Genomic DNA, 57,671 nt, shown 5'->3' on the forward strand with positions numbered 1-57,671 from the left:
TCCTCGGTCCGGCCCACGAAGAGCAGGTCCGCCTCCTTGGGCTTGTCGATCGGGTGGAAGATGTCCGTGTCGGTTCCGTTGTAGACGACCGAGACGTTCTTCTGCGAGATCTTGAAGTACTTCTCGATGGCTTCGCGGGAAGCCTGCGAGACCGTGACGATCTTCGAGAGTCGCGGGGCGACGAATTGCTGCATCGTCAGCGGGAAGTAGAGGGTTCGTTCGACCCGCTTGCGGAGAGAGGGGTCGATCGTGAAGTCGGCTTCGCGGTCGATGTGGAGCGGGTGGTGGATGACCGAGACGACCGGGACGCCCATCGCCTGGATCCCGAGCAGGCCCCAGGACAGGCACTGGTTGTCGAAGACGACGTCGAAGCGATAGCGCTTCTGGATCTCCCGCCAGCGCCGCATCAGGCGGAAGCCGAAGGTCTGCATCTCGGGGAAGACGCCGAAGCGCGACACGCCGAGCTCCCAGAGCGAGAGCGGCTTGAGGAGCGAGAAGGGCCGCTCGGGGTCGAAGGCCTCTTCCGTCGTGTTCCCGAAGACATTGTCGTTCGGGATCTCGTGGAGCGGAATGCCTTCCTCGAGATCCGGGAAGGGCGGGCCGGCGAAGACGTGGACGTCGTGGCCGGCGCGCTTCCACTCGCGCGCGAGGTAGGCCGCGTAGATGCCCTGGCCGCCGCAGAACATGTTGCCGCGGTAGGTGAGGAGAGCGATGCGCATGGCGTGGATGGGGGCGCCGTTCGGCTATGCGGCGTTGCTGGCCGCATCGTCGGCCGACTTGGTCACCGCGCCGGACTCGTCGGTCGGCTCGTCCTCGCCGGAGGCGAGAGCGATGTCGGCCTCGACCTGGATCGTGGCGATCGTGTACCCGACCCACGCCACGAGTCCGAGCGCGAAGAGGGTGAGGATCGCGACCGGGATCGCGAGGGCGAGGTAGCTGCCGTTCAGGATGCCGATCACGAAGAGCAGCGCGGCGATGCCGGCGGCGGCCGTGATCGCCCAACCCTGGTTGCGGGAGGTCTGGTTCATGGGGGCCTCTTCTGGGGATGGTCTGGAGATGAGGATTGTGTCGGACCGCCACGCTTCACGCGCAGAGCGGTCGACGGCCGCGCCACCTGGACCGACCGACCGCTGGGCAGTCCAGCACGGCCCGCGATCGCGGCTTTCGAGCATCGCAGAAAGATTGTGGGGCCGGGGGGCCGCAGCGGCCGGAGTATTCCGGATTCCCCTTCACTGTCAACCAGTTGAACCCATCGCGGCGGGCGGCCCAGCGGGCGCGGGATTCCTGTTCGAGAGGGTGCGTACGCGCCCTTCCGGCCTAATCTCCCGCCCATGCGAGTCGTGGGATTGATGTCGGGGACCTCGGCGGACGGGATCGATGCCGCGGTGGTCGACTGGCCCGACGACGGACGGGCGACGCCCTTCGAGCTGGTTGCCTACCGGGAGACGCCCCATCCCGCCGATCTCCAGCAGGCGATCCACCGATTGGCCGCCCTGGAGCTACCCGCCGGGGAGGTCCTCGCCGAGCAGCTTCGGCTCGATGCGATCCTGGGCGACGCCTTTTCGGAGGCGACGCGGGCGCTGCTCGCGGAGGCGGGGCTCGATCTCGCGTCCGTCGACGCGATCGCATCCCATGGCCAGACGATTGCCCACCACCCCGAGCACGGCGGCACGCTCCAGATCGGCTGCCCCGATCGGATCGCCGATCGGCTCGAGCGCCCGGTGGTCGCCGACTTCCGCCGCCGGGACATGGCGAACGGCGGGGAGGGCGCACCGCTCGCGCCGTTCTTCCATCACGCGGTCTTCAGCGACCCGAGCGAGCCGCGCGGCGTGCTGAATCTCGGGGGGATCGCGAACCTCACCTGGCTTCCCGCCGGCGGCGCGCCCGACGACGTGATCGCCTACGACGTCGGACCCGCCAACGCCCTGGTCGATGGGGTGATCGCCCTCGCGACCGACGGCGCGGAGCGCTTCGACCGAGACGGTGCCCGGGCGTCCGCCGGTCGCGTCCGTCGGGACTGGCTCGACGAGATGCGGGCGGATCCCTATCTCCATCGCTCGCCCCCCAAGTCGACGGGTCGGGAGCACTACGGGGCGGCGGAGGCGGCGGGCTGGTGGGCGCGGGCCCGGCGCGAAGACGTCCCACTCGAGGACGTGCTCGCGACGCTGGTCGCCGGGAGCGTCGAGCCGATCGCCAACGCCTGGCGGGACCACGCCGGGGACGGCGCGGGCGGGCGGCTGCTCGTCGGCGGCGGCGGCGCACGCAACGCCTTCGTGATGGCCGAGCTCGCCCGGTTGCTTCCGGGGGTGGCCGTCGAGTCGATGGACGCGATGGGCGTTCCGTCGGATGCCGCGGAGGCGATGGCGTTCTCATTGATGGGCCGCAACGCGCTGCTCGGGATTCCGAACCAGCTGGCGCGGGTGACCGGTGTCGACCGGGCGCGGGTGCTCGGTGTGATCCACGGACGCGAGTGGCTGCGTTAGGCGAACGCCCTAGAGCTTGACGGCCATCCCGTCGTCCGCCGTCTCGATCTCGAGCTTGCCGCGCTCCCGCGCCATCTCTTCGCCGAGATGCGTCAGGATGAGTCGGCCGCAGTCGAGGTCGTCGCGGTGCTCCCGGATTTCGTCCAGGCTCAGGTGGAAGTCGAGCTCGGCGTGGCAGAGCGTGCACTCGCAGATGAAGAGATCGGAGTCCGCGATGTGGCGCGGGAGCCCGTCGAACCAGCCGGTATCGCCGGAGTAGGTGATGCGCTCGCGGCCGAGCTGGACGCGGTAGCCCTGGGGGTTCGCTTCGGGCTGGTGCTGCGTCGCGAAGGCTTCGACCTCGGCAGGCCCGCAGGCGAGGCGTTCTCCGGCATGGATCTCACGGTAGTGGACGGGGAAGGTCCACTCGCGATCGCCCAGGTGGTGGCCCATGGCGTCGGCGAGGGCGTAGACGCGCTCCTGGATCTCGGGCGGGCCGACGATTTCGAGTGGGTGCTTGCGGTGGTCGGTGTAGAGCGCGGCGTAGAGGAAGGCGGGGATCCCGCCGAAATGGTCGCCGTGGAAATGGGACACGAGGATCACGTCGATCTCGTCGCGCGAGAGAGCGAGCGCGGACAGGCCGGTGTTGGTCGTGCCTCCGCAGTCGAAGAGCATGCCGCCTCGTTCGCCGCGGGCGAAGATCGCCGACTGTCGCCGACCGCCGGCGCCGAACGCGTCACTGGTTCCGATGAAAACGACTTCGCTCACTGGGCGCTCCCGATCGCCGTTCCGACCGTCGCTCCCGGCTCGGATCCTTCGCAGGGATGGAACGTGCCCCCCGCATATACACCGTCCCGCCCTCGGAAGCCCGCGGGAACGCTCTCTTCGTCCCAGACGACGCATCGTTCGAGGTCCGCGTCGGCCGCGACGCGCGCCGATCGGGCGATCACGTTTCCCGACCGCTCGGATTCGTTCGAGAGCGCGCCGGACCAGGCCGACGCCCCGCCGCCCAGCCGCGGCAGATCCGGCGGCGCCAGATTCGCGGCGAGGTACTCCGCGGGGGTCCCGACCGGCTCCCAGACGCAGTCCGCGGCCGGAACGATCAACGCCCCGAGCGTCACCGACCCCGCCTCCACTCGCGGAATCAGCCAGTCTCGGAGATCCTCGAAGGCCGGACCGCCCGCGTCGGGCCAGCCGTCGATCGACTCGGTGCGAAAGAAGCGCACGCTCGTGAAGAGTCCGGCGGCGACTTCGCGCCCGGCGTCCTTCGCGTCGATGCGGGTCTCGCCGATCCGGACAACCCGTCCGTCGGCGTCCACGCCGATCGAGCCGAAGGTCCCGATTCGCGGGTCGTCTCGCAGCACGACGGTCACGTCCCAGGGCGACGCCCGGTGGCGGGCGCGCAGGGACGGGAGGTCGAGGTCGAGCAGCATGTCTCCCGCCAGGACGAGGCAGTCTTCGCTCCCGCGTAGGAAGTCGGCGGCGCGGCGGATCCCGCCGCCGGTGCCGAGGGGCTCGTCCTCGACGGACCAGGCGAGGACGAGGCCGGCCGGGTGATCCTGATCGACGGCGCGGCGGATCGAATCGGGCCGATGATGGAGATTGATCAACACCTCGCGGATCCCGGACGCCGCGAGCAGCTCGAGGAGCAGGCTCACGACCGGGCGTCCGCGAACGGGGAGCGCCGGCTTCGCGCGGTGGTCGGTGAGTGGCGCCATGCGCGTGCCGAGACCCGCCGCGAGAATCATCGCGCGCATTTCCGCCCCGTCCGGCACTCGTTCCCCCTCCTGGTCCCACGGGTCATCGGCCCGTCCTACGCTTCCCGGTTCCCACTATCGGCCGATTCGAGGGCCGCCGTAAGGGCAGCCGTCACCGAAGTGAGTGCCCGCAGCCCCGGAAGGGTGTGTGCTCGCCGCCCCGCTATCCGATCGATCAGGTGCAGGCCGCGGGGAATCTCATGCCAGCGGCGTCGATCGCCCCGGGCGACCCCGGCGTGGACCACGTGCGAGACGTCCTTGCAGAGACGCGCGAGCGCCAGGGCATCGAAGCGGGCGCGAAACGTCGATGCGTCCGGGGCGTCGGGGAGCGCGGGCCGCGTCCGGTCCAGCGCTTCGTCGACGAAGGCCTCTTCGTGGTCGACCTGGAGGTCGTAGAGCAGGCAGGCGAGGTCGTACTCCGGCGGGGCCAGGAAGGCGCCCTGGACGTCGATCATGACGAGCCGCGGCCCCCGGTCCTCGTCGGGGACGAGGTGGAGGTTCTCCGCCTTGTAGTCGCGGTGGGCGAGGCGCCGAGGAGCGGCCTCCGCGAGGTCCGCGATCGCTTCGAAGAGCGCGTGCGTCTCGGCCGTCTCTTCGTCGGTGCTCTCGCGACCCAGGAGCATCGGCACCGTCCAATGGAGCCATTTCCAGGCCTTGGTCGACACGAGGCGGCGGTCGTAGCGGCGCCCGAACGCCGGGATCGTGTCGGCCGACGCGTGGAGGGCCTGCAGTCGGGGAAGCCAGCCGCAGGCTTCGAGGGTACGACGGCGTCGCTCTTCCCCGGAGACCTGGAGCAGGTTCGTCCCGCCCACGTCCTCGAGCAGGTCGACACCCTCGTCGGAGAGTTGGAGGACGCTGTCGGGGACGGGGAGGCCGGCGTCGGCGAGGAAGCCGCGGAGCGGCTCGAGCGCCGGCTCGTCGAGCCAGGCCGGGGCGTTCGGCCAGTCGCTGGTCTTCGGCGGCACCGCTCCGTCGTCCTCGATGCGCGCGACGAGGGTCGGCGGGCCCGCGCCATCGTCGAAGAAGAGTCGGTGGAAGCGGCGGGTGCCGAGTCCCGCCGGCATCGCCTCCGCCCGCACGACCGGGCGTCCGAGGTGGCGCCCCACGAGTCGGGCGAGGCGCTCGTGGTCGCGTGCGACGACCGCGTCGTCGGGGGTCATCGGGTGGGAGCCGCGCGCTGGACCGTCATCGTCTCGTGACTAGCCGAAGAAGAAGTGGCAGGCGGCCACCGCCCCGAAGAACCCGGCGGTGTCGCCGGCCAGGCAGCAGAAGAGGGCGTGGCGCCCGTCGACGACCCCCGCGGCGCCGAGATAGACGGCGAGCACGTAGAAGGTCGTCTCGGTCGAGCCCATGAGCGTGGAGGTCAGCAGGCCGATGAACGAATCCGGCCCGTGGGTCTCGAGGATCTCGCTCATCACGCCGAGGGCCCCGCTCCCCGAGAGCGGGCGCATCAGGGCCATCGGCAGCACCTCGGCGGGGACGCCGAGCAGGCGGGTCGCGGGATCGATCCAGCCGACGACGACGTCGAGGGCGCCGGAGGCGCGGAACATGCCGAGGGCCACGAGGATGACGACGAGGTAGGGCACGATCGTCGTCGCCACCGAGAGGGCGTCGCGTCCGCCCGCGACCATCGCGTCGTAGATCCGAACGCGCTTCGAGAAGCCGTAGGTGAGCGCGGCGATGAGCAGCGCCGGCAGGGCCCAGTCGCGCAGGGTGTCGCGAAGTGCCGCGACGAGGCCTCCGCTCGCGAATGAAGCGACCGCGCTCGAACCGATGGCGAAGACCGTCACGGCCCCGATCGCGTAGACGGCGACCCGGCGTGCCGTCGCGCGGCCCGCGGACTCCGGCTCCGCCGGTAGGGCAGTCGGGGCGCCGTCGGTCTCGATGTCGCCCACGCTCGGCGCGTTCGGATCCCCGGGGAGCTCCGGGTGATGGCGGAAGATCGGGAAGCGGGAGAGGAGGTAGTAGGTCGTGACCGCGGTCGTCGTCGAGCAGATCGTCGCGAAGAGGGTGGGCATCCAGATCGCCCAGGGGTCGCTCGAGTTCGCGGCCGCGCGCACGCCGATCGTGCCGAGGGGCGGGAGGATCGTGACCGCCGAGGCGTTGATCGCCAGGAAGAGGACCATCGCGTTCGAAGCCGAGCCCGAGCCCCGGTTCAGCTTCGACAGCTCGCTCATCGCCTTCAGGCCGAAGGGCGTCGCGGCATTCGCCATGCCGAGCATGTTCGACGCCATGTTCATGATCATCGCGCCCATCGCCGGATGGTCCGGGGGCACCTCGGGGAACAGACGGCGCGTGATCGGGGTCAGCGTGCGTGCGACCACGTCCCGAAGACCGGCGTCGAAGACGACGCGCATGAGTCCCAGGAAGAAGACCATGACGCCGATCAGGCCGATCACGAGCTGCACGGCACTCTTCGCGCTCGAGAAGAGCGAGCCCATCACGAGCGAGAGCTGCTCGGGTCCGTTCCAGGCCGCGACGAGCAGCGCGGTGAGCGCGATCACCAGCCAGATGGCGTTGAGCATCGGTCCCCCCGGTCTCGTCTCTTCGAAGCTCGAAGGCGAGACACCCCGAAGCCCGCGGCGGATCCCCCCTGATCGGCCGCGATTGCTCGCCCGCAGGCTCCCCGATAACCTCGTCGGCGTCAAGCGTGCGCAGCCGTTCCGACCGGGGACGTCAAGTGAGCGCGGGCCCCCCCGACAAGATCCATGGTTGGACGCTGCGCCGGCGACCGGGACCGGCCCGGACCCGGCACGGCGGATCCGGTTTCAGCGAGGATCGCGGTCGGCGTGAAGCGCCGCTCGCGGGGGAGATCGAGGGCTTGCGTCGATTCGCGCTTCTGATCACGGCAATGGTGACGCTGACGTCGCTTCCGGCAGCGGCCGTCGACTCCGCGCCGGCGGCCGAGCCGGTTCCCGTCCGGTCGCCTCTCGCGAAGCGGCTCGACCGGCTGATCCAGCGCGAGCGGCCGCTCGCTCGAGCGAGCGTGGGCATGCTCGTGGTCCGCGCGTCGGACGGGGCGGTGGTCTACGCGCACGGCGCGGACCGCCTGATGATCCCCGCCTCGAACCAGAAGATCCTGACGGCCCTCGCGGCGCTCTCGCGGTTCGGACCGACGCATACGTTCAAGACCCGCATCTGGTCGAACGCGCCGCCGGACGCGGACGGACTGGTCGACACGCTCCTCGTCGAGGGCGGCGGCGACCCGGCGACCAACTCCGAGGACTGGTGGCGGCTCGCCGCGGACCTGCGTCGCCAAGGGCTGCGCGGGGTGCGTGGGGATCTTCGGGTCGACGATACGCTCTTCGACGGTCCCGGGTGGCATCCGAGCTGGGGAAAGGTGTCGTCCCGCGCCTACCACGCCCCGGTCGGTGCGCTGACGGCGAACTACGGCTCCTTCATGGTCGCGATCGGCCCCGCGAAGGCGGCCGGGGCGCCGGCGAGCGTGACCGTCGACCCGCCCGTCGACTATCTACGGGTGCGCAACCGTGCGACGACGGGGAAGCCCGGCGGGCGCGCGCGGCTCTCCGTGGATCGCTCGCAGGGGCGGAAGAACGAGGGGCCCGCCGACGAGATCGTCGTCGTGGACGGGACCGCTCGACTCGGCGACGAGATCGACGTGGTCGCAAAGAGCGTGATCGATCCCGGCCTCTATGCCGGCGCCGTCTTCGCGTACCAGCTGGAAGCGAACGAGGTCTTCGTCGACGGCGACGTCGCTCGAGCGCCGCGGCGCGACGAAGAGTCGTGGTATCTGCTCCACGAGCACAAATACGGCCGGCGGCTCGACGAGATCGTGAAGCTGTTCATGAAGTACAGCAACAACGCGATCGGCGAATCGCTGCTGAAGAACCTCGCCGCGTGGGACGGTGCTTCCCTCGATGGGGAGCCGGCGCGCCAGGGGAACTGGCCGGGAGGCGTCCGGGCTCTGCGGCGCCAGATGGAGATCCTCGGCATCGACCTCGGCGACGCGAACCTGGTCGACGGCTCCGGGCTCTCGACCCAGAACCGGCTCGCGCCGCGGACCCTCGTTCGCGCGCTCCAGGTGGGACGCAGCCATTTCTCGCTCGCCCCCGAGTTCATGGCCTCGATGCCGATCGCCCAGCTCGACGGGACCCTCGAGAAGCGTCTGCCCGGCCGACTCGGCCGGATCCGCGCGAAGACGGGGTTGCTGGCGGACGCCGCGTCGACTTCGCTCTCGGGCTACGCGGAGCGCGACGACGGGGAGACTCTCATCTTCTCGATCGTGGTGAACGGCTTCAGCGGCGGGGCTGGGAAGGCGATGGACTCGGTCGACCGGCTGGCGGGCGCGCTCCTCGAGGCGCCCCGGGTCGCCGTCGTCGACGAAACGGGGCGACGCCGCTAGGACCGGCTCGTACTCGTGGCGGCGTAGCGGTCGGCCGCCCGACGGACCTGCTCGACGTAGAGCTTCGGGACCGACTTGCCGCGGGCGAGTCGTCGGTCGATGCGCCCCGGGCCCCAGTTGTAGGCGGCGAGGGCGGTGTTCACGTTGCCCTCGTACTTGTCGGCCAGCTCGCGCAGATAGGCCGTTCCGAGACGGACGTTGATCACGGGGTCGAAGAGCGTGTCCGGGCCCTTCCAGTCGATGCCGACCCGCTCGGCCATCTCCTTGCCGGTCGGGGGGAGCAGCTGCATAAGGCCGAGCGCGCCGACGTGGGACTCGGCCAGGTGATAGCCCGCGCTCTCCACCTCGATCACGGCCATCACCAGATCGGGATCGAGGTCGTGGGCGCGCGCTTCCGCGACGATCACGCGGGCGAGTCGCCGCCGTTCGCGCTCCGGGAGCGCCGTATGGCGGACCGAGAAACGCTCGAGAATCTGCCGGACGACGACTGCGTCCGCGTCCTCTTCGGGGGCTGGCGCCGAGACCGCGGGCAGCGACGCCTGCGCCGGCACGGCGACGGCGGACGCGGAACCCGGTTGCGGTTCGGGCGGGCTCGAGAGACTCGCGCCGATCAGGGCGCAGGCCGCGAGCAGGGCGACGAAGAAGCGATCCATTTCAGCGGAGCCCCGGCATGTCAGGCGAGCCCCGGCCAGGGCGAGAGCCCCATGCGCTGGATCGCGTCGACGTTGTTGGCGACGGCGTAGCCCGTCGCGCACGTGATCACGGCGAGCAAACCGATCTTCACCACGCGGTCGAAGACCGAGGTCGTGAGGACGAAGGCCACGGCACCGAGGGTGACCAGCGAGTCGATCATGAGTCCGCCGGACAGGCCCGCCCATTGGAAGAGCCAGTCGGCGACGGGATTCGCTTCCGAGACGTTCCAGCCCGAGACCGGTGCCTTCAGGCAGAGCCAGGTCGTCCAGTGGTCTGCGCAGGTCAGCAGGATCGTCGTGAAGGCGAAGAAGCGCAGCATCGTCTTGCTCCGGACTCGGGTGGCGCGGGCGGACCCGCGTGCGTCGACCCGGTATATGAGCAAGGGGCGTGCCCGGCGCCGCGCGCAGGCTGGAGAGTGGAGCGCGTACGGGCGTCTTCGGCTCTCGATGCCGATGTGTGTCCGCTCCGTCTGGAAGGGCAGTGGAAGTGGAGTTCCCTTCCTGGGTCGTTCGTGTTCGTCGCTTCGACCGGCAGCGCGAACGAAGAAGACCCGCAAGCGAACGCGTGCGGGTCTTCTCGAGAAGCAGTTTCGTGCGACGGAGCGCGGGCGCGGGGCCGGCCTCGCTTTGCGTGGTCGTCTAGCGGGGTCGCCGCATTCGTCCCTTGCCGAAGAGCAGCCAGTCGAGGGAGACGTTCTCCTTCGTGCAGAGCGTGATCAGGAAGTCCGTGTGGGGCGTCGTCCCGTTCTCGTAGCGGTTGACGTTCTGCTGGAACACGCCGAGGTCGCGCGCGAACTGGCGTTGCGATCGGTCACCGCGCACTTCGGCGAGGCGTTCGGGGAGCTTCTTCTTGATCCGCTTGACGGCGGCACTCGACATGGACGTGGAACCCTTTCCTGGTCGGAGCCGACCCGGCTCCTTCCGTCTGTGCTGCTGGGAGGTTGGAGTCGATTCATCGCTGACGGCACCGTCTCGACATTCGAGGTCGGGCGCCGCTCGCCCGGTCGTCTCGTTCCTGCTGATCCGCGTCGCCTTCCCGGGTCTTCCGAACTCGGCGCGAAGGAATCAGGCGGTGTCCGACGAGAAACTTCGTCGGTGACACCGTAATGCGTAATGAAGGCGACCTTTGATTTGGAACGCGCCGAGTCTATAGAGGGGGCTCTTGAGCGGCAACCCCAATCCCGGCTTCGTGCACAGGTTCGATCGTCCGCGTTCGCAAACGGTGTGACGAGTGACACCGACGCGGCGCGTTCGGTTAGTCTCGTGCACACTTTTCGACGACCCGTCGACGCCCGTCGTCGTCATCCGGGTCGTCGTCCTGATGGGTGGGTTCATCGAGTGCGGATCATCAGCGGTCGGCTTCGCGGTCGCGACCTCGGTCGCGTGCCCGATGGCGTTCGTCCGACGACGGACCGCGTGCGCGAGTCCTTGTTCTCCGCGCTCGGTGGCCTCGAGGGCTGCAGGGTGCTCGATCTCTTCGCCGGGACCGGTGCGCTCGGCCTCGAAGCATATTCCCGTGGGGCCGAGCGGGTCGTGTTCGTCGAACGCTCGAAGGGCGTCGCGCGTGCTCTGCAGAAGCGATTGTCGATGCTCGGGCTCGAGGACGACGAGGCGCTTCGCCTCGTGGTCAGCGACGCGCGACGTGCTCTCAGACGCCTGACCGACGGCGATGAAACGCCGTTCGATCTCGCCTTCGTGGACCCGCCCTACGTCGAGGGCGGGGAGAGCGAGCGCGAGCCGATTCTCGAGGCCCTCTTCGGCGCCGAACTGCTGGGACCGGAGGCGATGGTGGTCGTCGAGGGCCCGACACGTCATCCTCTTCGGCCCCTGCCCGGGATCCGGGTGGTGGACGAACGTCGCTACGGCGACACTCTGTTGACCTGGCTCACCCCCGGCGAACCGCCGGAGGTCGCCGATCCTGAAGACCGATGACGAAGTCGTTCCGCGCTTCGTCGCATCCGGAGTGAATCGAACGATGTCGGACCGGCAGCCGGGCCATCGCCTGGCGCTCTTTCCCGCGAGCTTCGACCCGATCACGAACGGCCACCTCGACCTGATCGAGCGGAGTCGGGCGCTCTTCGACGAGACGGTGATCGCGGTGGCGCGAAACGTCTCGAAGAGCGCGACCTTCGACGCCGACGAGCGCATGGAGATCCTGCTCTCGGTGACGCAGGGGATGGACGACGTCTCGGTCCAGGTCTTCGACGGCCTCGTCGTCCATCACGCCCAACAGATCGGCGCCAACGCGATCATCCGTGGCCTGCGAGCCATGTCGGATTTCGAATACGAGTTCGAGATGGCGCTGATGAACAAGCACCTCGCGCCGGACGTCGAGATCCTCTTCTTCATGACGAGCCAGGAATATCTCTACGTGAGCTCGTCTCGACTCAAGGAGCTCGTCCGATTCGGGGCCAGCGTGGACGAGTTCGTGCCGCCGGTCGTCGCGGATGCGCTCAAGCGAAAGCTCGCGTCTAAGTAGTCGCCTGCGGGCGCTCGGCGACAGGGGGGCTGGTTCGGAAGGGTTTCGCCTCGACAGGGGGGCTGGCTCGGAAGGCTTTCGCGTGCGGGCGCTAGAGTCGGATCGCGGGGTGCCGATGAAGCGGTTGGGCCCCGTCTGCACGGGCCTGAACTCGCCCCCGACCGGGGGACCGGGTACCCTTGGGGGCAACGTCTGCCCGGAAGGGACCGGGACGGAGGACCGACCGGTATGGAGCCGCGCCGAATCCTGCTCGCCATCTCCGGGGGCATCGCCGCCTACAAGGCGCCGGAGCTCGTTCGCACGCTGAAGCGCGCCGGACACGAGGTCCGCTGCATGCTGACGCCGGAGGCCGAGCGCTTCGTCTCTGCGCTCTCGCTTCAGGCGGTCTCCGGAGAATCCGTTCGGCGCGATCTCTTCGACGCCGGGGAAGAGGGCGAGATCGACCACATCGGCCTCGCCGACTGGGCCGATCTGGCTCTGGTCGCGCCGGCCACCGCCAATCTCCTGGCGAAGATGGCCCACGGCCTGGCGGACGATCTCGTGACGGCGGTGCTCCTCGCGACCCGGGCGCCGATCCTGGTGGCGCCCGCGATGAACGTGAACATGTGGAGCCACCCGGCGACCCAGGCGAATCTCGAGACCCTGCGCAGCCGAGGCGTCGCGACCGTCGGCCCGGACGCCGGCGAGCTGGCGTGCGGCTGGGAAGGACTCGGGCGGATGAGCGATCCGGCGGTGATCGCCGAGGCCGCAGCGAGTCGACTCGTACCCACCAGCCTCGAGGGGCTGCGGGTGCTGGTCACCGCCGGGGGGACCGCCGAACCGATCGACGCGGTCCGCTCCGTGACGAACCGTTCTTCCGGGAAGATGGGCTTCGCGATCGCGGCCGAAGCGGCGCGTCGCGGGGCCGAGGTGACCCTCGTGGCCGGCGTCACGAGCCTGCCGACGCCTCACGGCGTGGAGCGGGTCGACGTCGGCAGCGCGCTCGAGATGCGCGACGCCGTCCTCGCGGCTTTCGACGAGAGCGCGATCGTCGTGAAGGCCGCGGCCGTGGCGGATTTTCGTCCGATCGAGGCGAGCGATCGAAAGATCAAGAAGGAGCAGATGGCCGAGGGCGAGCGCATGACCCTCGAGCTGGTCCAGAACCCGGACATCCTCCAGGAGATCAGCGCAAAGAAGGGCGATCGCACGATCGTCGGCTTCGCTGCCGAGAGCCACGACGTCGTTGCCGCAGCGAAGCGGAAGCTCGCGCGAAAGGGCTGCGACCTGATCGTCGCGAACGACATCTCCCGGGCCGACGCGGGCTTCGAGGTCGACGAGAACGCCGTCCTCTTCGTGTGGCCGAGCGGCGAGGTAGAGGAGCTGCCGCTGCTTCCCAAGACCGGGGTCGCGGCGCAGCTCTTCGATCGGATCGAGAAGCTGAGAGAGGGGCGATGACGCGGGATCGAGAGCGGTCGCGGGTTGCAGGGCTGCGTCTTCTCGGCGCGCTCCTGGTGGCGCTGCTCACACCCTCGCTCGCGTTCGCGGGCGACGTGTACGTCGTCACGATCGACGGCTCCATCAATCCGGCGAGCGCCGACTACCTGATCGGTGCGATCGAGCAGGCGGAGGCCGGGAACGCGGCCGCGATCCTGATCGAGCTCGATACCCCGGGTGGACTGGTCTCGTCGACCCAGGACATCATCCAGGCGATGCTCAATGCGACGGTGCCGACGATCGTGTTCGTCACGCCGCGTGGGGCGACCGCGACGTCGGCGGGCACGTTCATCACGCTCGCCGCGAACGTCGCCGCGATGATGCCGGGCACGAGCATCGGCGCGGCCCATCCCGTGAGTCTCTTCGGCGGGGCGCCGCCGCCGGCCGAAGGGCAGGACGGGGAGGGACAGGGCGGCGGTCCGCCCCGGGACGTCGTGACCGAGAAGATGGAGAACTATCTCGCGGCGTACGTCGAGTCGATCGCCGCTCAGCGCGAGCGCAACGTCGAGTGGGCGCAGGATGCCGTGCGGCGTTCGGTCGCGGTGACCGCCGAGAAAGCCCTCGAGCTGAACGTGATCGACCTCGTGGTCGATGGTCGCGAAGCGCTCCTGGCCGCCGTGGAAGGGCGTGAGGTGAAGCTCGGCGGCGACACTGCGACGATCTCCGTGGCGGGGGCGCGTGAGATCCGGGTCGAGAAGACGCTGCTGCAGGCGATCTTCGACTTCCTGTCCGACCCCAACGTCGCCACGATCCTGCTCGCGATCGGGGCCCTCGGCCTCTACATGGAGTTCCAGAGCCCGGGCCTGATCGTGCCGGGCGCGATCGGCGTCTCCGCCTTCGTGCTGCTTGGCTTCGCCCTCCAGATCCTGCCCTTCAGCTGGGTCGGCATGCTCTTCATGCTGCTCGGAATCGGGCTGCTGATCGCGGAGCTCTTCGTGGCGTCCTTCGGTCTGCTCTTCGCCGCGGGGGTCACGTGCTTCCTGATCGGCGGGACGATGGTCTTCGATCGGCCCGAGGTGTCGGACCTGACCGTCGATTTCTGGCAGGTGCTGTTTCCGATGACGATCGCGATGTCGCTCTTCGGCGCGGTGATCGCCTACAGTCTCGGGCGGACCCTGTTCTCCCAGCAGACGGCCGGCGTGGACGAGATGATCGGGCTCGTCGGCCGCTGCGAGTCGGCGATCCCCGCTGGCGCCGAGGGAGCCGGGAAGGGAAAGGTCTTCGTGCGCGGTGAGTACTGGAACTGCACGTCCGAGGAGTCGATCGGCGTCGGCGACGCCGTCGAGGTGGTCCAGATCGACGGGCTGACGTTGCGGGTGAGACCCGCCTCAGGCACATCGTCCGGAATCTCGTCCAGCGACTAGACCGCCGGTCGCCCGGTAGGGGCGACAGCACGCAGAACGCTATTCAGCGGAAAGAGAGGGGCTGTGCTCGGCATTCTCATCGTCTTCTTCATGACGATCGTCCTGTTCATGTTCGGAATCCGGATCCTGAACGAGTACGAGCGCGGCGTCGTGTTCCGACTCGGTCGCTACGTCGGGATCCGCGAAGCGGGCTTCCGCTGGATCATTCCCGGCGTGGACCGGATGGTTCGGATCAGCCTGCGCGAGATCGTGATGGACGTCCCGGCGCAGGAGGTGATCACCCTCGACAACGTCTCGGTCAAGGTGAACGCGGTGCTCTACTTCCGCGTGCTGCACCCGGACAAGTCGGTGATCCAGGTCGAGAACTACCTCTACGGCACGTCCCAGCTCGCCCAGACGACCCTGCGGAGCGTGTGCGGCCAGGCCGAGCTCGACCAGCTCCTCGCGGATCGCGAGCAGATCAACCAGCAGCTCCAGGAGATCATCGACCAGCAGACCGAGCCCTGGGGCGTGAAGGTCCGCGCGGTCGAGCTCAAGCAGATCGATCTCCCGCAGGAGATGCAGCGGGTGATGGCCAAGCAGGCCGAGGCCGAGCGCGAGAAGCGCGCCAAGGTCACGCTGGCCGATGGTGAGCTCCAGGCGGCCCAGCGGCTGGCGGACGCCGCGGCGACCCTCTCGAGCGAGCCCTCGGGCCTCCAGCTCCGCTATCTGCAGACCCTCGCGGAGATCGCCGGGGGCGAGAAGAGTTCGACGACGATCTTCCCTGTGCCGATCGACCTCGTTCGACCATTCTATGATCAGTTGATGGCGCGGGCAGAAGCCGACGCCGCGGAAGACGGGGGGGGGACGAGCCCCTCGATCACGGGTGGGGACGCGTAGTTGGCCGCTAAGAACGGGAAGGACGACGCTGCGACCGAAGCGGGCCGCGGCGTGACGCGCTCGATCGTGAACGGGTTGGTCCTCGTCGCCTCGATCGCCTTGTTGGCGGCCTGGTCGACCCAGGGCTTCTTCAAGCTGGAGCCGGGCGAGTCGGCCGTGATCCTGCGGCTCGGCGCCTTCGATCGCGTGCGATCGGTCGAAGGCTGGTGGGGCCATCTGCCGCCGCCGCTGGAATCGCACGAGGTCGTGAACACCGGCAAGCTTCGCACGGAGTCCTTCGGGCTGCGTCCGACGAGGTCGACCCCGGGTGTGCCGACCGACGCCGAAGAGGTCGAGATCTCGCGGCAGATCCAGCGGGACGCGATCCAGACCGCGGACAACAACATCGTGAACGTCGCGTACGAGCTGCAGTACAAGGTCGGCGACGCGTACGCGTATCGCTTCTCGATGGCGGATCCCGGCGCGATCCTGCACGACGCGACGGAGGCAGCGATGCGCAACGTCGTCGGGTCGCGCACGATCGACGACGTGCTGTCGCAGAACCTCAGCCAGCTGATGCGCGAGGCAGAGTCGATCCTGAAGCGCCTGCTGGGTTCCTATGTGACCGAGGTGGGACACGAGGCCGCGTTCGCCGTCGATCGCATCAACCTGGAGAAGCCCCAGGCGCCGGAGGCGGTCCGCGAAGCGTTCGCCGACGTCGTGAGCGCGGGCCAGGACGAGAAGCGCTCTACGCTCGAGGCCGAGGGCGATGCCAAGGAGATCCTCCAGCGCGCGCAGTCCGAGGCGGCGGAGCTTCGCGAGCAGGCCGAGGCCTATCGGCGCGCGAAGATCATCGAGGCGAGGGGCGAAGCGAGTCGCTTCGAGGCGCTGCTGGTCGAATACCAGGCGGCACCGGAGGTGACCCGGCGTAGGCTCTACCTCGAGACGATGGAGGAAATCCTGCCCGGCGTGGAGAAGATGGTCGTCGAGCCCAACACGGTGAACATGCTGCCGATGCTGCCCCTCGGCGGGCAGTCGTCGCCGGTGGGAGGCGCCGGCCGATGATGCGTCTTCTCTCCACGCTGATCGTGCTGGGCGCGATCGTGGTCGGGGCTCTCTGGGCCGCGCAGTACGACAGCGGGCCGATCGTCATCAACCAGGCGGACGAGTACCGGCTCGTGCTCCGGCTCGGGGTTCCGCAGCCCGAGCTGATCGAGCCGGGCGTCGCGATGACCGACGAGTTCTTCGGGGCGGAGCTGCCGTTCCGTTATCCCTTCATTCGGCTGCCCTTCGTCGACGAGGTCCTCGTCTTCGACAAGAAGATCCAATACCTCAACGCGGCGCCCGCCGAGTTCGAGATCAAGGGGAACGAACGGATCATCGTCGACTTCTTCGCCCTCTGGCAGATCGAGTCTCCGCTGCTCTTCCGTCGGAGCTTCCCGGGCGGGATGGAGGAAGCGAAGGTCAGGATCCAGCGGACCGTCGGTGCACTCGTGCGCGACGGCGTCGGTGGCTTGACGATGGCCGAGCTCCTGGCGCGAGCCGAGATCCTCGAGACCCTCGACGAGAGCGCGACGGCGGAGCTCGGGTCGAACGGCGTGCGCGTGATCGACGTGCGGATCAATCGGACGGAGCTCCCCATCCTCACGCAGACTTCGACGTTCGAGCAGATGCGGGAGCAGCGTCGAGCGATCTCCCGCGAACGCCGCGCGATCGGCCAGCGCGAGGCACGCGAGATCCGCGCCAAGGCCGAACGTCAGGCCCGCGAGATCGTCGCGGAAGCGCGCGCGGAATCCGAGGTCCTGCGCGGGCAGGGCGATGCCGAGGCTGCAGCGATCTACGCGAGCGCCTACGGCAAGGACGCGGATTTCTACGCCTTCGTGCGGAGTCTCGAGGCCTATCGCAAGACCCTGGGCGAGAACACGACGCTCGTCGTTCCGCCGGATCACGAGTTCTTCCGGTTCCTGGACCCGTCGTCGACCGGGACGCCCTGATCGGCGACGTCAGACCCGTCGAAAGCGGAGTGCGAGCGCCGCGCCGACCGACAAGAGCGCGATCGTGAGCCAGGGCGTCAGCCCGACGGGGATCAGCTCCCGCTGGGCCAGGGTCTGGCCCGCGCTCTGGACCACGTAGAAGAGCGAGAGCGTGAGGGCCGCGCCGACGGCCGGCGTCGCGATGCGCCCCCGCGAATCGACGCGCATCGCGAAGGGCATGGCGAGCCAGGCGAAGACGAGGACAAGCCAGGGATTCGCGAGCCGCTCGTGAAGTCTCCGCTCAACGCGTCGGAGGGAGGAACTCGTCGCGCGGGGCGCGTCCTCGAGGTAGGCCGCCAGGTCCTGAAGCGGGAGCAGCGCGGGGTCGGCCGCGACGAGGAGGTCCGCCTGCAGCGCCTCGTGGTCGAGCAGGAGCGGCACGTCGCGATCGACCTCGGGATCCGCCGTGAAGTCGATCGGATCGAAGCGCCAGATCGTCCCCCGATCGATCCGCCAGGCGCCGGAGGGCTCGATCGCGACCTTCGCCGTGCGGATGACCCGCAGAACGGCGCCCAGCTGGCTGCGCTCGAAGATCTCGACGTCGTGGAGCGTCCGGGTCTCCGGGTCGGCGTATCCCACGTTCGTGATCAGCGGCCCTTTCTGCACCCAGAAGGCCCGCTGGGCGAAGTCGATCTCCGCCTCGATCGGAACGTCGCTCTCCGCCCGGGACCAGACCCGGTCGGCGCGGAGAATCAGGGTCTCGTGGAGAACGACCGAGGCAAGCGATAGGATCAGGGCCGTCGTCAGCACCGGCAGGATGATCCTGGCCGGGCGGACGCCGCCGGCCTGGATCGCGACGAGCTCCATCGCTCGGCCCGAGAGGGCGAAGAGGGTGAAGACCGCGATGAAGCTCGCGATCGGAAGGACGTCCGCCAGATAGTAGGAAGTGAGCCGTAGAGCGAGGGCACGGGCAGCGTCCGAGAGCGTCGACAGGGCCGAGAGGCCGTCCCGGGGCGCTTCGCCTGCGGAGCCGCCCCAGCCGGTGACGTCTTCGAGGTTGAGGACGAGTTCGAGGGTCGCGAGCACCAGCAGGGACGCGGCGAGCACCATCACGAAGAGACCGAGGAAACGCGTGGCGAAATAGCGCGACAGGATCCGCACGGGCCCGAGCGTAGCGAAGGCCCGTCGCGTCGAACCTCGCCGTCGTCGACCACGACTCGGATACGGAGCGATCGTTGGAAATCTATCGGGGCATCTCGGAGCTCGGTCGAAGGCTCACGCGGCCCGTCGTCACGATCGGCAATTTCGACGGCGTGCATCGCGGCCACCAGGCGATCCTCAACACGGTGATCGAGCGCGCTCACGCCCTCGACGGCGAGTCGGTGCTCTACACCTTCGAGCCCCATCCGCGGCGGGTCCTCCAGCCGGAATCCGGCTTGCGACTGCTCGAGACCTTCGACCAGCGGATGGAGACCCTCGAGTCCCACGGGCTGGACGTCGTGATCGCCGAGCCCTTCGATCTCGAGTTCGCGAAGGTGAGCCCGGAGCGCTTCATCGAGCACTACCTGCACGCCTCGATCGGCCCGTCGGAGGTCTACGTCGGCTACGACTTCCACTTCGGGAAGGACCGCGAGGGCTCGATGCGGCTGCTGACCGAGCGGGGCCCGCATCTCGGTTTTTCCGTCACGGTGATCCCCGAAGTCTCCGTCGAGGCGCGTGACGTGAACTCGACGCGGATTCGCCAGCTCCTCTCGGAGGGAGAGGTCGAGGAAGCCGCCGAGCTGCTCGGCCGGCCCTTCGTGGCCCGGGGGACCGTGACCGAGGGCGAGCAGCGCGGCCGGACGATCGGATTCCCGACGGCGAATCTCGCCCCCGAGACCGAGATCCTGCCGGGCCCGGGGGTCTACTTCGGGCGGCTCCACATCCTCCGAGGCGGCGCCGAGTGGGAGGGCAAGACGCTCCCCGCCGTCACCAACGTGGGCTACCGCCCGACCTTCCAGGACGGCCGGGACCTCGTCGCCGAAGCCCACGTGATCGACTTCGAAGGGGACCTCTACGGCGTCGAAGTCGACCTCACCTTCGAGGGGCGGCTGCGCGGAGAGCAGCGCTTCGAGTCGGGTGAGCTCCTCAAGGAGCAGATCGCGCGGGACGTCGATGCGGCCCGGATCCGCCTGAACGGCTGAGCCCGGCCGCCCGCGAAATCGCGCCGCAGGGCGCGCGCTTGCGCCGTTCGGTGCAGGGCGTCTGCCGGGCGCCGGCGATCGTCTCGATCCGCCTGGGGCCCCTCGTTCGTAGGGTGTACGCCCCATCACCGTTCTTCCCCAGCAACCCCCAGGCGACCTGCGCCGAGGGTTCAAGTCCCCGCATTCGCCCGCCGATAACTCAGCGAGATTGCGCCCGTTTTGCGATGGCAGGACGGGCGGATGGCGACCCGTGAGGGTGCCGTGCGCAGAGCCTGCGTACGGCCAGCGGGGGAGGGGAATCGGTGAACGAGCGCATCGGAGAGCTGCTGGTCAAGGAGAACCTGCTCTCGTCGGACCAGTTGCTCAAGGCCCGTGAGGAAGCGGCGACCAAGGGGCAGCGCCTGGGCGCGCAGATCACGGCGCTCGGCTTCATGGACGAGGACGAGCTGACCGAGTTCGTCGCGAAGCAGTACGGCGTCCCGTCGATCAACCTCGACGACTTCGAGATCGAGCCGGAGGTCCTCGCGCTCATCCCCGAGGATGTCGCGACGAAGCACGGCGTCGTGCCGGTCAACCGCGCCGGGTCCACGCTGATCCTCGCGACCGCCGACCCGTCGAACATCTTCGCTCTCGACGACATCAAGTTCCTGACCGGGTACAACATCCAGCCGGTCGTCGCGTCCGAGGACGCGATCCGCCAGGCGATCGAGACCTACTACGCCGAGCCCGAGGAAGACCTCCTCGACGACGTGATGGCCGGCTTCGACGACGAGGGCATCGACTTCGTCTCCGGCGAAGACGAGGAGGATGCCGGCGCGCTGGCGAAGGAGGCCGAGGACGCCCCGGTCGTCAAGCTCGTGAACCTCATCCTCACCGACGCGATCAAGAAGAACGCGTCGGATATCCACATCGAGCCCTACGAGAAGAGCTTCCGGGTCCGGTACCGAATCGACGGCGTCCTCTACGAGGTGATGAAGCCGCCGCTCAAGCTGAAGAACGCGCTCACCTCGCGCGTCAAGATCATGTCGGAGCTCGACATCGCCGAGCGCCGGTTGCCGCAGGATGGCCGCATCAAGCTGAAGATGGGCAAGGGCCGCGAGATGGACTTCCGTGTCTCGGTCCTGCCGACCCTCTTCGGCGAGAAGATCGTCCTGCGCTTGCTCGACAAGAGCAACCTGCAGCTCGACATGACGAAGCTCGGCTTCGAGCAGGAACAGCTCGACGACTTCAAGGAATCGATCCACCAGCCCTTCGGCATGGTGCTCGTCACCGGCCCGACCGGTTCCGGTAAGACGACGACGCTCTACTCGGCGCTCTCGGAGCTCAACCAGACGAGCGAGAACCTCTCGACGGCGGAGGATCCGGTCGAGTTCAATCTGGGCGGTATCAACCAGGTCCAGATGCACGAAGACATCGGCCTGAACTTCGCCGCGGCGCTCCGCTCGTTCCTGCGTCAGGACCCCGACATCATCATGGTCGGTGAGATTCGTGACTTCGAGACCGCCGAGATCTCGGTCAAGGCGGCGCTCACGGGCCACATGGTCCTCTCGACGCTCCATACGAACGATGCCCCGTCGACGATCAATCGTCTGCTCAACATGGGTATCGAACCCTTCCTGGTCTCGAGCGCCGTGAACTGCATCGTCGCCCAGCGCCTCGCCCGGCGGATCTGCGGGGAGTGCGTCACGGACGATGCGGAGATCGACATGGAGCAGGTGCGCGACGCCGGCCTCTCGGACGAAGAGTGCAAGTCCTACAAGGCCAAGAAGGGCGCGGGTTGCGCCGCCTGCTCCGACACGGGCTTCAAGGGCCGGGTCGCGATCTACGAGGTCATGGTCATGACCGATTCGCTCAAGGAATTCGTGCTGAATGGCGCGTCCGGCGCGGAGATCAAGCGCGAGGCGATTCGTGGCGGGATGGTCACGCTTCGTCGCAGTGCGCTCAACAAGATGCTCGAAGGCGTCACGACGATCTCGGAAGTGTTCCGGGTCAGTGCCTCGGACGCGGTCTAGGCCGCGCTCCGGGCAGGATAGAAGAGAGAGGGATTCGTCTTGGCGAACATGCACCAGCTCCTGAAGGCGATGATCGAGAAGGGCGCTTCGGACCTTCACATCACCACGGGATCGCCGCCGCAGCTTCGGATCGACGGCAAGCTCCATCCGTTGAAGATGCCGCCGCTGTCTCCCCAGGAGACCAAGCAGCTCTGCTACTCGGTCCTCACGGACGCCCAGAAGCATCGCTTCGAGGAGACCAACGAGCTCGACCTGTCGTTCTCGGTCCAGAAGCTCTCGCGCTTCCGCGGCAACGTCTTCATCCAGCGCGGAAACGTCGCCGGCGCCTTCCGTGCGATTCCCTTCAAGATCCTCACCTTCGAGGAGCTCGGCGTCCCGCCGGTCGTCGCGGAGCTCGCCAAGAAGCCGCGCGGGCTGATCCTGGTCACGGGGCCGACGGGTTCCGGCAAGTCGACGACCCTCGCGTCGATCATCGACAGCATCAACACCGGCCGGAACGAACACATCGTCACGATCGAGGACCCGATCGAGTACCTGCACCCGCACAAAGGCTGCATCGTCAACCAGCGGGAGATCGGCTCGGACAGCGCCTCGTTCAAGGACGCGCTCAAGTACATCCTGCGCCAGGATCCCGACGTCGTATTGATCGGTGAGCTCCGCGACCTCGAGACGATCGAGGCGGCCCTCACGGTCGCGGAGACGGGCCACCTCGCCTTCGCGACCCTGCACACGAACTCGGCGATCCAGACGATCAATCGTATCGTCGACGTCTTCCCGCCCTACCAGCAGTCGCAGATCCGACAGCAGCTCTCCTTCGTGCTCGAGGCAGTGATGTGCCAGACGCTGCTGCCCCGCGCGAACGGGCCGGGCCGTGCCCTCGCGCTCGAGGTGATGGTCCCGAACGCCGCGATCCGCGCGCTCATGCGCGACGACAAGATCCATCAGATCTACTCGTCGATGCAGATGGGCCAGGGCAAGTCGGGCATGCAGACCATGAACCAGTGCCTCGCCTCGCTCGTCCAGCGACGGATCGTGGATCCGGAGATCGCCAAGGGTCGCAGCCCGGACATCGAGGAGCTGCAGTCGCTGATCGCCAAGGGACCGGATGCGCTCGGCGCCGCCGGGGGACGACGTTCGGGCTAGGCCCGCAGAATGATGATTCCGCTCGTGGGCGAGACCGCGAGTGATGGAGACTGAACGATGCCGATCTATCTGTGGAACGGAAAGAACCGCGCCGGCGAGAAGAAGAAGGGCGAACTCGAGGCGGCGTCGCCCGAGGCGGCCGCGCTTCACCTGAAGAACATGGGGATGATCGCCGAAAAGGTGAAGGAGAAGCCGAAGGACATCGGCGAACTCATCCCGGCCCTCGCGCCGAAGGTGAAGATCAACGATCTCGTGGTCTTCACGCGCCAGTTCGCGGTGATGGTCGACGCGGGTCTTCCGCTCGTCCAGTGTCTGCAGATCCTCTCCGAACAGCAGGACAACATCACGTTCAAGAACACCCTGCGGGCGGTTCGGAGCGACGTCGAGTCGGGGCTCACCTTCGCCGACTCCCTCGCGAAGCACCCGAAGGTATTCGACGATCTCTTCGTGAACCTGGTGGCGGCCGGCGAGGTCGGCGGCATCCTGGACACGATCCTGAACCGTCTCGCGATCCAGCTCGAGAAGCAGGAGAAGCTCCGCAAGCAGCTGAAGGGCGCGATGGTCTATCCGGCGACGGTCAGCGTGATCGCGATCGCCTGTATCGTGCTCCTGCTCGTGAAGGTCATCCCGGTCTTCGAGCAGATGTTCGCGGACTTCGGCGGCACGCTGCCGGGGCCGACGCAGTCGGTCATCAACCTGTCGAACTTCCTGCAGGCCTACATCCACTACATGATGATCGGTGTGACCGCGGTCGTCGTCTCGTACTCGCAGGCGCGGAGCCGCAGCCTCGCGTTCCGGTATCAGACCGACAACATCATGCTGAACATGCCGATCTTCGGAAACATCATCAAGAAGGTCGCCGTGGCTCGCTTCACGCGGACCCTGGGCACGATGATCTCCTCGGGTGTTCCGATCCTCGACGGCCTGGACATCGTCGCGAAGACCGCCGGCAACATGATCATCGAGGAAGAGCTCCAGACGACGCGTCAGGCGATCTCCGAGGGCAAGACGATCGCGGAGCCGCTCCAGGGCTCGAAGGTTTTCCCGGGCATGATGGTCCAGATGGTGGCCGTCGGTGAAGAGACGGGCTCGATGGAAGCGATGCTGACCAAGATCGCGGACTTCTACGACGAGGAAGTCGACGCCGCGGTCGGCGGGCTCACGGCCATGCTCGAGCCGATCATGATGGTCTTCATGGGCGGCTCGATCGGTACGATCCTGATCGCGATGTACCTCCCGATCTTCACGATCGCCGACACGATCACCTGATCCCGTTCGCGGGGCAGGGCCTCGCGCGGGACCGGGGAGGGGGCACGAGGGGTGGGCCTCGCCGCGGCGACGAGCATCGACCGGGACCGGAGAGGGCTCGGCTATCTGATCGGTGGACGACTGGTGTTGGCCGGGCTCTCGCTCGGCCTCGCGGTCGCGATCGATCGGATGGAGGGCGGGAGCTCCCAGTCCGGGATCTGGGGCGTCTACTGGACGGTGATCGCCGCGTTCGTGGCGACGATCGTCTCGGCGTCGATGATCCATCGCACCTCGAATCCCGCGCGCTTCGCGACCGCGCAGGTCGGGATCGACGTCACGATCGTGACCGCGCTGGTGTATTTCTCCGGCGGCGGCGAGTCGTTCTTCACGTTCCTCTACGCGCTGGTGGTGCTCTACGGGGCGCTCTTCCTCGACCGGGGCGGTGTGGCGCTCTCGTGTGCGCTCGCCGTCGGCGGCTACGGTCTCGTGCTCTTCGGCGTCGAGCTCGGACTCCTGCCCGGGAGCTCTTCCGAGGACGGAGGCCGCCCGCTCGCGCTCCTGGTGGCCTACTGGGGCTTCTACGCCGGCGCGCTGGTCGTGCTCGGCATGCTGGCGAATACGCTCTCGGCGGAACTCCGCGCCACGGGCGCAGCGCTGGATCGGCGAACCCACGACCTCCGCCGGCTTCGCGACCTCCACCTGAGGACCGTCGAGAGCATCGAGAGCGGCCTGCTCACGACCGACGAAGCCGGGCGCGTGACCTCGTTCAACCCCGAGGCGGAACGCATCACCGGCATCGGCGCCGCGGAGGCCGCGGGGCGCGCCCTCGACGACGTGATCCCGGGGGCGAGCGAGATCGTCGCCGCGAGCGCGACCGGACGGTGGGAGGATTCCGGCGTGGGGCGTGCGCGCGTGCCCTACCGAAACGTGCGGGGCGAGGAGCTCTTTCTCGGTCTCGGCGCCTCCGGCCTCAACGACGAGGAAGGTCAGCAGGTCGGCCACGTCGTGATCTTCCAGGACGTGACCGGTGTGGTCGGCATGGAGCATGAGCTGCGGCGATCGGAGCGCCTCGCGGCGGTCGGAGAGATGGCGGCGCGGATGGCGCACGAGATCCGCAATCCCCTCGCGTCCATCTCGGGCAGCGTGCAGATCCTGCAGAGCGGACCGGAGGCACCGGGCGGGGATCCCGAGCACGCGCGCCTGATGGGCATCGTGGTCCGCGAAGTCGACCGACTGAACGTCCTGATCTCGGACTTTCTCCGCTACTCGCGCCCGTCGCCGACCAAGCCCGAGCGCGTCGATCTCTCTGCGCTCGTCGCCGACGTCGCCGAGATGGCCCAGAGCCAGACCGGTGAGGGGGCGGCCGAGACCGAGCTGGCCCTCGACGACGCCGTCTGCGTGATCGGGGACCCGTCCCAGCTCGAGGCCATCGTCTGGAACCTCTGGAACAACGCGATCGAATCGATGACGGACCAGTCGTCGGAGCGACGGCTGACCGTGCGGGTCTACCGAAGCGAGGACGAGGCATTCCGGGTGCAGTCCCCCCCTCAAGTCCCCGATCCGACGGGCCGTAACGAAGACGACGGGGGAATCGACCCGGCGAGCCGCGCCGGGTGGTCCGCCGTGCTCGAGGTCGAGGACAGCGGCCCGGGGCTCACGCCCGAGGTCGAGGAGCAGATCTTCGAGCCCTTCTTCACGACGAAGGACGATGGAACCGGATTGGGGCTCTCGACGGTGCAGCGATTGGTGGAACAGCACGGCGGCGCGATCACGGTCACCAGCCGAGCGGGTGAGGGAACGTGCTTTCGCGTGATCCTCGCGGGTGCGGAGGCCGTATGAGCCAGGAGCCCAAGGCGCGCATCCTCGTCGTCGACGACGAACAGAGCATGCGGGAGTTCCTCGAGATCTTCCTGCGACGCGAAGGCTACGCGGTCTCGATCGCGGCGGACGTCGATACCGCGATCGCCCATCTCGAGTCCGACGAGATCGACCTCGTGATCACCGACATGCAGATGCCCGAGAAGACGGGGCTCGATCTGATCCTGGCCGCCCGCGAGATCTCGCCGGAGACGATCGCGATCGTCGTCACCGCGTTCGGAACGACCGACAGCGCCATCTCGGCCATGAAGGAGGGCGCCTACGACTACCTGACGAAGCCCTTCAAGGTCGACGAGCTCAGCATCGTGATCGAGAAGGCGCTCGAGAAAAAGCTCCTCTCGAACGAGAACCAGCGCCTGCGCCGGGAGCTTCGCAGCCAGTCCCGCGACCGGAACATCCTCGGCTCGTCCCGCGCGATGCAGGAGGTGTTCGACCTGATCGCCCAGGTGGCCGAGACGAAGACGAACGTCCTCGTCTCCGGCGAGAGCGGCACCGGCAAGGAACTCGTCGCGCGCGCGATCCACGAACAGAGCGATCGGGCGAGCGAAGCCTTCGTGGCGATCAACTGCGGGGCGATCCCCGAGAACCTGCTCGAGAGCGAGCTCTTCGGCCATGTGAAGGGCGCCTTCACCGGGGCGGTCCAGAACAAGGAAGGCCTCTTCGAGGCGGCGACCGGCGGAACGCTCTTCCTGGACGAGATCGGCGAGCTCTCGCAGCCTCTGCAGGTCAAGCTGCTCCGCGCGCTCCAGGAGAAGAGCATCCGCCGGGTCGGCGACACCGTCGACCGGAAGATCGACGTGCGGATCGTCTCCGCGACGAACCGCCGCCTCGAGGAAGAGGTCGCCGAGGGGCGCTTCCGCGAGGACGTGTACTACCGCCTGAACGTGATCCAGCTCCAGCTTCCGCCGCTGCGGGAGCGCGAAGAGGACATCCCCCTCCTGGCCCAGCACTTCATTCGCCGATTTTCGGAGGAGCTCGGCAAGGAGGTCGAGGGCATGGACGCGGAGGCCTACGACCTGCTCGCTTCCTACGGCTTCCCCGGCAACGTCCGCGAGCTCGAGAACCTGATCGAGCGGGCCGTCGCCCTCGCGCGCGGCCCCGTGATCGGGCCCGATCTGCTGCCGCCGACGGTGGTGCGACCGACGTCTTCGCAGCCGATGGCGCCCCGGGTCACCGCGGAGGGCGTGGACCTCGAAACGCTCGTGTCGGACTACGAGCGGTCGCTGCTCGAAGAGGCCCTGGTGCAGTCCAAGGGCGTCAAGAAGCAGGCCGCCCGGCTGCTCGGCATCTCCTTCCGGTCCTTCCGGTACCGCCTCGAGAAGCTGGGCATCGAGGACGCGCGCCGCGAGGACTGACGTCCGCTCGCCGGAGGGTGCGCAGGACGCGACGGCGGGGGGCGGAGGCCGTATCGCCGTCCGGGCGCTCAGTCCCGGATCCCGTAGTCCTTGATCTTGTAGAGGAGGGCGCGGTGACTGATCTCGAGCAGACGCGCCGCGTGGGTTCGGTTGCCGCCCGTGCGCGCGAGAGCCTTTCGGATCAGGCCGGCCTCGAAGCACTTCCGCGCGCGCTTCAGGTTCAGGTCCTCGTCGGGCTCGTCCTCGAGCGCGGGCGGGGCCGTGGGCAGGGACTTCGGCTCGCCCACCACGGAGGGCAGGGAGCCCGCTTCGATCGTGTCGCCGTCCGTCAGGATGACCGCGCGCTCGATCAGGTTCTCGAGCTCGCGCACGTTGCCCGGCCAGTCGTACCCCACGAGCAGATCGAGGGTCTCGTCGGCGACGGTGCGGACCGGCTTCCCGAGCTCGTCGCGGAAGCGCGCGAGGAAGTGGTCGACGAGGAGCGGGATGTCCTCGCGGCGCTCGCGCAGGGGCGGGACCTCGAGGCGAACGACGTTCAGGCGGTAGAAGAGGTCTTCGCGGAACCGGCCTTCGGCGATTTCCCGCTCGAGGTCGCGTGCCGTCGCGGCGATGACGCGGACGTCGACCCGCTGGCTCTTGGTCTCGCCGACGGGGCGGACCTCCTCTTCCTGGATCGCCCGCAGGAGCTTCACCTGGAGCGAGACCGGCAGCTCGGCGATCTCGTCGAGGAAGAGCGTGCCCTGATCCGCTTCGGCGAAGAGACCTCGGTGGGCGCGACTGGCGCCAGTGAAGGCGCCCTTGGCGTGTCCGAAGAGCTCGCTCTCCAGCAGGTTCTCGGGGATCGCGCCGCAGTTGATGGCCACGAAGGGGGCTTCCCGGCGCGGAGACTGGGCGTGGATCGCACGTGCGATGACTTCCTTGCCGGTCCCACTCTCGCCGGTCACGAGGACCGTGGACTTGTATCCCGCGGTTCGCTCGAGCATCTCGAGGAGCTCGATCATCCCGTCCGAGGCCGCGACGATCGCGCGTTCGCCGAGGGACTGCTTCATGTCCCTCTGGAGAAGCTCAGTCTTGCGGCGCAGGACCTCGCGCTGGTGGGCCTTCAGCAGCGTCAGGCGGATCTCGGAGGGTTGAATGGGCTTCGCCAGATAGTCGTAGGCGCCGCGCTGGATCGCTTCCACGGCGAGGCGTTCGTCGCCGACGGCGGACATGACGATGATCGGAACGCCGGGCAGATGGCGCGCGATCTGCGGCAGGAGGTCGAAGCCCTCCAGGCCGGGCACGTGGAGATCGAGGAGGACCGCGTCGACCGTCGAGGTCTCGATCCGGTCCAGCGCGGTTTCGCCGCGGTCGGCGGTCTGAACCTCGTAGCCCTCGTCTGAGAGGACGATCTCGAGGTCCTCGCGGACGGCCGCGTCGGCATCGATCACCAGGATTCGATCGAACATGCGCTGCGTATCGGTCGACGAGGGCCCGCCCTGAAACGAATTGCGCGCTGCCAAATGCCCACGGCCTACGCCTCTTGTAGCAGGGACGTGCGATTCCGTTGCGCGCATATCAGATGTGATCCGCCGCACAACGAAGCCGCGCCGAGCGCCCTCAAGTCCCTGAAACAGCGACCCGATACGCCTGAAGTCGGACCCGACCAGAGCGGCTCGGGTCCCGGAGGATGACCGGTGGCCAGTAATCAGGTTCAGAGGTTTCGCGAAAACCTCATGATGAGCAAAGCCGAACTCGCGCGGAAGGCAGGCCTTTCGACGCTGACGATCGATCGCGTCGAAGCAGGGCGCCCGTGCCGGCTCGATACCAAGCGCAAGATCCTCCTTGCCCTCGGGCTGAAGGTTTCTGACAAGGATCGGGTCTTCGGCCAGATGGACGTCCCGGACACGCTGGGGAGCTTGGATACGTCCGACTTCTCCGGATACCGGCAATAGGACAGGGGGAATCCTCGCGATGAAGTTTTCTCTTCCGAGCTTCGGCAAGGCCTCGCTGATCGGCCTCGACATCGGGTCGAGTTCGGTCAAGGCGGTCGAGATCTCCACGAAGAGCCGAGACAAGGGCTTCGAGCTCAAGAGCCTCGGACAGGCGCCGCTCGCTTCCGAAGCGATCGTTCAGGGCGCGTTCCTGAACTCGAGCGCGATCGTCGACTCGATCCGTGAAGCGGTCGAGGCGGGCAAGATCGGTGCGAAGGACGTGGCCGCCGCGGTCTCCGGACACAGCGTGATCGTCAAGCGCGTGAATCTCCCGCAGATGACGCGCGAGGAGCTCGAGGATCAGATCCAGTGGGAGGCGGAGCAGTACATCCCCTTCGACGTGAACGAGGTCAACCTCGACTTCCAGATCCTCGACTCGAACGAGGACGAAGGGCAGATGGACGTCCTCCTGGTCGCGGCCAAGAAGGACCTGATCGACGACTACGTCCAGGTGATCAGCGAGGCGGGCCTCAATCCCGTCGCGATCGACGTCGCCGGCTTCGCGGTCCAGAACGCCTTCGAGATGAACTACGAGCAGGATCCCGAAGCCGTCACGGCGCTCGTCAACATCGGCGGCCAGGTCGTCAACATCAACGTGTTGCGCAACGGCATCCCGGCCTTCACCCGGGACATCATGACCGGCGGCGCCCAGTACACCGAAGAGATCCAGAAGGCGCTCTCCGTGTCGTACGAGGAGGCCGAGCGGATCAAGATGGGTGGCGCCCCCGGCGAGGACGGCCAGGTCCAGGACGTGATTCCGCAGGAGGTCGAGCAGGCCATGCGGAACGTCTCGGACAACGTGATCGGTGAGATCAGCCGCTCGCTCGACTTCTTCGCGGCGACGGCGGCGGATGCGCGGATCACGAAGGTGCTGCTCTCGGGCGGCGGTTCGAAGATCTCCGGCTTCGCCCCGGCCTTCGCCGAGCGCACGGGACTCGAGACGGACCTGCTGAACCCCCTCTCGCACATGCTGCCGAGCAAGGGCTTCGACGCTCCGTATCTCGAGTCCATGGCGCCGCTGCTCTCGGTCGCGATCGGACTGGCCACGAGGAGACTCGACTGATGATGATGGAAATCAACCTCCTACCGCATCGCGAAGCGCGGCGCGCGGCGGATCTCCGCGAGACCATCGCCCTGTTGGTGCTCGGTCTGGTGGTCGTCGGCGGCGGGGTCTTCCTGACGGACAAGGGCGTGAAGAGCGACCTGGCCGCGGCGGAAGCGAGCGTCGCCCAGCTTCAGGCGGACATCGAGCGCTACGAGCCGCAGAAGAAGCTCGTGAAGAGCTTCAAGAAGCGGAAGAAGCAGCTCCAGAGCAAGCTCGACGTCATCGACAGCCTCGAGCGCGCGCGGAACGGACCGGTTCGCATCCTGGACGAGCTCTCTCAGCGCGTTCCGGACCGTCTCTGGCTCACCTCGGTCACGACGAAGGGCAAGGGCGTCAAGCTCGAGGGGCAGAGTCTCGACACCGGCGTCGTCGCGGATTTCCTCCGCGGCCTGAACGCGTCGCCGTACTTCAAGAACGTCGATCTCGACAAGACTTCGGGAGGCAAGGTCGTCAAGGGCGTCCGCCTCGTGAACTTCGAGATCCGCGCAGACATGACCTCGCCGGCCCGTAAGAAGAAGGCCGACGAGGCCGAGTCCTGAGCAGGGGGGAGTCATGGCGTTGGACATGAACGTCGATTTCGACGAGAAGATCGAGCAGCTCGCCAAGGTCCCGAAGGCGATTCGCCTGGCGGTCGTGAGCGTCCTGCTGGTGAGCCTGGTGGGTCTCTACTGGTACGTGTCGTATCAGCCGGCGCAGGCCCGTCGCGCCGAGCTGGTCACGCAGTCGCAGGAGCTTCAGCGCACGCTGAACAACGCGCGCTCCGTCGCGAACAACCTGCCTGCCTTCGAGGCGGAGGTCGCCGAGCTCGAACGCGACCTGGATCTCGCCCTGAAGCAGCTTCCGAACCGAAAGCAGTTCGAGGACCTGCTCCAGGACATCAGCACGGCCGGGAAGAAGGTAGGCGTCTCGATCAAGACGATCGATCGGAACAAGGAAGTGAAGCGTGACTTCTACGCGGAGGTCCCCTTCAACCTGGAGCTCGAAGGCACCTACCACGATCTCGCCCGGTTCTTCGAGATGGTGGCGACACTGCCGCGGATCGTGAACGTGGGCGCTCTCCAGATCGACGTCGCGAAGGAGACCCGAACGGGCACGAGCCTCAAGGTCTCCGGCAAGGCGACGACCTTCCGATTCCTGAGCGGCGAGGCTTGATCCGATGGGTGGTCGAGTCGAGGAGCGGGGACGAGTGAAGTATTCGAAGCTTTTGATGGTGATCCTCCTGGCGCTGTCCCTCGTGGTCATCGCCACGGGATGCGCCGAGGAAGACCAGTCCGGGAAGCCCGGTGTTGCGGATTTCGAGAAGGAGCGCGAGGCGCTCGCGAACCGCGACACGAGCAAGAAGGGCAAGAAGGTCAAGAAGAAGAAGAAGAGCAAGAAGGGCACGCAGGCCAAGGGGTCGAGTGGAGGGACCGGCTACGCCGCGGGCGAGGCCGACTACTTCTACGACCCGCGTGGCAAGCGTGACCCCTTCCGCTCGATCCGCTTCGCCGCGGACGATTCCGACGAAGAGCAGAAGCGGGACTTTGGGCCGTTGGGGGACTTCGAGCTGGGTCAGCTCGAGCTCTCCGCGGTGATCTGGGACGCGGGCAATCCGCGCGCCCTGATCCTCGATCCGGGTGGTCGCTCGTACATCGTGCGAGAGGGCAGTGCGATCGGGAAGAACAACGGTCAGGTGATTCACATCGGTGACAACCTCGTCCTCGTCAAGGAGACCTACGAGAACTTCGCAGGTGAGCAGACGACGAAGGACGTGGAGTTGCGGATTCGTTTGAGCCAGGGAGGGTGAGCTCAATGGTCGATCCGAAGAACGGATGGCTTTCTATTGGTATCCGGAGCGCGATGGCAACGATCGTTGTCGCCATCGTCGCGATGGGCTGTGCGACGCCGGAGGCGCCCACGACGGGCGTCGAGGCGACCTCGATGGTTCAGACGATCGGGGACGTTTCGGTCGCGCGGGACGGTGACGATTCCGTCGTCACGCTCGCGGGTCTGATCGACCCGATCTACTCGGTGACGGCACCGAGCGACGAGAACCTGGTCGTGATCGACCTGGTCGGCGTCGGCAAGCCCGACGAGGGTGACCTCGAAGGGGCGGTGCGCGACGAAGATCAGCAGGTCGCGGCCTACGACGGAGTCGTGGATCTCGTCACGCTCTCGACCTACGACGAGGACGGCGGCACGCCGCTCACTCGGGTCGAGATCGTGATGGCGAGCGCGGGGATCACGGACGTCGTCTCGACGGACGCGGGCCTCACGATTCGGGTCACGCCGGGTCCGGCCCCCTTCGGCACCGCCGAGGCGGAGCAGGACTGGGACGAGGATCCGACGGACGCCACGCCCTGGCAGTCGGAAGAGATGGCGGCGGACGACGCCGAGGTTGCGTTCGGTACGGAGCCCGAAGCGGCGCCGATCGTGGCGGCCCCGCCGGCGGCGACGACCCTCACGGGCGTCTCGGCCCAGGCGACGGACGGCGGTGTCCTCGTCGGTCTCACGGCCGACGGCGGGATCGGCGCCCTCGAGGCCTTCACGCTCGAGAATCCGGCGCGACTGGTCGTGGATCTGCCCGGGATCGCGGCGGCGAGCTCCGCCACGAGCATCTCGGTGGAGTCCGATCTCGTGACCGGCGTGCGCCTCGGCGCTCACGCCGAGAAGGTGCGGATCGTGATCGACGGCGGTCCGGCGGCGGGAGACTTCTCCGGTCGTCAGATCATGCCCGGGACCACGGGCCTCTGGATCGCGGTCGGCGGCGGCGAGGCCCTCGCTCAGGCGATGACCGATGCGCTCGACGGATCCGAGGCGGCCTGGATCGCTTCCGCGACCGCGGCGGCGACGCCGATGGCCGAGGAGCCGATCGAGGACGCGCCGGCCTTCGCAGACGAAGCGCCGATGGAGATCGCAGCCGAGGAGACGACCCCGGTCGTCGCCAAGGAAGCGGCGTTCATGGCGCCCGCGGAGGACTTCGCTGCGGAGTCCGATCCGGTCGAGATCGTCGCGGTGGAAGAGACCGCGCTCGAGATGGCTCCGGCCGCGGATGAAGCCGCGCTCGCGACCCTCTCGCTCGCGGAGGTCTACGGACTCCACTACGAGCGGACCGAGGGCCTCGACCGAACGGCGATCCTCGCGGACGACACGCTCGCCTACACGACGAGCGCACCGGATGCGTCGACCTGGGTCGTCAGCATCCCCGGTGCCCGAATCAGCGACGAGGCGTCGGACCGGATCTTCCCGAAGCAGGGCGGACCCGTTTCGATGATCCACGCCTTCCAGCAGCCCGAGGTCGAGACTCCGGAAGTTCGCGTGGTCTTCACGCGAGCGCCGAACCAGGAGCCGGTGATCAGCCGCCGCGGTTCGATGCTCTTCGTGGAGTTCCAGGACATGGGCATCGCGGCCGCCGCGCCGCCGGCGTTCCCGAACGCGGGGGGCGAGCAGGAGGCCACGGGTCTGACGCTCAGTGAGTCGCCGGTCGAGCCCATCGCGGGCACGACGTCCGCCGAGGCGCCGGTCGCCGCGGTGACGCCGATGGCGGATCCCTATGCGATGGACGCTCCGGCCCCGTCGCCGACGGACCTCACGTCCGAGCCGACGCCGATCCAGGCGATCGCGACGCCGGCGGCGCCGATCGAGGTGGCGCAGGCCGCCGCGGCGCCCGGCTTCGAGTCGGGTGGCGCGATGGAAGCGATGCCCGTCGCCGATCCGAACGCGATGTGGGACGCGCCGCAGGCGGCGCCCGCTGCTCCGGCGGCGGTCGAGGTTCCGGCCGCGATCGAGGTGCTCGAAGAGGGCGGCCTGATCGATGGCAAGGAGTACCGTGGCCGACGGGTCTCGCTCGACTTCAAGGACGTGGCGATCGCCGACGTGCTTCGCCTGATCGCGGAGGTCTCGGATCTCAACATCATCGCCGGTGACGAGGTCTCCGGGAACGTGACGATCCGACTCGTCGACGTGCCCTGGGACCAGGCGCTGGACGTCATCCTCATGACCAAGGGCCTGGGCTTCGTCCGGGTGGGCAACGTCCTCCGGATCGCGCCCTCCGACGTGCTCAAGGCGGAGGAAGAGGTCCGGCTCCAGGAACGCCGCAACAAGGAGAAGCTCGAGGATCTCGAGGTCAAGCTCCTGCCCGTCAACTACGCCTCGGTCAAGGACACGGAGGGGCTCGTCAAGCGCCTCCTCTCCGCCCGCGGCACGGTCAACCTGGACGAGCGCACCAACACGCTGATCATCAAAGACATCGCGTCCGTGATCGACGAAGCGAGCGCGCTCATCTCGGCGATCGATACCCAGACGCCGCAGGTCATGATCGAGGCCAAGATCGTCGAGGCCAGCCTGGACTTCAGCCGCGAGCTCGGCTCGGTCTGGGGCATCCAGACGCAGCGCTTCACGGATCCCTTCGATCCCGACACGCCGCGCCGGGACCTGGACTTCGCCAACGACGGCATCAACCTGATCGACGAGAACAGCCTGGCCTTCGCCAACCCGATCGCCGCGGTGCCCACTGGGCTCTTGACGGTCGGCGCCTTGATCCTCGACCAGGACTTCCGGGTCGATGCCCAGATCCAGGCCGCGGAGTCCACGGGTGACGGCAAGGTCGTCTCGAGCCCGCGGATCGTGACCCTCGACAACACGGAAGCCCGAATCGAACAGGGTGTGTCGATTCCCTTCCAGACCTTCGAAGGGGGCGATGCGAAGCTCGAGTTCATCGACGCGGTGCTGTCGCTCATCGTGACGCCGCACATCACGGCCGACGAGAGCATCATCATGGAGATCCAGGTCAGCCGGAACGCACCGGACGACTCGGTCCAGACGCCGACAGGTTCGCCGGCCATCGCGCGGAACGAGGCGATGACCGAGACCCTGGTGAAGGACGGTCAGACGCTGGTACTCGGCGGGATCTACACGATCACCAAGAGCAACACGCAGAGCCGGATTCCCTACCTGCACCGGATTCCGGTCATCGGGAATGCCTTCAAGAGCAACTCCGTGCGGGACTCCCGCCAGGAGCTGCTGGTCTTCGTGACGCCGCGCATCGTGCGGCTGCCCGAGATGGCCAGCAACTAGATCCGTCGCCTTCGGGCGCTCGGCGAGTAGATCGGAACCATCGAAACGGAGGTCCAGCGAGGCCTCCGCCGGTGGAACCCGAAGGACGGGGGGAGCTTGCTCCCCCCGTTTTTTTTATGATGCGTCCGTGAGTGGAGAGCGCGTGAATCCGAAGGCCCAGCGAAGGCCCGTCTTTCTGGTCGGCATGATGGGCGCGGGCAAGTCCACGATCGGCCCGGCTCTCGCGGCCCGCCTGGGCCGGACCTTCGTCGACACGGACCACGAGGTCGAGCGGACCGCCGGCAGAAGCGTCGCCGAGATCTTCGAGCGCGAGGGGGAGGCGGGCTTCCGGGAGCGGGAGCGGGCCGCGATCGAGGCCGCGAGCCTGGAAGCGGCGGTCGTCGCCCTGGGCGGCGGAGCGATCGTCCAGCCCGGGGCCGCGGATCTCCTGACGGAACGAGGCACGGTCGTCTGGCTGGAGGCCGACCCGGAGACCCTCCTCGCCCGGATCGGGGACGCCGAGAGCCGTCCGCTGCTCGCCGGGCTCGGTCGGGAAGGCCAGCGGGCGAAGCTCGGAGGACTCCTCGCGGAGCGGAAGCCCTATTATGCTCGCGCCGCGATCCGCGTCGACGCCACGGGGGAGCCCGAGGCCGTGGTCGACGCGATCGTCTCGGCGATGCACGGCCGCTGACGGCCGGGCCAGGAAACGGGAAGAAGCCATGGCCGCCAGGAAGGCGACGAAGAAGGCAAAACGGACGACGACGACGAAGCGCACAGGGCAGGGGCGCCTCTCGGGGCGCGGACGTGTTCGCGCGAAGGTCCCGGTTCGGCTCGGCGAGCGCAGCTACGACGTCGAGCTCGGAGACGATTGGCTCCAGACGATCGGGGGGAGAGCAGCGGACCTACTGCAGGCCGAGCGGGTCGCGATCGTGACCGTTCCGACCGTGGCGCGACGTTATGCGCCTCTGTTGACGAAGGGGCTCTCCGCGCGCGGCACGAAGGTCGACCGGATCGTCGTCCCGGACGGGGACGCCACGAAGAACCTGAAGCAGCTCGGCGTGCTCTACGACCGGTTCCTCGAGCACGACATGGATCGCAGCTCCGGCGTCGTGACCCTCGGTGGGGGCGTCGCCGGCGACCTGGGGGGCTTCGCCGCGGCGAGCTTCCTGCGTGGGATTCCGTTCGTGCAGGTCCCGACGACGGTACTCGCGATGGTCGATGCTTCGATCGGGGGGAAGACCGGCGTGAACCTCGCGCAGGGCAAGAACCTCGTCGGGGCCTTCCATCAGCCGAAGGGCGTCTTCCTCGACATCGCGACACTCCGCTCCCTCCCTCGCCGCGAGCGCGCCGCCGGCGCCGCGGAACTCATCAAGCACGCCGCCATCTGGGACGCGCCCCTCTTCGACTGGCTGGAGCCGCGGATCGAGGCGTTCCTCGATCTGGACCCGAAGGTCGTCCTGCCGGCGCTCGAACGGTCGTGCGCGATCAAGGGCGAGGTCGTCGAGCGCGACGAGCGGGAAGGGGGACTGCGTAAGCTCCTCAACTTCGGGCACACGCTCGGCCACGCGATCGAGAAGCACGCGCGCTACCGCGGGATCCTTCACGGCGAGGCCGTCGCGATCGGCATGGTGTTCGCGGCCCGTCGCTCCGAAGAGTTGGGATTTTCCCCCGCCGGCACCCGGGAGCGCCTGGAATCCGTGCTGGAGCGTGCCGGTCTTCCCACCCGGGTCCCGAATCGCCCGCGATCTGCTTATCTATCTGCGATTGCCGTCGATAAGAAGAAGCGAGGCGGCAAGATCCACTTCGTCGTGCTGGAAGGCATTGGGAAATCCGGCACGGTGGCGCTCACGCCCCGGGAGATCCTCCCGGCGGGTTGGCGCGCCTGAGAAGTACGGGGCACGCTGCTCGAATCGAACCGGAGGGGGGCCGGACAGGGTGGAGCTCGAAGTATCCGCATGGACCCGTCGCGATCGCCTGGAGCGGATCGCGGCGGCCGAACGTGATCGTCGCGCGGGCCGGACGGATCTCGCGCTGGCAGCCCTCGGCGAAGGCACCGAGTGGCCGGCGCGGCTGGTGCTCGCGCTCGCGAGGCTTCCCGAGGAGGAAGGCGCGGACGCCCGCGAGATCCTCCAGGCGACCCTCGACGACTGGGCCGCCGAGACGGGCCTCGCTTCGCTCGACCCCGCCGCTGAGCCGGTCGAGGCAGAGTCGGCATCCGACGTCGTCGAGGTCGAATCGACCGAGGAGGCACCCGACGTCATCGAGGTCGAATCGAATGAGGAGGCTTCCGATGTCATCGAGGCCGACCCGGCAGAACCCGTCGCGGAGGAATCCGACCTCGTCGTCGAGGCCGTCGCGGAGGAGTCCGACCTCGTCGTCGACGCCGTCGAAGCGCTCGACGAAGACCTGTTGGCGCCGATCGAGCACGACGAGCTCGAGCGTGCTTTCGCGGAAGCCGAGGCGCAGACCGACGAGATGCACGACGTCAACGATGTCGCCGAGCGGGTCCTGCTGGACGAGCCGGTCGGACTGAGCGAGCTCGATGGCGACGTCTACGGGGTCGCCGACGAAGGGGCGCGCGCCGATGAAGACACGACCGGGTCGGGCATCCGGACCGATGCGGCCTGGGCGGAGGCGCCGATCTGGCCCGAGCCGATCGCACCCGACGCGCCGCTGGACCGGGCGGCAGTCGCGCCTCGAGAAGCCGAACCAGAAGCCGCCGACGCGCAGGGCGAGGGCCCGTCGCGCGCTCAGGTGATCACGACCCTCGAGCAATGGCTCGAGAATCTCCTGGCGGGACGAGCGCAGTGAGTCCCGCGCGCCGAGGGGAGGAGATGAAATGAGTTTCGACCGGATTCTTCAGACGATCGTGGACGACTGCGGCGGGGGCTTCGGGGCCGCGCTGATGGGTCTCGACGGCATTGCCATCACGCAGGTCGAGGCGAGCGATCCGCCCGCCGGCGACCCGCTCGACGGCGACGTCACGACCGCCGGGATCGAGTTCGGGCGGATCCTGGCGGACGTCACCAAGGCTTCCGATTCGCTGGCGACCGGGAACATGCGGGAGGCCGTGATCTCCCTCGACCGCGTGAATCTCGTCTTCCACACGATCGACGACGACCTCGTCCTCGTGCTCGCGCTGTCGCCCGATGGTAATCTCGGCAAGGCGCGCTACCTCGTCCGCCGATACGCGCTCGACGTGCGCGCCGAGCTCTGAGCCCTGATCTCCGAGCCGTACGCACACGGCGGTGACGAGGGCCTGCTCGGGGCCATGACCGGGAGAGGGAACGAAGATGACGCAGGCTGCGACGAAGATCCTCGTTCTCCACGGGCCGAACCTGAACCTGCTCGGCCGACGTGAGCCGGACGTCTACGGAACCCAGACCCTGGCGGACATCGACGCTTCCCTCGAAGCCGCCGCCAAGGAGCTCGACGTCGAGGTCGAGACCTTCCAGTCGAACCACGAGGGCGTGCTGATCGACCGGATCCAGGAGGCGATGGGGGAGGCAGCCGGGATCGTGATCAACCCCGGCGGCTTCACCCACACGAGCGTTGCGCTGCGCGACGCGCTGGTTGCCGCCGAGTTGCCGGTCGTCGAGGTGCACCTGTCCAACGTGCATGCGCGCGAGGCCTTCCGCCGCGAGTCGTTCGTCTCGCCGATCGCGGAGGGCGTCATCTGCGGCCTGGGCGCCGACGGCTACCGCTTCGCCCTGGAAGCGCTGGCGCTCCGCCTGAGCGACTAGTCCTCCCGCTCCGGGCGCTCGCGGGGGGCTTCCCGCTGCGGGCGCTTGAGGGGGGACCTCCCGCTGCGGGCACTCGCCGCCGGGCCGCCTCCCGCTGCGGGCGCTCGTGGAGAAGGCGTCGGGCTGCGGGACGTCCCGGGCACCGTCTCGGCGCGCGTTCGTGGGCGCGGCTCGAAGCGCTGTTGAGCGCCTTCGGAGTGGGCGCGCGCGGTACAGACCGTCGGTGCGGGTGCCCCACGGGTGGGGCGATTGGGCGTCGCGCTACCCCCACACGCGCGTCTCAAGGGGGCGTACGGGTGGCCGATACGGGTAGAAGAGGACCGCCGTCACGCTGACGGGCGGCGTTCTCATCCTCGATTCTCTGCCGTGCTGAGGGTTCATTGGCGCTCAACAAACGAAAAGTACTGGATGCTGCGCGCAAGCATGCGCAGAAGGGCGCCAAGGCGAAGGCTCTGAAGGAGTACAACAAGCTCCTGAAGGAAGACCCGCGCGACGCGAAGCTGTTGCTCGAGGTCGGCGACGCCTATCGCCGGTGGGGACAGAACGAAGAGGCGATCGCTCAGTACGGCAAGGTCGCCCAGCAGTACCGACAGGACGGCTTCGACGCGCGCGCGGTCGCCGTCTTCAAGCAGATCCTGAACCTCGACCCGAAGAACTACGGCGCCTACGTCTCGCTCTCCGAGCTCTATCAGCGGATGGGTCTCGACTCCGAGGCGGTCGCCGCGTTGCAGACCGCGGCGGACGGCTACCACAAGGAAGGCCGCAAGTCCGAAGCCCTCGACCTGCTCCGGCAGATGGCGGCGCTCGATCCGACGAACACGACGAGCCGCCTGAAGGTCGCCGAGCTCCTGCGTCAGGAGGGCATGGAGGCGGAGGCGATCGCCGAGTACGACGCCGTCGTCGCCGAGCTCGAGAACCAGGACGATCGTGAGCAGCTGGTCACCGTTCTCGAGCGCATGCTCGAGGTCAAGCCCGACAAGATCGACTCGCTGACCGCGCTCGTCCGTCAGCTCATGCTCACCGGCGAGCTCGACCGGGCGGAGCCCCTCGCGGTGCGCGCGCTCAACGTGGACGCCGCTTCGCCGCAGTACGAGCTCCTGATGGATCTCTACGCCCAGATGGGCGACGAGGCGAAGCTCGCCGATGCGACGCGCGGTCTGGCGAAGCTCTATCGCGAGCGCGGCGACGACGAGAAGGCGCGTGAGCTCATGCAGCGCCTCCCGGTCGAAGAGGTCGGGTCCAGCTCGCGGCTGGCCGTCGACGTGTCCGAGGTCGACGAACCGGATCTCGGCGAGGACGAACTCCTCGCGGAGGACGAGCCCTTCCTCTCCCTGGATGAAGAGGCGGGCGACGATCCGCCCTCGCTCGAGCTCGACGAGGAGCCGGTTCTCGATCTGGGAGCCGAAGAAGAGCCGCCGGTCGAAGCGGCGCCGGAGCCCGAGGAGGAAGCCCCGCTTCCGGAGGGAGATCCGGATCAGCTCCTCGCCGAAGCCAGCGTCTATCTCCGCTACGGCAAGCGCGACCAGGCGATCGCGAGTCTGCGCGGCATCCTCGCGCAGGATCCGAATCATCGCGCCGCGCTCGAGAAGCTCGGCGAGGCCTACGCCGACGACGGCCAGCATTCCGAGGCCGTCCAGGCCTGGATGAAAGCGGCGGAACGGATCCGTGTGGAAGGGGACGCCGACGCGCTCGCCGTCCTCAAGGATCGCATCGCGAGCCTCGACCCCGGGATGGCCGAACAGATCGGCGATATCGATCCCGCCGAGATCTCCGCACCGGAGGCGCCGGTCCTCGATCTCGAGCCGGAAGGCGACGAGCTCGAAGCGCCCCCGATCGACCTCGATCTCGACGTGGAAGTCGATCTCAACCTCGACACCGCGATCGGCGTCGTCGAACACGGCGAAACCCAGACCGGCTACGACTTCGGGTCCGAAGACGACGACTTCGAGATCGAGCTCGACGAAGACTCGGTCACGTTCGACAAGCCGCCGGTCGACGCCGAAGCCGCGTCCCCGAAGGCCGCTTCGCCGGTCGTCGAGGTGACCCAGCCCGACTTCGAAGGCGGTGACGAGATCGCCCTCGACGACGCGGGCGAGTCGGGAGACGACGATGCCTTCGAGTTCGAGGTCGACGCCGACGACCTCGGACTGGCCGAAGAAGAGGTGATCGCGGACGGGGACGACGAGGACGATGCGCCCTCCGTCGAGTTCGACCTCGATGCGGGCGAGCTCACGTCGCCGCCGACCGGGTCTGGCGCCGGTCAGAGCACGGCGACGTCCGCGAAGATCGCCGAGGAGCTCGAAGAGGCGGAGTTCTACATCGCGCAGGAGATGTTCGACGAGGCCCGGGGCCTCCTCGAGCGGATCCTCGAGCAGGCCCCGAATCACCCCGTGGCGACGCTGCGTCTCGGCGAGATCGCGTCCTCTGCAGGCGAAGCACCCGCCGACGCGACCGGCTCGGGCCTCGCGGGCAAGAAGGCCGCGGCGCCGGATCTCGAGATCACCGCGCGCTTCGATGACGACGACGAGTTTGAAGTCGAGGTCGACCTCGATGACGGCGAGACGGAACCCGACGCGGAAGCGACCGATTCGGGGCTCGATCTGGCGAGCGACGCGGCCGACGAGGCCGAGCCGGCCGTCGAGCTCGAGTTGGACACGGACGTCGAGGTCGATCTCGACGACGACGACGCGACGGCAGAGGCGGCAGAAACCGAGTCCTCTGTACCGGAGACCGACGACACGGCGACCGCCGAGGTCGACGTGGCCGTCGAGGACGCGGCAGGCACGTCCGGCCCGCTGGACGCGGCGGAGTCCTTCGATCTGCGCGAAGCGCTCGCGGACGTGCTGGGAGACGACGAGCCCGAAGCGCCCGATCCGAACGAGGCGAGCGGGGTGCTGTCGACCGTCGAGGACGGCTTCGAGTCGATCTTCTCGGACTTCAAGAAGGGCGTGACCGCGACCCTCGACGAAGGGGACTTCGATACCCGTTACGACCTCGGCATCGCGTACCGCGAGATGGGTCTCTTCGAGGACGCGATCGGCGAGTTCCGGTTCTGCCTCGACTCGCCCCAGCGTCGCTTCGACAGCCTCTACCTGATGGGCCTCTGCGCGCGCGACCTCGGTCGCTTCGACGACGCGGTGAGCCATCTCGAGCAGGCCCTGGCCCTCCCGGATCTTCCCGAGGAACGGATGGCCGGGGTCTACTTCGACCTCTCGATCGCGGAAGAGGGCTCGGGGGATCGCGACCGCGCGTGCACGAGCCTGCGCCGGGTCCTGGAGCTCGACGCGGACTTCCCGGGCGCAGCGGAGCGCCTCTCGGCGCTCGAAGCGGGCCAGACGACCTCGCCCCAGTTGGGCGAGCCCGGAGAGGCGTTCGAGTCCTTCGACGAGCTCTTCGAGGACGATGACGACGACACCGCCGGAGACGTCGGCGTCGCCGAGGCGGCCGGCAGCGAGGCCTTCGAGTCCTTCGACGACGTGGTCAGCGAAGCGGAGGCCGCCCTCGAAGAGGCCGAGTTCGTTCCGGAGGCCGACGTCGGCGACGAGGCCGAGGAATCGGCCAACAACGAAGACACCGAGACCGTCACGCGCAAGGGCGGGCGGAAGAAGATCTCCTTCGTCTAGCGATCCGCGCCGGACGACGCCCGCTCCATCGACGGATCCCGGTCAGCCCGGGTCCGGAACTCCGAGGAACCCGTGGAACATCTCCATCACTTCGGTCTGACCCAGGATCCCTTCAGCAACGAACCGGACCTGCGCTTCTTCTTCGAGAGCGGCAGCCACCGCGACGCCCAGCGCCGCGTCGAGCGCGGGCTTCGTCAGCACAAGGGCCTCACGCTGCTGACCGGCGACGGCGGCATGGGCAAGACCCTCCTCGCTCGCCGCATCCTCGACGCGCTCGAGGAAGAGGTCTTCGAGGCCGCGCTGCTCGTGATGCTTCCCGGTGCTGCGGACGCGAAGAGCATCCTCCAGCGCTTCGCGCGCCAGCTCGGCTGTGAAGAGCCCGCCGACGATCGCGCGGGACTCCTCGCTCAGATCTACGAGCAGCTCGCGATCGTCCGCGAGGACGGGCGCCACGCCGTGCTCATGATCGACGACGCCCAGATCATGACGCCGGACGTGTTCGCCGAGCTCGCGGGTCTGCTCAACCTCGAGTACGAGGATCGCCGTCTCGTCTCGATGCTCTTCGTCGGCTCCTCGGAGCTCGACCGGCTCGTCCAGAACGACTCGAGCATCATGCCCCGGGTCGACGTGCGCGTGCGACTCCAGCCCCTCGACATGGCGAACGCCGCCGCCTACCTGAAGCATCGTCTCGACGCGGTCGGCGGGGACGCGGCGGCCGTTCCGGCGCCGGCGATGGAGGCGCTCTTCAAGTTCGGTCGTGGACGCCCGCGCCTGCTCAACACCCTCGCCGACAATGCGCTCTTCGAGGCGTATCTCGGCGGTCGAAGCGCGATCGACGCGACGGACGTCGAGCGCGCGGCCGCCGATCTCGGGATCGGTCCCGACCCGGGGACGACCTACAGCCAGCTCTCGGCCGCTCCCGTGCCGCCGGCGCCCGCGCTCGCCGAAACGCCCGCGGCGGGAACGATCCCGGACGACGTGGCGGGGGCACCGGCTGCGGGCCCCGTGCTCGATCTCGACGACGGCGGCGTCGACGACTTCGTGCTCGCGCCGGAGATGGCGGCACCGGCCGTGACTCCGACCCTCGATCTCGACGAAGGGCTCGAGGATGCGCTGGAGGACGCGGCCACGCCGATCGCGGGCGCACCCCCCGCGACGCCGGTGGCCGAGATGCCGGTCTCCTCGTTGGAGTTCGATAGCGATCCGCCGTCGGTCACCCAGTATCCCGTCGACCCGCCGGTCCGCGACGCGGCCGCCGAGGCCGCGGGAACGTCGGTCGCCCACGCCGAGATCCTCGAGGCGGAGCTCACGCCGCTGGACGACGCCGACGGAGAGCCGATCGACGACGCGTTCGTGGAGCTGATCGAGGAGTAGGGGACTCCGTCCCGCGTGGCTGGACGCGCGTTCGGATCTGCTACCGTGGATCCGGATGCGCGAGTAGCTCAGTTGGTAGAGCATCAGCTTCCCAAGCTGAGGGTCGCCAGTTCGATCCTGGTCTCGCGCTCCAACCTCTTCCACGCCCTCGGCCTGTTGGTCGGGGGCGTTTCTCGTTGGATGCCTCCCGTCTTGCGCCGGCGAGGCCGCGCGCCGCGAGACCGATCGTCACCTCCCCGCGTCGAGTGCGCACTCACCTCCCGAGGCCAGGAACGGCCCCGCCTGGGAAGGATTCGTGATGCGCTCGCTCGCTGTCGCTCTCGCTCTGGTTTCGGCTCTCTCGCTCCCGAGCTCGGCCCTCGCTGCGTCCTATCTGCGTACGGACGGCTCGATCGTCGATCCGATCCTGTCGGTCGACGCCGGAGCGCACCCGTACGCGGGGATCGATCTCGCGCCGGGTGCCGACCTCCACGGAGTGGACCTTCAAGGGGCACAGCTCTACCTGGCGGCTCTCGGGGGAGCGAATCTCACGGGCTCGATCCTTCGCGGAGCAGATCTCGTCGACGCCGACCTGACCCACGCTGCGCTCGCGGGGGCCGACCTCCGCGACGCGGACCTCACGGTGGCGAGATTCGCGGGCGCGGATCTCACCGGCGCGACGCTCGGAGGCGACAACGGGTTCGGCGCACACCTGTCCGACGCCGACCTGACCGGCGTCGTGTGGACCGACTCCCTGCTGGACGAAGTCGTGCTGAACGGAACGATTCTGTCGTTCGGCGATCTTCGAGGGTGGCGCGCATGGGGCATCGGCGCGCAGGGGGCGGCCTTCGACAACGCGAATCTCGATGGCGCGCGGCTCGGTCTGATCGCGCCCGGGGCGGACTTCACCAACGCGACGCTGCGCGGGGTTGCGTTCGAACAGCTCATCGGGTTCCCGGCGCCGAGTCTTCGCGACGCGCTCCTCGTGGACAGCGACCTCGCGGGCGCCTCGTTCAGCGCCGAAGGGGGCTTCGGGCAGATCGATCTGGAGGGAGCGGATCTGTCGGGCGCGATCCTGCGCGACGTCGTCGGCCTCGGGAACACCTCGGGTGCGGCGTTCTACGACGTCGACACGGACTTCGCCAACGCCTGGGTCGATCTCGGCGGGACGATTCCGTTCGATCCGGTCGCTGCCGGCTGGACATTGGTTCCGGAGCCCGGCACCGCTGTTCTGATCGGCCTCGGGCTGGTCGGATTGGCGCGCTCGCGTCCGCGTCGAGCGCCGGAACCGGGACGACGATCGCGCGCTCGCGGTCCCGGGCGAGCGCCGGGGCGAGAGAGCCCACGATCCTGATCGCCGCCGGACCGGTTGGTGCCCGGACGTTCGTGGTGGACACCGGACCGCGCGCGAGTAGGGGGCGACGCTGTGCGGGGTCGCGCTCGAGGAGACTGCCCCCGCCGTGATCGGGTCGGGTGCGAGGTTCCGATCCTCGCCCGGGAGGGGGGGAGGGCCCGGTGTTCGGTGCGGGACGATGGGTGCTGGCGACGCGCCTGTCCCACCTCCGTTCGGGCTCGTCGATCTCTTCGCGATCCCGCTTCCGTGCTCCATTCGTCACGGATGTGAACGACGACCGCGGCGCTTTCCGTGCGGTCGACACGGAACACATCGTTTCGATTCACCGTGCCGTGACGCATCGATCGTGTGAGTGCGCCTGCTCGAACACCGAATCTCCCCCGACCTCATTCAACCTCCACGCCAGACGCGCCTCTTCGACATCGCCGCTCCGTACGCTCCGCGGCTCAACACCACCGGTCCGAAGGGACCCCCGGTCGAGGAGAACCCCATGGCTGTCGATGACGAGATCGTGAACCGGTCGGAGAACCGACCTTTCGAAGATGTGCTGAACGTCCACCTTTCCCGCCGCAAGATGATGAAGGGCACCCTCGCCACGGCGGCGACGGGCTTCCTCGCTTCGTCGAGCGTCGCGAAGGCGGTCGGGGACGACGAGCAGGACGGCCGCCAGGGGCGACGCACGCGCATCGGCTTCACGCCCGCCGAGAACGCGGGCGGTCCGGATCCGACGATCTCGGCGGACTACGAGTACTCGGTGCTGATTCCCTGGGGCCTCCCGCTCTTCCCGGGCGTTGCGGAGCTCGATCCGACGGACGTGACCTCGAACGGCGCGGCGAATCAGGAGCGACAGATCGGTTGTGGCCACGACGGCATGGCCTTCTTCGGTGATCCCGACAAGAAGCGCTCCGGCCGTCCTTCGAGCGATCGTGGCGTGCTCTGCATCAACCACGAGTACGGCATCAACGATCGCGTGCTTCGCAAGTCGCTGCCCGAGAGCCTCGACGAGGTGCGCAACTCGCAGGCCGTCCATGGCGTGTCCGTCGTCGAGCTCGCCAGGAAGAACGGACGATGGGACGCGGTCGTCCCGGGCGGTCGGAACCGGCGGATCACGCCCAATACGCCGGTCGAGTTCAGCGGTCCCGCGGCGGGGAGCCCGCTGCTCGAGACGGCCGCCGGGAACCCGGGCGCGGGCACGGTGAACAACTGCGCGAACGGCCGGACGCCCTGGGGCACCTACCTCACCTGCGAGGAGAACTTCAATGGCTACTTCGGGGCGAACGACGAGGCCTGGGCGGCCACGCCCGAGCAGGCGCGGTACGGCTTCAGCGCTTTCGGCTTCGCCTACGGATGGCATCTCTTCGACGAGCGCTGGGATCTCGGCAACGCCGACTACCGGAACGAGGAGAACCGCTTCGGGTACGTCGTCGAGATCGATCCGAACAGGCCGCTCGACAAGCCCGTCAAGCGGACCGCGCTCGGACGCTTCAAGCACGAGAGCGTGGAGATCGTGATCGGTCGGGGGCGCCGGATCGTCGCCTACATGGGCGACGACCAGCGCTTCGACTACGTCTACAAGTTCGTGTCCGCGGACAACTACCGTCGGATGCTGCGCAAGGGCAAGAGCCCCCTCGACGAGGGCACGCTCTACGTCGCGCGCTTCAACGACGACGGGACCGGCGACTGGCTGCCGCTCACCCCGGACAACCCGGCGCTCGCCGGTTGGACCGAGGACGAGATCGCGGTCTACACCCGGCTCGCCGCGGACGCCGTCGGTGCGACGCCGATGGATCGGCCGGAGTGGATCACCCGCGGTCGGCGCCAGGAGATGTTCTGCGCGCTGACCAACAATACCCAGCGAACCGAGCCGAACGCGGCGAATCCCCTCGCGCCGAATCCGGACGGCCACATCCTCCGTTGGCGGGACGAGGATCGCTTCACGGGCACGAAGTTCGAATGGGACATCTTCGTCCTCGCGCAGGACACCCGGGTCGAGAACGGAGGCGACGAGTCGTTCACGTTCTCGGATCCCGATGGCCTCTGGGCGGATCCCTTCGGACGTCTCTTCATCCAGACGGATGGCGGGCAGCCCTTCGGCAACAACCAGATGGTCGTCGCCGACATCCGCCGTCACGAGTTCAAGCGGATCTTCTCGGGCGTCGCTGGAGACGAGATCACCGGGATCACGACGACGCCGGACTACGAGACGATGTTCATCAACACCCAGCACCCCGGCGGCAACGGCGGCGACCCGACGGTCAGCAACTTCCCCGTGCCCGGCGCGGGCGGTCCCGAGGTCCCCCGCGCGGCGACCTTCGTGATCACACGCAAGAAGGGAGGCGTGATCGGCTCCTGAGTCGAGCGCGCGCACCAGAGATCACCCGACGCGTCGGCCGGGGGACCGGTCGTCGCGTCGGCGTCGGCGCCTCGAGACGTTGGGCGGGCGCCGTCGGAACGCGTAGACTCGAGGTATGAGGTTGTCCCCCCACCTCGTGCTTCTCTTGATCGCGCTCGCCCTCGTCGGCAGCAAGTGCGATGTCCGCGCGTCCTACGGCGACCCGCCCCCGTCTCCGCCCGAGGGGGATGAGGACGCAGGATCCAACCGAGACGACGAGGGCTTCCGGCTGGCGATTCGCGTCGGTGACTCGCACGCCCCCGCGAACGCGGTCCAGGTCGCGCGGGCCGCGGCGCCCGCCGCGCCGAGTCCGGCCGCGCCGCTGGGGCCCGTGGCGGTTCCGCTCGCGGGGCCTGGCGCGTATCTGGCCGGCGTGCTCTGTGCGCTCCTGGGGGCGTGCCGGCTCAGTCGCCGACCGATTCCTGGGGGATCGGCATCGAGTGGGCCTTCTCGAGCGCATTCGCCAGCTTGCGCGCCCAGTGACGGAACGTGCGTCGCGCCGCGGCCGCGTTCGAGATCGGATCGTTTCGCCAGCCCGTGACGTCGTCGTGCTCGAGGCCTCGCCGGTCGACGATCCGTGCCAGGATCTCCCGAGACTGCGAGTCGAAGACCTCGATGACGAGCGTTGCTGCGCCGACGGACGCGCTGTAGGTGGCTCCGCGGGTCGGCTGCTCCGGAGCGGTCGTCAAGACGAAGTCGATGATCGCGCCTCGGAGCACGAGTGCTTCGGGGCCGGGCCGGTCGGCGAGGGTCCAATCTCCTCGCGCGATCAGCTCCTCCCGGATCGAGCTCGCGAGCTCCTCGCGCACGAAATCCATCTGCCGCTCGTTCAACGCGTACTCGCCGCGCGCCCGCTTGGGGGGGCGCTTGTAGTGGAACCCGGCGCCGATCAGGATCAGCTCGGAGTAGCTCGAGAGATCCATGTCCGGCTTCACCCAGACGCGCTGGCCCGCTCGAGCACCGCGCACGCGGTGCAGTCCGTCGAACGTGACGTCGGCGTTCTCGCCCATCTCGACCACGGGTCCCGGCAATGCACAGCCGAGGGCGACGAGGAGAGGCAGGACGAAGGCCGTTCGCAAGAGATCGCTTCGGGTGCGCATCGCGTCAGTATCGAGGCGGAGCCGGGCGCTGTCGAGACTCGCGGCCCGGGTCGCCCGTCCGGCCGCACCGGCCGCAACGTTCGCCCGAATCCGTCTCGTCCTCAGCCGGCCGAGGCGTCCGTCAGGACGACGACGAGCAGGCGCGAAGCCCGGAGCGAGCGTGCAGGACCTCTTCCCGTGGCGGAGCCCGTTCCCGCGAGCCGAGGAGGCGCTACGCCCGCGCTCGAACCGTGAGCGTCGGGCAGGGCGCCTTCTGGACGATTCGTTGGGCCGTTCTCCCGAGCAGGGCGTTCAAGACGGCGGAACGACCGTGCGTGCTGAGGACGATCGCCTGCGCGGACACCTTCTCGGCGAAGGCGGGAATCGCGTCGGCCGCCTCGCCGTCGATCACGTGGCACTCGACGGAAAAGCCCTCGTCCTCGAGAGCCTTCGCGTTCGGCGCCATGCGCTCGAGGATGTCCTCCTTCACGGGGTCCGGCTGTCCGGTGAGCTCGAGCACCGAGTGCTTGAGGGGCTCCAGGTAAGGGGGCGTGCGGTCCGCGTACACGAGGTGCAGCTGCGGCTTCGCCCCGTCCGCGAAGAGGCTCGCGAAGGCCTGCGGCGCGATCCGAGCCTCCGGCGAAAGGTCGGTCGGGACGACCAGGTCGTCGAGGGGCAGGTCGAGCAGCGCGTCGTCGGGATGCACGGTCAGTACGGGCATCGGCGCGCGGCGCACGACCGACTCGGCGACACTGCCGAGCAGGACGTGCTTCACGCCGGTCAGGCCGCGGGTGCCGATCACCAGCAGGTCGGCGCCGACCTCTTCGGCGATCTCGACGATCGTCGCGCCGGGCTCGCCGAGACGGACGATGACGTCGACTTCGAGACGGGCCGACCGCGTCTCCTCGGCGATCTCGTTCGTACGTTGCTCGGCCACGTCCCGGATCGCGAGGTCGCTCGAGGGGGCGCTGATCGCCGGGTAGGGACCGAGGGGAACCGCTTCGACGGCGTGGACGAGCACGAGACGGGCCGCGTTCGACGTCGCGAGCGCAGTGGCCTGGCGCAGGGCGAGGGCGGCGGTGTCCGAGAAGTCGTGGGCAACGAGAACGGTCGCGATCGACGACATGCGGGTGGGGCCTCCAGACGTGGGGAGCGTGCCCGTTCCCGGGCGGGGTGCATCAGCCGGCGAAGCATCCGAGCCGAAAGAGTGCGAAGCCGAAATGGAAGACGAGGAGCAGGATCCCGTCCCCGACACCGAAGGCCGGCGCGGGGGGCGAGCCGGAACGCGAAGCAGCCCGCGAACGCGGTGACCATCGGCCGGTCGAAGAGTAGGGCACCGTCACCGATTTCGAGGGGGAGATCGCTCCGCCCGCGCCGATCGAGACCGCGAGCTCCGTCCCGATCCAGAGACCGGAGATGCCCGCGAGGGTCGTCATCGCCTGGGTGGTCGACAAGGATCGCGTCGCCGCACTCCTCGCCGACGCCCTGGGCTGCGATGGACTGCTCCTCCTGACCGACGTGAAGGGCGTCTACGACGAGTGGCCGGCCACGGCGGAGGGATCGATCGAGGTAGCGACGTCGACTGCGCTCCCGGCCCGCTCGTTCGCGCCCGGCTCGATGGGACCGAAGGTCGAGTCGGCCTGCCGATTCGCGTCGAAGGCGGGCCGGTTCGCCGCGATCGGCGCCCTCGAAGACGCGGCGGCGATCCTGCGAGGAGAGGCCGGGACGAGGATCCTGCCGGGCTAGCCGGCGACGACGACGTCGGCGTTCTGTGCCCATTCGGGGGGCACTCGGCGCGCAGCGAGAAGCGGACGCGCGCACGCGAAACACGAAGGCCCCGGTCACAGGGAGCCGGGGCCGTTCGGGTCGGGATCGGCGAAGGTCCGATCGATCGTGAGGTCCGTCAGCTCCGCTTGCGGGAGGCCGCGTGAAGGACGGCGACGCCCGCACCGAAGAGCATCGCCGCTCCGGGCTCGGGGACCGGCGCGGTCTCGGAGATGACCCAGCCTCGCCGGTGCCGGGTGCTGGTGTAGCGCGCCCCGACATGCCACTCGGATTCGTCGAGGATGGCGGTGCTGTCGAACTGCATCGACCACGTATAGGTCGAGCCGAGCGAGAGGTTCGGGTCGACGTCGAAGCAGACGAAGGTGCCGTTGTTTCCGTTGCAGCCTCGGCCGCCGAGGGGGCCGGCGGCCAGGATTCCGGAGGGTCCTGAGAGGACCGAGACGTTCGTGTAGTCGTTGGCGACCTTGAACTCGATCTCGTTGAGGAACTCGGCGGCGACGCGATAGTCGACCGAGGTGTCGACGGAGTAGGTCGCGAGATACGTGTCTCCGCCGAGCGACGCGACGTCCAGGCTGTAGACGCCGCCGAGACAGTCGGCGGTCGCGCAGTCGATGGTCAGCGCGCTCGCGCTGCTGGCGCCGAGCGCGACACTCGCCGCGACGACGAGGGTCGAGAGGAGGATGGAACGGATCTGCATGGGGGCCTCACTACGCGCGCACAGCGCTCTCAGGTGACGATACACGAACGGGGTCGGCGCGTGGACGCCTTTCGACGACCAGGACGGAAGTTGCGTCGGCGTTGCGCAACGATTGCGGGTCACTCCCGGGGACTGCCCGAACCGGCACAGTGGACGCGACGGGCGGGCGCGTGCGACTGGGCCGGACAAGGGCGGATCAGCGATTTCGAGAGGGCACCCTGGTCGAGGCGCGCGTGCGCAGGTCGAGACTTCCTGTCCCATATCGAGGAGCAGATCGGCCGCGAGAGACGCGACACGCGGCATGCCGTGTGCTCGAGGAAAGAGGCGCGCGCTAGATTCCGTGCGGGGAGGCGGCGTGACTCCGACGGAAATCCTGCGCTTCCGGGCGGGGCATCGCATCGCCCTCTTCGAGGACGGCGCCGAGGCGTTCGTGGCCATGGAGGACGCGATCGCCGAGGCGAAGGAGCACGTCCATCTCGAGACGTACATCCTCCGTACGGATCGGCTCGGCCGGCGCCTGCTCGACCTGCTCGCGAGGCGCGTTCGAGAAGGCGTGTCGGTTAGGGTGATCTACGACGCGGTCGGCTCGCGCGGGATCGATCGGCGTCTGCTCGCGAGCTATGCGGCGGACGGAATCGAGTTCGAGGAGTGGAATCCGCCCGCGCGGTGGCGCTGGCGATTCCGCCCCCGGAGGCGCGACCACCGCAAGCTCCTGCTCGTGGATGGGCGGATCGGGTTCCTGGGCGGCTTGAACGTCGGTGACGAATACGTCGGCCAGGGCCGCGATCGCCTGCGTTGGCGAGACGCCCACGTCCGGATCGAAGGCCCCGGGCTGAACGAGCTCGAGGCCATCTTCGTCGAGAGCTGGTTCCGGGCGGGTGGGGCGAGCTTCGATTGGCAGCCCGGCGTGGCACGGGCCGCCGAGACGGGTGGGGCGCATTCGCTCGCGATCCTCGCGGACGGGCCGATGTATCCGCGTCGTCGAATGCGGGACTTCTTTCTCGACGAGCTCGAACGCGCCGAGTCCCGCGTCCTGCTCGTGAGCCCGTACTTCGCGCCGGGACCGCGGGTGCTCGACGCGATCGAGGCGGCCAGCGATCGCGGGGTGGCGATCGAGCTCGTGCTGGCGGGGAGGACGGACCATCCGCTCATGCGGCGCGCGGCCCGCGTCCTGAGTCGGCGGCTGATCCGGCGTGGCGTGCGGGTCTTCGAGGAGCCGCAGGCGATGATGCACGCCAAGCTCGCGGCCTTCGACGATCGCGTGGCGGTCGTCGGCACCTCGAACCTCGACCGCCAGAGTCTCGTCCACAGCTGCGAGGTCAACGCGGTCTTCGCGGGCGACGCCGTCCCGAGATGGATCCGCGAACACTTCGGTCCCGAGCGGTCGGACATGATCGAGCTCGACGCGCCGGCGCTCGAGCGGGGCGGCGTTCTGCGGTGGATCGCCGATCGTTGGGCGACGTTCTGGGCGGACTTCTGATCGGACGTCGGAGGCCCACCGCAGCGATCGGGTCCGCACCGGCAGCCGCTATCGTTCCGAGCCATGCGGGAGGACGTTCTCGACAACTTCGTCTGGCAGGCGATCCGCGCGGATCAGTCGACGCTCGCCGAGATCGGTCCCGCCGGAAAGGCTGGGCGCTTTCGCCGCGAGGTCTCGCCTTTCTGTGGGCTCGCAGACGAGTCCGTGGAGACCTGGGCCGATCTCGCGCAGGTACTCGGGCGTGACGACGTGGCGATCCTGATGGGCCCACGCCTCGCGAAGCATCCCGACGGCTGGGCGTGCCTGCTGGAAGAGGTCGCCACGCAGTGGGTGTCTGACGAGCTGATTCCGTCGACGTCGGACTGCGAATTCTTGCGGCTCGGCCCCTCGGACGTTCCCGAGATGCTCGACCTCACGGCCCGGACCGAGCCCGGGCCCTTCCTCCAGGAGACGATTCGCATCGGTCGCTACTGGGGGCACCGACGCGACGGGAAGCTGGTCGCCATGGCCGGGGAGCGCATGCGCGCCGGGGGATTCGTCGAAGTCTCCGCGGTCTGCGTGGATCCGTCGGCGCAGCGCAGAGGGCTCGGTGCCGCTGCGACGCTCTTCGTGGCCGAGCAGATTCGCGCGTCCGGGGGCGTGCCCATGCTGCACGTTCGGGAGGGCAACGATGCGGCGGTCTCGCTCTACGCGCGTCTCGGCTTCCGCCTTCGTACCGAGTGCCTCGTCTACGTGCTGGCGCCGCCGGGATGGGAGGCGCCCGAGTCGATGGCCGCGGCAGACGCATGAGCACGGATTCGAACGCAGGACGTCGCGTTCTCGTGACGGGAGGCAGCTCGGGGATCGGACGCGCGCTCTGTCGGCAGCTCGCCGTCGACGAAGGCTGCGACGTCCTGCTCGGCGCGCGGGATCGAGCTCGCGGCGAGGAGGTGGTCGCCTCGATCCGATCGGAGCTGCGGGGGGCCGATGCCGCACGTGTGGAGCTCGTCGTCGTGGACGTCACCAGCGACCAGAGCGTCGCCCGCGCGGTCTCGACGATCTCCGAGCCGGTCTATGCGCTGGTGAACAACGCGGGAACGGGGCTGGCCCACGGCGTCTCGCCCTCGGTCGTCGTGGAGACGAATCTCTACGGCCCGAAGCGGATGGTGGAGGCGATGCTGGGTGCGGGCCTGATCTCCGACCGGATCGTCAACGTCGGATCGGGGTCGGGGCCGGGCTACGTGCGCCGCTGCCCGAGCGAGGTCCAGCCCGCGCTCTGCACCCTTCCGGCGGACTGGGCCGCGATCGAGGCGCTGCTCGAGCCCTCGCCGGACGGGCGTTCGGGCTTCGGCTCGGAGGCGGATGCGAACGGAGGCTATGGGATCTCGAAGGCGCTGCTCTCCCTCTACTCGCTTCTGCTGGCTCGGGCGCATCCGGACCTGGTCGTGAGCTGCTGCAGTCCCGGCTGGATCCGCACGCGGATCGTCGGTCACGAGGGCCCCTCGAAGGGCCCCGAAGAGGGAACCGCCGCGATCAAGCAATGCCTCTTCGGCTCACTCGAAGCGAGCGGCTGGTACTACGGGAGCGACGGCCTCCGCAGCCCCTACCACTACATGCGGAACCCGGGCGAGCCCGAGTGGGACGGCAACGGACCGGGCGCCTAGCTCGCGGCGGCTGCCATCGCGGCGCGCAGCTGCGCCGCCTGCTCGGCGTCTCGCTTCTCGATCCCGGCGATCAGCGCCTCGTCGACACCGAGCTCCTCGAGGATCTCCCGCGTGTGGGCGCCGATGAAGGCGGCGTGGCGTTCCGGGAACGCGTCGATCGGCGTCTGCCCCTCGAACTGCGCAGGCGGGCGCGGCAGGCGCATCCGCCCGATCTGCGGATGCTCGACCTCGACGAGGCTTCGCTGCTGGATCACCTGTTCGTCGTCGTGCACGGTGTCGAGGGTGTTCACGCGGGCGACCGGGACGCCGAACGAATCGAGCATGTCGCAGACTTCTTGGCAGGTCACGTCGGCGAACATCTCTTCCATGGCGGCGATGAACGCTTCGCGGTGCTCGATCCGGCTGGCGAGGTCGGCGAAGCGGGGGTCGAGGTGGGCCTCGGACCCGCGCCAGACCGAGACCAGCTGGAACGAGTCGTCCTGGATCAGGATGATCGAGACGTAGCCATCCTTGGTCTGCAGGACGTGGAAGTAGTCGGCGAGCTCGCCCACGTAGCTCGCGCCTTCGCCCTGCAGCGTGCGTGACCACATCACGTCCGGCCAGACATAGTAGAGGGCCGAGTCCATCATCGAGATCGGTACGTGCTGGCCCTTGCCGGTCGTGGTGCGCTCGAAGAGGGCGGCGGTGATCGCCTGGGCGGCGGTCAGGCTGGTGATCTTGTCGAACATGATCGTTCGAACGTTCTCCGGCCGTCCGCTCAGATCGCCCTGGGTCGCGGCCATGCCGACCGTCGCCTGGATCAAGGGGTCGTAGACGCGCCGGTTCACGTAGGGGCCCTCCTGGCCGTAGCCCGTGACGGAGACGTAGACCAGACCGGGGTTGATCGCGGCGAGCGCCTCGTAGCCGAGGCCCTGTCGATCGAGGACGCCGGGTCGATAGTTCTCGAGCAGCACGTCGGCGGTCCGGATCAGGTCGAGCAGCACTGCCTTCTGGGTCTCGTCCTTGAGGTCGAGGGCGACGGCGCGCTTGTTCCGATTCAGGACGGCATACATCCCGCCCATCCCGCCGCGGGCGCTCCCCAGGTAGCGGCACGTGTCACCGAACATCGGGGGCTCGACCTTGATCACGTCCGCGCCCTGGTCCGCGAGGACCATCGCGGCCATCGGGCCGGACACCGTCGACGTCATCTCGACGACGCGGACGCCGTGCAGGGGACCGGGCATGCGTTTCCCTCCGTTCTGCGGGCCGCCGGGGCGGTGGCCCGATTGTACGCGACGCAGTCGGCCGCATCTGACTATATTGGTGGCCCGGGAGGAGCCATGGGCGATCCGAACGACAGCACGGCCGAGGAGATCTTCGCCGAGATCCTCGATCCCGACCGACGGGGTGCGCTCTACCCCCACTACCACCGACTTCGCGAGCGGGCGCCGGTCCTCGAGGACGAGACGCTGCTCGGACGCCGCGCGTGGATCCTCACCCGATTCGAGGATGCGGATCGGGTGCTCCGGGACCCGGTGCTCCACAGCGACACGAGCGCGATCGAGCTCTTCGATACCGGACCCTCGGGACGGACCTTCTTCGAGGTCATGCGCAAGCTGCTCCTCTATCTGGATCCACCGGAGCATGACCGGATCCGCGGTCTCGTTTCGAAGGCGTTCACGCCCCGCGCCGTCGACGCGCGGAAGCCCCGGATCCAGACGGAGGTCGATCGCCTGCTCGATCGGGTGGAGGACGCGGGCAAGGCGGAGCTCGTGGCCGATTTCGGGTATCCGCTCCCGATCGCCGTGATCTGCGAGATGATGGGCATCCCCGAATCCGATCGCGCGACGTTCCTGACCTGGGCGCACGATTTCGCGCGGCGCGGCGATGTCTCCGGATTGACCGAGAACGTGGTCGCGAGGGGCGAGGTCGCGAGCGCCGGCTTCCGGGACTATTTCCTCGATCTGGCGCGCTCGCGCCGGAAGGCACTCGGGGACGATCTGATCTCGGCCCTCGTCGAGGTCGAGGACGAGACCGGGCGACTCAGCGACGCAGAAGTCGTGTCGACCTGCGTGATCCTCCTGCAGGCAGGACACGAGACGACTGCGGACCTGATCTCGATGGCCATCCGCGGCCTGATTCTCCATCCGGACCAGCTGGCGTTGTTGCGCGAAGCGCCGGCGCGGGTCGTGACGGCCGCCGACGAGTTCATTCGCTGGGACACGTCGGTCCAGATCAGCCAGCGGGTCGGTTCCCGGGACATCGAGGTCGGCGGGCGACGCATCCCCGCCGGCGACGTCTGCGTCGTGATGAACGGGGCCGCCAATCGCGACCCGGGGCGCTTTCCGGATCCCGACCGCCTCGACATCGCGCGCGCCACCCCGAGTCATCTCGGTTTCGGCATGGGGCGCCACTTCTGCCTCGGCGCTTCGCTCGCCCGCGCCGAGATCGCCGCGGCGGTGGGAACGTTCATCACCCGATTCCCGCGTTTCGACTTCGCCGAGGAGCCCGCGTTCCGGCCCTCGCTCTTCCTGCGCGGGCTGGCGCGGCTTCCCCTCAGCCTGGGTTGACGTTCGGTCGACGAGTGAGGCGTCGGCCTTGCGGTCGGAGCCGGATCGCGGATCCTTCCGCCGCCCGGCAACCCGCCGCGCCCCGAAGAAGAGGAAAATGCCGGTCCCATGGCCGAGGTCGTCCTGATCAATCTGACCGGACCGGATCGCCCGGGCATCACCCGCGATCTCTCGGCGATCCTCGCCGAGCACGACGTGCGCGTGCTCGACATCGGTCAGGCCGTCATCCACGACACGCTCACGCTCGGGATCCTGGTCGAGCTCCCCGAGGAGTCCGACGGCCACCCCGTCTTGAAGGACGTCCTCTTCAAGTCCCACGCGTGGGATCTCCGGGTACGCTTCACACCGGTCGATCTCGACGAGTACGAACGCTGGGTGAGCGCCCAGGGGCAACCGCGCCACATCATGACGCTGATCGGCAGCCGATTGACGGCGGCCCATCTCGAGGGGCTCGGGAAGGTCGCGACGGACCACGGCCTGAACATCGACAACATCACGCGGCTCTCGGGACGGGTCTCGCTCCGGGCCGAGCAGGAGACGCCGCGCTCCTGCGTCGAGCTGTCGCTACGCGGTGAGCCCGACGACGCCTCGGCGCTGCGAGGCGACCTTCTCGCCCTCGCG

At 68.5% G+C, this 57,671-nt stretch carries 52 protein-coding genes and 1 tRNA gene (2 of these 53 running past the window's edge); 37 read left to right on the forward strand and 16 right to left on the reverse strand.

All coding sequences use genetic code 11. From position 1 onward, the window contains the following. Together NXI30_21680 and NXI30_21685 are read right to left on the reverse strand one after the other, a co-directional pair. Positions 1–719 carry the 5' portion of a glycosyltransferase family 4 protein gene (locus NXI30_21680; GenBank protein MCR9096840.1) on the reverse strand. Its footprint begins 574 nt before the window's first position, so 719 of the gene's 1,293 nt are visible here — the first part of the coding sequence; its start codon is at positions 717–719; its stop codon lies off the left edge, out of view. Positions 720–743: 24 nt separating this feature from the next. Then, complete coding sequence (locus NXI30_21685) at positions 744–1,028, reverse strand: hypothetical protein (GenBank protein MCR9096841.1); 285 nt, start codon at positions 1,026–1,028, stop codon at positions 744–746. Between the two features lie 303 nt (positions 1,029–1,331). Between NXI30_21685 and NXI30_21690 the strand changes: the two genes are divergently transcribed. Beyond that, positions 1,332–2,483, forward strand: a complete 1,152-nt coding sequence (locus tag NXI30_21690) for an anhydro-N-acetylmuramic acid kinase (protein MCR9096842.1) — start codon at positions 1,332–1,334, stop codon at positions 2,481–2,483. Between the two features lie 9 nt (positions 2,484–2,492). On the opposite strand, the gene NXI30_21695 is transcribed toward NXI30_21690, so the two are convergent. From NXI30_21695 to NXI30_21710, 4 genes are all read right to left on the reverse strand, one after another. Beyond that, the gene (locus NXI30_21695; protein ID MCR9096843.1) at positions 2,493–3,230 is read right to left on the reverse strand and encodes an MBL fold metallo-hydrolase; all 738 of its coding nucleotides are present in this window, start codon (positions 3,228–3,230) and stop codon (positions 2,493–2,495) included. Next, a complete protein-coding gene (locus tag NXI30_21700) occupies positions 3,227–4,210 on the reverse strand; it encodes a nucleotidyltransferase family protein (protein MCR9096844.1) in 984 nt (327 codons plus the stop codon). Before NXI30_21700 ends, NXI30_21695 begins: the two co-directional genes overlap by 4 nt. Positions 4,211–4,275: 65 nt before the next feature. After that, a complete protein-coding gene (locus tag NXI30_21705) occupies positions 4,276–5,379 on the reverse strand; it encodes a phosphotransferase (GenBank protein ID MCR9096845.1) in 1,104 nt (367 codons plus the stop codon). Positions 5,380–5,418: 39 nt separating this feature from the next. After that, on the reverse strand, positions 5,419–6,744 hold the full coding sequence (locus NXI30_21710) for a spore maturation protein (protein ID MCR9096846.1): 1,326 nt from the start codon (positions 6,742–6,744) through the stop codon (positions 5,419–5,421). Between the two features lie 296 nt (positions 6,745–7,040). Between NXI30_21710 and dacB the strand changes: the two genes are divergently transcribed. Then, positions 7,041–8,582, forward strand: a complete 1,542-nt coding sequence (dacB, locus tag NXI30_21715; GenBank protein ID MCR9096847.1) for a D-alanyl-D-alanine carboxypeptidase/D-alanyl-D-alanine-endopeptidase — start codon at positions 7,041–7,043, stop codon at positions 8,580–8,582. On the opposite strand, the gene NXI30_21720 is transcribed toward dacB, so the two are convergent. From NXI30_21720 to NXI30_21730, 3 genes are all read right to left on the reverse strand, one after another. Beyond that, positions 8,579–9,235 (reverse strand): lytic transglycosylase domain-containing protein, encoded by a 657-nt coding sequence (locus NXI30_21720; protein ID MCR9096848.1) that lies wholly within the window; start codon positions 9,233–9,235, stop codon positions 8,579–8,581. The genes dacB and NXI30_21720 overlap by 4 nt on opposite strands. Before the next feature lie 20 nt (positions 9,236–9,255). Further along, on the reverse strand, positions 9,256–9,594 hold the full coding sequence (locus tag NXI30_21725; GenBank protein ID MCR9096849.1) for a hypothetical protein: 339 nt from the start codon (positions 9,592–9,594) through the stop codon (positions 9,256–9,258). A 319-nt stretch (positions 9,595–9,913) separates the two neighbouring features. Beyond that, the gene (locus NXI30_21730; GenBank protein MCR9096850.1) at positions 9,914–10,153 is read right to left on the reverse strand and encodes a helix-turn-helix domain containing protein; all 240 of its coding nucleotides are present in this window, start codon (positions 10,151–10,153) and stop codon (positions 9,914–9,916) included. A gap of 459 nt (positions 10,154–10,612) precedes the next feature. On the opposite strand from NXI30_21730, the gene rsmD reads away from it, so the two are divergent. The 7 genes from rsmD (at position 10,613) to NXI30_21765 (ending at position 17,442) form a co-directional block, all read left to right on the forward strand. Then, entirely contained in the window at positions 10,613–11,206 is a 594-nt protein-coding gene (rsmD, locus tag NXI30_21735; protein MCR9096851.1) for a 16S rRNA (guanine(966)-N(2))-methyltransferase RsmD, read from the forward strand. Positions 11,207–11,249: 43 nt separating this feature from the next. After that, on the forward strand, positions 11,250–11,753 hold the full coding sequence (gene coaD, locus NXI30_21740) for a pantetheine-phosphate adenylyltransferase (GenBank protein ID MCR9096852.1): 504 nt from the start codon (positions 11,250–11,252) through the stop codon (positions 11,751–11,753). Between the two features lie 228 nt (positions 11,754–11,981). After that, positions 11,982–13,187, forward strand: a complete 1,206-nt coding sequence (gene coaBC, locus NXI30_21745; protein MCR9096853.1) for a bifunctional phosphopantothenoylcysteine decarboxylase/phosphopantothenate--cysteine ligase CoaBC — start codon at positions 11,982–11,984, stop codon at positions 13,185–13,187. Further along, complete coding sequence (locus tag NXI30_21750) at positions 13,184–14,590, forward strand: nodulation protein NfeD (protein ID MCR9096854.1); 1,407 nt, start codon at positions 13,184–13,186, stop codon at positions 14,588–14,590. The genes coaBC and NXI30_21750 overlap by 4 nt, the downstream gene beginning before the upstream one ends. A 90-nt stretch (positions 14,591–14,680) precedes the next feature. After that, entirely contained in the window at positions 14,681–15,469 is a 789-nt protein-coding gene (locus tag NXI30_21755) for a slipin family protein (GenBank protein ID MCR9096855.1), read from the forward strand. Next, positions 15,470–16,513: an FtsH protease activity modulator HflK gene (gene hflK, locus NXI30_21760; protein MCR9096856.1), complete on the forward strand. Its 1,044-nt coding sequence runs from the start codon at positions 15,470–15,472 to the stop codon at positions 16,511–16,513. Beyond that, positions 16,510–17,442, forward strand: a complete 933-nt coding sequence (locus NXI30_21765; GenBank protein MCR9096857.1) for a protease modulator HflC — start codon at positions 16,510–16,512, stop codon at positions 17,440–17,442. The genes hflK and NXI30_21765 overlap by 4 nt, the downstream gene beginning before the upstream one ends. 9 nt (positions 17,443–17,451) lie before the next feature. Here NXI30_21765 and NXI30_21770 read toward each other — a convergent pair whose 3' ends face one another. Then, positions 17,452–18,582, reverse strand: a complete 1,131-nt coding sequence (locus NXI30_21770) for an LptF/LptG family permease (protein MCR9096858.1) — start codon at positions 18,580–18,582, stop codon at positions 17,452–17,454. A 74-nt stretch (positions 18,583–18,656) separates the two neighbouring features. Here NXI30_21770 and NXI30_21775 point away from each other — a divergent pair, with 74 nt between their 5' ends. The 6 genes from NXI30_21775 (at position 18,657) to NXI30_21800 (ending at position 27,240) form a co-directional block, all read left to right on the forward strand. Beyond that, positions 18,657–19,604 carry a bifunctional riboflavin kinase/FAD synthetase gene (locus NXI30_21775; protein MCR9096859.1) on the forward strand — a complete coding sequence of 316 codons (948 nt, stop codon included), beginning with the start codon at positions 18,657–18,659 and terminating at the stop codon, positions 19,602–19,604. A 302-nt stretch (positions 19,605–19,906) separates the two neighbouring features. Beyond that, complete coding sequence (gene pilB / locus NXI30_21780) at positions 19,907–21,616, forward strand: type IV-A pilus assembly ATPase PilB (protein ID MCR9096860.1); 1,710 nt, start codon at positions 19,907–19,909, stop codon at positions 21,614–21,616. 39 nt (positions 21,617–21,655) lie between these two features. After that, positions 21,656–22,759, forward strand: a complete 1,104-nt coding sequence (locus tag NXI30_21785; protein MCR9096861.1) for a type IV pilus twitching motility protein PilT — start codon at positions 21,656–21,658, stop codon at positions 22,757–22,759. Between the two features lie 57 nt (positions 22,760–22,816). Then, positions 22,817–24,028 carry a type II secretion system F family protein gene (locus NXI30_21790; GenBank protein MCR9096862.1) on the forward strand — a complete coding sequence of 404 codons (1,212 nt, stop codon included), beginning with the start codon at positions 22,817–22,819 and terminating at the stop codon, positions 24,026–24,028. A gap of 51 nt (positions 24,029–24,079) precedes the next feature. Next, complete coding sequence (locus NXI30_21795; GenBank protein ID MCR9096863.1) at positions 24,080–25,846, forward strand: ATP-binding protein; 1,767 nt, start codon at positions 24,080–24,082, stop codon at positions 25,844–25,846. Next, a complete protein-coding gene (locus NXI30_21800) occupies positions 25,843–27,240 on the forward strand; it encodes a sigma-54 dependent transcriptional regulator (GenBank protein ID MCR9096864.1) in 1,398 nt (465 codons plus the stop codon). Before NXI30_21795 ends, NXI30_21800 begins: the two co-directional genes overlap by 4 nt. A 68-nt stretch (positions 27,241–27,308) precedes the next feature. Here the strand turns inward: NXI30_21800 and NXI30_21805 are convergent, their stop codons facing one another. Beyond that, positions 27,309–28,688 (reverse strand): sigma-54 dependent transcriptional regulator, encoded by a 1,380-nt coding sequence (locus NXI30_21805; protein ID MCR9096865.1) that lies wholly within the window; start codon positions 28,686–28,688, stop codon positions 27,309–27,311. Between the two features lie 228 nt (positions 28,689–28,916). On the opposite strand from NXI30_21805, the gene NXI30_21810 reads away from it, so the two are divergent. From NXI30_21810 to NXI30_21885, 16 genes are all read left to right on the forward strand, one after another. Continuing rightward, on the forward strand, positions 28,917–29,174 hold the full coding sequence (locus NXI30_21810) for a helix-turn-helix transcriptional regulator (protein MCR9096866.1): 258 nt from the start codon (positions 28,917–28,919) through the stop codon (positions 29,172–29,174). Positions 29,175–29,193: 19 nt separating this feature from the next. Further along, complete coding sequence (locus NXI30_21815) at positions 29,194–30,276, forward strand: pilus assembly protein PilM (protein ID MCR9096867.1); 1,083 nt, start codon at positions 29,194–29,196, stop codon at positions 30,274–30,276. Then, the gene (locus tag NXI30_21820; protein ID MCR9096868.1) at positions 30,276–30,857 is read left to right on the forward strand and encodes a PilN domain-containing protein; all 582 of its coding nucleotides are present in this window, start codon (positions 30,276–30,278) and stop codon (positions 30,855–30,857) included. Before NXI30_21815 ends, NXI30_21820 begins: the two co-directional genes overlap by 1 nt. Before the next feature lie 13 nt (positions 30,858–30,870). Then, positions 30,871–31,470 (forward strand): type 4a pilus biogenesis protein PilO, encoded by a 600-nt coding sequence (locus NXI30_21825; GenBank protein ID MCR9096869.1) that lies wholly within the window; start codon positions 30,871–30,873, stop codon positions 31,468–31,470. Positions 31,471–31,504: 34 nt separating this feature from the next. After that, positions 31,505–32,104 carry a pilus assembly protein PilP gene (locus NXI30_21830; protein ID MCR9096870.1) on the forward strand — a complete coding sequence of 200 codons (600 nt, stop codon included), beginning with the start codon at positions 31,505–31,507 and terminating at the stop codon, positions 32,102–32,104. A 53-nt stretch (positions 32,105–32,157) separates the two neighbouring features. After that, positions 32,158–35,373, forward strand: coding sequence for a type IV pilus secretin PilQ (gene pilQ / locus NXI30_21835; GenBank protein MCR9096871.1), 3,216 nt, complete (start codon positions 32,158–32,160; stop codon positions 35,371–35,373). Between the two features lie 127 nt (positions 35,374–35,500). Continuing rightward, positions 35,501–36,043, forward strand: coding sequence for a shikimate kinase (locus tag NXI30_21840; protein MCR9096872.1), 543 nt, complete (start codon positions 35,501–35,503; stop codon positions 36,041–36,043). Positions 36,044–36,071: 28 nt separating this feature from the next. Next, the gene (gene aroB / locus NXI30_21845; protein MCR9096873.1) at positions 36,072–37,238 is read left to right on the forward strand and encodes a 3-dehydroquinate synthase; all 1,167 of its coding nucleotides are present in this window, start codon (positions 36,072–36,074) and stop codon (positions 37,236–37,238) included. 49 nt (positions 37,239–37,287) lie between these two features. Next, on the forward strand, positions 37,288–38,163 hold the full coding sequence (locus NXI30_21850; protein ID MCR9096874.1) for a hypothetical protein: 876 nt from the start codon (positions 37,288–37,290) through the stop codon (positions 38,161–38,163). A gap of 28 nt (positions 38,164–38,191) precedes the next feature. Continuing rightward, entirely contained in the window at positions 38,192–38,569 is a 378-nt protein-coding gene (locus NXI30_21855) for a hypothetical protein (GenBank protein ID MCR9096875.1), read from the forward strand. Between the two features lie 76 nt (positions 38,570–38,645). Further along, entirely contained in the window at positions 38,646–39,095 is a 450-nt protein-coding gene (aroQ, locus tag NXI30_21860; protein ID MCR9096876.1) for a type II 3-dehydroquinate dehydratase, read from the forward strand. A gap of 380 nt (positions 39,096–39,475) precedes the next feature. After that, the gene (locus NXI30_21865; protein MCR9096877.1) at positions 39,476–42,718 is read left to right on the forward strand and encodes a tetratricopeptide repeat protein; all 3,243 of its coding nucleotides are present in this window, start codon (positions 39,476–39,478) and stop codon (positions 42,716–42,718) included. 72 nt (positions 42,719–42,790) lie between these two features. Further along, positions 42,791–44,092 carry an AAA family ATPase gene (locus tag NXI30_21870; GenBank protein ID MCR9096878.1) on the forward strand — a complete coding sequence of 434 codons (1,302 nt, stop codon included), beginning with the start codon at positions 42,791–42,793 and terminating at the stop codon, positions 44,090–44,092. A gap of 57 nt (positions 44,093–44,149) precedes the next feature. After that, a tRNA-Gly gene (locus NXI30_21875) sits at positions 44,150–44,225 on the forward strand. Positions 44,226–44,390: 165 nt separating this feature from the next. Then, positions 44,391–45,425 carry a pentapeptide repeat-containing protein gene (locus NXI30_21880; protein MCR9096879.1) on the forward strand — a complete coding sequence of 345 codons (1,035 nt, stop codon included), beginning with the start codon at positions 44,391–44,393 and terminating at the stop codon, positions 45,423–45,425. 490 nt (positions 45,426–45,915) lie between these two features. Then, positions 45,916–47,778: a PhoX family phosphatase gene (locus NXI30_21885; GenBank protein ID MCR9096880.1), complete on the forward strand. Its 1,863-nt coding sequence runs from the start codon at positions 45,916–45,918 to the stop codon at positions 47,776–47,778. 443 nt (positions 47,779–48,221) lie between these two features. On the opposite strand, the gene NXI30_21890 is transcribed toward NXI30_21885, so the two are convergent. The 3 genes from NXI30_21890 to NXI30_21900 form a co-directional block, all read right to left on the reverse strand. Then, complete coding sequence (locus NXI30_21890) at positions 48,222–48,917, reverse strand: DUF3313 domain-containing protein (protein ID MCR9096881.1); 696 nt, start codon at positions 48,915–48,917, stop codon at positions 48,222–48,224. Positions 48,918–49,128: 211 nt separating this feature from the next. Beyond that, the gene (locus tag NXI30_21895; GenBank protein MCR9096882.1) at positions 49,129–50,022 is read right to left on the reverse strand and encodes a universal stress protein; all 894 of its coding nucleotides are present in this window, start codon (positions 50,020–50,022) and stop codon (positions 49,129–49,131) included. 52 nt (positions 50,023–50,074) lie between these two features. Next, complete coding sequence (locus NXI30_21900) at positions 50,075–50,332, reverse strand: hypothetical protein (GenBank protein MCR9096883.1); 258 nt, start codon at positions 50,330–50,332, stop codon at positions 50,075–50,077. Here NXI30_21900 and NXI30_21905 point away from each other — a divergent pair. Continuing rightward, complete coding sequence (locus NXI30_21905; protein ID MCR9096884.1) at positions 50,313–50,642, forward strand: hypothetical protein; 330 nt, start codon at positions 50,313–50,315, stop codon at positions 50,640–50,642. The genes NXI30_21900 and NXI30_21905 overlap by 20 nt on opposite strands. 157 nt (positions 50,643–50,799) lie before the next feature. Here the strand turns inward: NXI30_21905 and NXI30_21910 are convergent, their stop codons facing one another. Next, positions 50,800–51,378: a hypothetical protein gene (locus tag NXI30_21910; GenBank protein ID MCR9096885.1), complete on the reverse strand. Its 579-nt coding sequence runs from the start codon at positions 51,376–51,378 to the stop codon at positions 50,800–50,802. 355 nt (positions 51,379–51,733) lie between these two features. Between NXI30_21910 and NXI30_21915 the strand changes: the two genes are divergently transcribed. From NXI30_21915 to NXI30_21925, 3 genes are all read left to right on the forward strand, one after another. Continuing rightward, positions 51,734–52,858 carry a phosphatidylserine/phosphatidylglycerophosphate/cardiolipin synthase family protein gene (locus tag NXI30_21915; protein ID MCR9096886.1) on the forward strand — a complete coding sequence of 375 codons (1,125 nt, stop codon included), beginning with the start codon at positions 51,734–51,736 and terminating at the stop codon, positions 52,856–52,858. A 63-nt stretch (positions 52,859–52,921) separates the two neighbouring features. Continuing rightward, on the forward strand, positions 52,922–53,647 hold the full coding sequence (locus tag NXI30_21920) for a GNAT family N-acetyltransferase (GenBank protein ID MCR9096887.1): 726 nt from the start codon (positions 52,922–52,924) through the stop codon (positions 53,645–53,647). Further along, a complete protein-coding gene (locus tag NXI30_21925) occupies positions 53,644–54,501 on the forward strand; it encodes an SDR family NAD(P)-dependent oxidoreductase (protein ID MCR9096888.1) in 858 nt (285 codons plus the stop codon). Before NXI30_21920 ends, NXI30_21925 begins: the two co-directional genes overlap by 4 nt. On the opposite strand, the gene NXI30_21930 is transcribed toward NXI30_21925, so the two are convergent. Further along, positions 54,498–55,724 (reverse strand): CoA transferase, encoded by a 1,227-nt coding sequence (locus NXI30_21930; GenBank protein MCR9096889.1) that lies wholly within the window; start codon positions 55,722–55,724, stop codon positions 54,498–54,500. The genes NXI30_21925 and NXI30_21930 overlap by 4 nt on opposite strands. Before the next feature lie 96 nt (positions 55,725–55,820). On the opposite strand from NXI30_21930, the gene NXI30_21935 reads away from it, so the two are divergent. Both NXI30_21935 and serB read left to right on the forward strand, forming a co-directional pair. Next, a complete protein-coding gene (locus NXI30_21935; GenBank protein ID MCR9096890.1) occupies positions 55,821–57,050 on the forward strand; it encodes a cytochrome P450 in 1,230 nt (409 codons plus the stop codon). Between the two features lie 108 nt (positions 57,051–57,158). Then, on the forward strand, positions 57,159–57,671 hold the beginning of the coding sequence (gene serB / locus NXI30_21940; protein ID MCR9096891.1) for a phosphoserine phosphatase SerB. It continues 705 nt past the right edge of the window; the window shows 513 of its 1,218 coding nt (coding positions 1–513); it begins with the start codon at positions 57,159–57,161; its stop codon lies beyond the right edge, outside the window.

The sequence above is a fragment of the bacterium genome (assembly GCA_024742285.1).
Lineage (GTDB): Bacteria > Myxococcota_A > UBA9160 > UBA9160 > UBA4427 > UBA4427.

Bases quoted from the DNA above. Each gene is read 5' to 3' on its own strand.
- NXI30_21890 (MCR9096881.1), bottom strand. From the start codon at position 48,917: ATGCGCACCCGAAGCGATCTCTTGCGAACGGCCTTCGTCCTGCCTCTC.
- NXI30_21720 (MCR9096848.1), bottom strand. From the start codon at position 9,235: ATGGATCGCTTCTTCGTCGCCCTGCTCGCGGCCTGCGCCCTGATCGGC.
- NXI30_21930 (MCR9096889.1), bottom strand. From the start codon at position 55,724: ATGCCCGGTCCCCTGCACGGCGTCCGCGTCGTCGAGATGACGTCGACG.
- NXI30_21805 (MCR9096865.1), bottom strand. From the start codon at position 28,688: ATGTTCGATCGAATCCTGGTGATCGATGCCGACGCGGCCGTCCGCGAG.
- NXI30_21700 (MCR9096844.1), bottom strand. From the start codon at position 4,210: ATGATTCTCGCGGCGGGTCTCGGCACGCGCATGGCGCCACTCACCGAC.
- coaBC (MCR9096853.1), top strand. From the start codon at position 11,982: ATGGAGCCGCGCCGAATCCTGCTCGCCATCTCCGGGGGCATCGCCGCC.
- NXI30_21690 (MCR9096842.1), top strand. From the start codon at position 1,332: ATGCGAGTCGTGGGATTGATGTCGGGGACCTCGGCGGACGGGATCGAT.
- NXI30_21885 (MCR9096880.1), top strand. From the start codon at position 45,916: ATGGCTGTCGATGACGAGATCGTGAACCGGTCGGAGAACCGACCTTTC.
- NXI30_21935 (MCR9096890.1), top strand. From the start codon at position 55,821: ATGGGCGATCCGAACGACAGCACGGCCGAGGAGATCTTCGCCGAGATC.
- NXI30_21705 (MCR9096845.1), bottom strand. From the start codon at position 5,379: ATGACCCCCGACGACGCGGTCGTCGCACGCGACCACGAGCGCCTCGCC.
- NXI30_21905 (MCR9096884.1), top strand. From the start codon at position 50,313: ATGCCCGCGAGGGTCGTCATCGCCTGGGTGGTCGACAAGGATCGCGTC.
- NXI30_21910 (MCR9096885.1), bottom strand. From the start codon at position 51,378: ATGCAGATCCGTTCCATCCTCCTCTCGACCCTCGTCGTCGCGGCGAGT.
- NXI30_21685 (MCR9096841.1), bottom strand. From the start codon at position 1,028: ATGAACCAGACCTCCCGCAACCAGGGTTGGGCGATCACGGCCGCCGCC.
- NXI30_21815 (MCR9096867.1), top strand. From the start codon at position 29,194: ATGAAGTTTTCTCTTCCGAGCTTCGGCAAGGCCTCGCTGATCGGCCTC.
- pilQ (MCR9096871.1), top strand. From the start codon at position 32,158: ATGGCAACGATCGTTGTCGCCATCGTCGCGATGGGCTGTGCGACGCCG.
- aroB (MCR9096873.1), top strand. From the start codon at position 36,072: ATGGCCGCCAGGAAGGCGACGAAGAAGGCAAAACGGACGACGACGACG.
- NXI30_21755 (MCR9096855.1), top strand. From the start codon at position 14,681: ATGACGATCGTCCTGTTCATGTTCGGAATCCGGATCCTGAACGAGTAC.
- NXI30_21900 (MCR9096883.1), bottom strand. From the start codon at position 50,332: ATGACGACCCTCGCGGGCATCTCCGGTCTCTGGATCGGGACGGAGCTC.
- NXI30_21750 (MCR9096854.1), top strand. From the start codon at position 13,184: ATGACGCGGGATCGAGAGCGGTCGCGGGTTGCAGGGCTGCGTCTTCTC.
- NXI30_21820 (MCR9096868.1), top strand. From the start codon at position 30,276: ATGATGATGGAAATCAACCTCCTACCGCATCGCGAAGCGCGGCGCGCG.
- NXI30_21855 (MCR9096875.1), top strand. From the start codon at position 38,192: ATGAGTTTCGACCGGATTCTTCAGACGATCGTGGACGACTGCGGCGGG.
- NXI30_21925 (MCR9096888.1), top strand. From the start codon at position 53,644: ATGAGCACGGATTCGAACGCAGGACGTCGCGTTCTCGTGACGGGAGGC.
- NXI30_21920 (MCR9096887.1), top strand. From the start codon at position 52,922: ATGCGGGAGGACGTTCTCGACAACTTCGTCTGGCAGGCGATCCGCGCG.
- NXI30_21710 (MCR9096846.1), bottom strand. From the start codon at position 6,744: ATGCTCAACGCCATCTGGCTGGTGATCGCGCTCACCGCGCTGCTCGTC.
- NXI30_21825 (MCR9096869.1), top strand. From the start codon at position 30,871: ATGGCGTTGGACATGAACGTCGATTTCGACGAGAAGATCGAGCAGCTC.
- NXI30_21730 (MCR9096850.1), bottom strand. From the start codon at position 10,153: ATGTCGAGTGCCGCCGTCAAGCGGATCAAGAAGAAGCTCCCCGAACGC.
- NXI30_21895 (MCR9096882.1), bottom strand. From the start codon at position 50,022: ATGTCGTCGATCGCGACCGTTCTCGTTGCCCACGACTTCTCGGACACC.
- NXI30_21765 (MCR9096857.1), top strand. From the start codon at position 16,510: ATGATGCGTCTTCTCTCCACGCTGATCGTGCTGGGCGCGATCGTGGTC.
- NXI30_21790 (MCR9096862.1), top strand. From the start codon at position 22,817: ATGCCGATCTATCTGTGGAACGGAAAGAACCGCGCCGGCGAGAAGAAG.
- NXI30_21725 (MCR9096849.1), bottom strand. From the start codon at position 9,594: ATGCTGCGCTTCTTCGCCTTCACGACGATCCTGCTGACCTGCGCAGAC.
- aroQ (MCR9096876.1), top strand. From the start codon at position 38,646: ATGACGCAGGCTGCGACGAAGATCCTCGTTCTCCACGGGCCGAACCTG.
- coaD (MCR9096852.1), top strand. From the start codon at position 11,250: ATGTCGGACCGGCAGCCGGGCCATCGCCTGGCGCTCTTTCCCGCGAGC.
- NXI30_21800 (MCR9096864.1), top strand. From the start codon at position 25,843: ATGAGCCAGGAGCCCAAGGCGCGCATCCTCGTCGTCGACGACGAACAG.
- NXI30_21880 (MCR9096879.1), top strand. From the start codon at position 44,391: ATGCGCTCGCTCGCTGTCGCTCTCGCTCTGGTTTCGGCTCTCTCGCTC.